Annotated in this window: 62 protein-coding genes and 1 tRNA gene (1 of these 63 running past the window's edge); 29 read left to right on the plus strand and 34 right to left on the minus strand. The window is 49.4% G+C overall.

The window, feature by feature from the left end; translation table 11 throughout:
* Positions 1–357: 357 nt before the first annotated feature.
* Positions 358–747 (minus strand): ester cyclase, encoded by a 390-nt coding sequence (locus ABI361_06685; protein ID MEO9320341.1) that lies wholly within the window; start codon positions 745–747, stop codon positions 358–360.
* A 596-nt stretch (positions 748–1343) separates the two neighbouring features.
* Here ABI361_06685 and ABI361_06690 point away from each other — a divergent pair.
* Complete coding sequence (locus ABI361_06690) at positions 1344–2147, plus strand: hypothetical protein (GenBank protein MEO9320342.1); 804 nt, start codon at positions 1344–1346, stop codon at positions 2145–2147.
* A gap of 173 nt (positions 2148–2320) precedes the next feature.
* Complete coding sequence (locus tag ABI361_06695) at positions 2321–2626, plus strand: SHOCT domain-containing protein (protein MEO9320343.1); 306 nt, start codon at positions 2321–2323, stop codon at positions 2624–2626.
* Positions 2627–2720: 94 nt separating this feature from the next.
* On the opposite strand, the gene ABI361_06700 is transcribed toward ABI361_06695, so the two are convergent.
* Together ABI361_06700 and ABI361_06705 are read right to left on the minus strand one after the other, a co-directional pair.
* Entirely contained in the window at positions 2721–3176 is a 456-nt protein-coding gene (locus ABI361_06700; GenBank protein MEO9320344.1) for an SRPBCC family protein, read from the minus strand.
* Between the two features lie 338 nt (positions 3177–3514).
* Positions 3515–3820, minus strand: a complete 306-nt coding sequence (locus tag ABI361_06705) for an SHOCT domain-containing protein (GenBank protein ID MEO9320345.1) — start codon at positions 3818–3820, stop codon at positions 3515–3517.
* Between the two features lie 128 nt (positions 3821–3948).
* Here ABI361_06705 and ABI361_06710 point away from each other — a divergent pair, with 128 nt between their 5' ends.
* Positions 3949–4386 carry an ester cyclase gene (locus ABI361_06710; protein ID MEO9320346.1) on the plus strand — a complete coding sequence of 146 codons (438 nt, stop codon included), beginning with the start codon at positions 3949–3951 and terminating at the stop codon, positions 4384–4386.
* Positions 4387–4414: 28 nt separating this feature from the next.
* Here the strand turns inward: ABI361_06710 and ABI361_06715 are convergent, their stop codons facing one another.
* The 4 genes from ABI361_06715 to ABI361_06730 form a co-directional block, all read right to left on the minus strand.
* Entirely contained in the window at positions 4415–4555 is a 141-nt protein-coding gene (locus ABI361_06715) for a hypothetical protein (protein MEO9320347.1), read from the minus strand.
* Between the two features lie 396 nt (positions 4556–4951).
* Positions 4952–5587, minus strand: a complete 636-nt coding sequence (locus ABI361_06720; protein MEO9320348.1) for a DUF308 domain-containing protein — start codon at positions 5585–5587, stop codon at positions 4952–4954.
* 207 nt (positions 5588–5794) lie between these two features.
* Positions 5795–8098, minus strand: coding sequence for a cellulase family glycosylhydrolase (locus ABI361_06725; protein MEO9320349.1), 2304 nt, complete (start codon positions 8096–8098; stop codon positions 5795–5797).
* Between the two features lie 22 nt (positions 8099–8120).
* The gene (locus tag ABI361_06730; protein ID MEO9320350.1) at positions 8121–8729 is read right to left on the minus strand and encodes a hypothetical protein; all 609 of its coding nucleotides are present in this window, start codon (positions 8727–8729) and stop codon (positions 8121–8123) included.
* Positions 8730–9001: 272 nt separating this feature from the next.
* Here ABI361_06730 and ABI361_06735 point away from each other — a divergent pair, with 272 nt between their 5' ends.
* Positions 9002–9376 (plus strand): hypothetical protein, encoded by a 375-nt coding sequence (locus tag ABI361_06735; GenBank protein MEO9320351.1) that lies wholly within the window; start codon positions 9002–9004, stop codon positions 9374–9376.
* A 52-nt stretch (positions 9377–9428) separates the two neighbouring features.
* On the opposite strand, the gene ABI361_06740 is transcribed toward ABI361_06735, so the two are convergent.
* The gene (locus tag ABI361_06740) at positions 9429–10073 is read right to left on the minus strand and encodes a hypothetical protein (GenBank protein MEO9320352.1); all 645 of its coding nucleotides are present in this window, start codon (positions 10071–10073) and stop codon (positions 9429–9431) included.
* A gap of 464 nt (positions 10074–10537) precedes the next feature.
* Here ABI361_06740 and ABI361_06745 point away from each other — a divergent pair, with 464 nt between their 5' ends.
* The 4 genes from ABI361_06745 to ABI361_06760 all read left to right on the plus strand — a co-directional run bounded on the left by ABI361_06745 (position 10538) and on the right by ABI361_06760 (position 15345).
* On the plus strand, positions 10538–12118 hold the full coding sequence (locus ABI361_06745; protein ID MEO9320353.1) for an MFS transporter: 1581 nt from the start codon (positions 10538–10540) through the stop codon (positions 12116–12118).
* Positions 12115–13857, plus strand: coding sequence for a patatin-like phospholipase family protein (locus ABI361_06750; GenBank protein MEO9320354.1), 1743 nt, complete (start codon positions 12115–12117; stop codon positions 13855–13857). The genes ABI361_06745 and ABI361_06750 overlap by 4 nt, the downstream gene beginning before the upstream one ends.
* A 177-nt stretch (positions 13858–14034) precedes the next feature.
* Positions 14035–14382, plus strand: a complete 348-nt coding sequence (locus ABI361_06755) for a DUF1622 domain-containing protein (protein MEO9320355.1) — start codon at positions 14035–14037, stop codon at positions 14380–14382.
* 264 nt (positions 14383–14646) lie between these two features.
* The gene (locus tag ABI361_06760; GenBank protein MEO9320356.1) at positions 14647–15345 is read left to right on the plus strand and encodes a hypothetical protein; all 699 of its coding nucleotides are present in this window, start codon (positions 14647–14649) and stop codon (positions 15343–15345) included.
* Between the two features lie 21 nt (positions 15346–15366).
* Here ABI361_06760 and ABI361_06765 read toward each other — a convergent pair whose 3' ends face one another.
* Positions 15367–15648, minus strand: a complete 282-nt coding sequence (locus tag ABI361_06765; GenBank protein MEO9320357.1) for a hypothetical protein — start codon at positions 15646–15648, stop codon at positions 15367–15369.
* Between the two features lie 353 nt (positions 15649–16001).
* Here ABI361_06765 and ABI361_06770 point away from each other — a divergent pair, with 353 nt between their 5' ends.
* Positions 16002–16301, plus strand: a complete 300-nt coding sequence (locus ABI361_06770; GenBank protein MEO9320358.1) for a winged helix-turn-helix domain-containing protein — start codon at positions 16002–16004, stop codon at positions 16299–16301.
* 72 nt (positions 16302–16373) lie between these two features.
* Here the strand turns inward: ABI361_06770 and ABI361_06775 are convergent, their stop codons facing one another.
* The 3 genes from ABI361_06775 to ABI361_06785 form a co-directional block, all read right to left on the minus strand.
* Positions 16374–16976: a hypothetical protein gene (locus ABI361_06775; GenBank protein MEO9320359.1), complete on the minus strand. Its 603-nt coding sequence runs from the start codon at positions 16974–16976 to the stop codon at positions 16374–16376.
* A 159-nt stretch (positions 16977–17135) separates the two neighbouring features.
* Positions 17136–19256, minus strand: coding sequence for a 3-hydroxypropionate--CoA ligase (locus ABI361_06780; GenBank protein MEO9320360.1), 2121 nt, complete (start codon positions 19254–19256; stop codon positions 17136–17138).
* A gap of 156 nt (positions 19257–19412) precedes the next feature.
* The gene (locus tag ABI361_06785) at positions 19413–20120 is read right to left on the minus strand and encodes a gamma-glutamyl-gamma-aminobutyrate hydrolase family protein (protein ID MEO9320361.1); all 708 of its coding nucleotides are present in this window, start codon (positions 20118–20120) and stop codon (positions 19413–19415) included.
* Positions 20121–20206: 86 nt separating this feature from the next.
* Here ABI361_06785 and ABI361_06790 point away from each other — a divergent pair, with 86 nt between their 5' ends.
* From ABI361_06790 to ABI361_06800, 3 genes are all read left to right on the plus strand, one after another.
* Entirely contained in the window at positions 20207–20650 is a 444-nt protein-coding gene (locus ABI361_06790) for a topoisomerase (GenBank protein MEO9320362.1), read from the plus strand.
* 83 nt (positions 20651–20733) lie between these two features.
* Positions 20734–22017, plus strand: coding sequence for a DNA primase DnaG (dnaG, locus tag ABI361_06795; protein MEO9320363.1), 1284 nt, complete (start codon positions 20734–20736; stop codon positions 22015–22017).
* A gap of 64 nt (positions 22018–22081) precedes the next feature.
* Positions 22082–22798: a DUF120 domain-containing protein gene (locus tag ABI361_06800; GenBank protein MEO9320364.1), complete on the plus strand. Its 717-nt coding sequence runs from the start codon at positions 22082–22084 to the stop codon at positions 22796–22798.
* 48 nt (positions 22799–22846) lie between these two features.
* Here the strand turns inward: ABI361_06800 and ABI361_06805 are convergent, their stop codons facing one another.
* Both ABI361_06805 and ABI361_06810 read right to left on the minus strand, forming a co-directional pair.
* Positions 22847–23479, minus strand: a complete 633-nt coding sequence (locus tag ABI361_06805) for an adenylyltransferase/cytidyltransferase family protein (protein ID MEO9320365.1) — start codon at positions 23477–23479, stop codon at positions 22847–22849.
* Positions 23480–23684: 205 nt separating this feature from the next.
* Positions 23685–24584, minus strand: coding sequence for a hypothetical protein (locus tag ABI361_06810; GenBank protein ID MEO9320366.1), 900 nt, complete (start codon positions 24582–24584; stop codon positions 23685–23687).
* A gap of 345 nt (positions 24585–24929) precedes the next feature.
* On the opposite strand from ABI361_06810, the gene ABI361_06815 reads away from it, so the two are divergent.
* From ABI361_06815 to ABI361_06830, 4 genes are all read left to right on the plus strand, one after another.
* Entirely contained in the window at positions 24930–25376 is a 447-nt protein-coding gene (locus ABI361_06815) for a hypothetical protein (GenBank protein MEO9320367.1), read from the plus strand.
* Positions 25377–25635: 259 nt separating this feature from the next.
* Positions 25636–26199, plus strand: a complete 564-nt coding sequence (locus tag ABI361_06820; GenBank protein MEO9320368.1) for a C2H2-type zinc finger protein — start codon at positions 25636–25638, stop codon at positions 26197–26199.
* 59 nt (positions 26200–26258) lie between these two features.
* Complete coding sequence (locus tag ABI361_06825) at positions 26259–27227, plus strand: potassium channel family protein (GenBank protein MEO9320369.1); 969 nt, start codon at positions 26259–26261, stop codon at positions 27225–27227.
* 136 nt (positions 27228–27363) lie between these two features.
* Positions 27364–27948, plus strand: coding sequence for a hypothetical protein (locus ABI361_06830; protein MEO9320370.1), 585 nt, complete (start codon positions 27364–27366; stop codon positions 27946–27948).
* Positions 27949–28163: 215 nt separating this feature from the next.
* Here the strand turns inward: ABI361_06830 and ABI361_06835 are convergent, their stop codons facing one another.
* Positions 28164–28817 carry a TMEM175 family protein gene (locus ABI361_06835; GenBank protein MEO9320371.1) on the minus strand — a complete coding sequence of 218 codons (654 nt, stop codon included), beginning with the start codon at positions 28815–28817 and terminating at the stop codon, positions 28164–28166.
* Between the two features lie 207 nt (positions 28818–29024).
* Positions 29025–29681: a hypothetical protein gene (locus ABI361_06840; GenBank protein ID MEO9320372.1), complete on the minus strand. Its 657-nt coding sequence runs from the start codon at positions 29679–29681 to the stop codon at positions 29025–29027.
* Between the two features lie 245 nt (positions 29682–29926).
* On the opposite strand from ABI361_06840, the gene ABI361_06845 reads away from it, so the two are divergent.
* Positions 29927–30130 carry a hypothetical protein gene (locus tag ABI361_06845; protein MEO9320373.1) on the plus strand — a complete coding sequence of 68 codons (204 nt, stop codon included), beginning with the start codon at positions 29927–29929 and terminating at the stop codon, positions 30128–30130.
* A gap of 123 nt (positions 30131–30253) precedes the next feature.
* Complete coding sequence (locus ABI361_06850) at positions 30254–30592, plus strand: P-II family nitrogen regulator (GenBank protein ID MEO9320374.1); 339 nt, start codon at positions 30254–30256, stop codon at positions 30590–30592.
* 146 nt (positions 30593–30738) lie between these two features.
* Here ABI361_06850 and ABI361_06855 read toward each other — a convergent pair whose 3' ends face one another.
* Positions 30739–31326, minus strand: a complete 588-nt coding sequence (locus tag ABI361_06855) for a hypothetical protein (protein ID MEO9320375.1) — start codon at positions 31324–31326, stop codon at positions 30739–30741.
* Between the two features lie 979 nt (positions 31327–32305).
* Here ABI361_06855 and ABI361_06860 point away from each other — a divergent pair.
* From ABI361_06860 to ABI361_06870, 3 genes are all read left to right on the plus strand, one after another.
* The gene (locus ABI361_06860; GenBank protein ID MEO9320376.1) at positions 32306–32941 is read left to right on the plus strand and encodes a plastocyanin/azurin family copper-binding protein; all 636 of its coding nucleotides are present in this window, start codon (positions 32306–32308) and stop codon (positions 32939–32941) included.
* A 590-nt stretch (positions 32942–33531) separates the two neighbouring features.
* Positions 33532–33723 carry a hypothetical protein gene (locus tag ABI361_06865; protein MEO9320377.1) on the plus strand — a complete coding sequence of 64 codons (192 nt, stop codon included), beginning with the start codon at positions 33532–33534 and terminating at the stop codon, positions 33721–33723.
* Between the two features lie 138 nt (positions 33724–33861).
* Entirely contained in the window at positions 33862–34221 is a 360-nt protein-coding gene (locus tag ABI361_06870; GenBank protein MEO9320378.1) for an extradiol dioxygenase, read from the plus strand.
* A gap of 3 nt (positions 34222–34224) precedes the next feature.
* On the opposite strand, the gene ABI361_06875 is transcribed toward ABI361_06870, so the two are convergent.
* Entirely contained in the window at positions 34225–34398 is a 174-nt protein-coding gene (locus ABI361_06875) for a hypothetical protein (GenBank protein ID MEO9320379.1), read from the minus strand.
* A 65-nt stretch (positions 34399–34463) separates the two neighbouring features.
* Here ABI361_06875 and uvrB point away from each other — a divergent pair, with 65 nt between their 5' ends.
* Genes uvrB through uvrC form a run of 3 tightly spaced genes read left to right on the plus strand, consistent with a single transcriptional unit; the run spans position 34464 to position 41025 of the window.
* Entirely contained in the window at positions 34464–36416 is a 1953-nt protein-coding gene (gene uvrB, locus ABI361_06880; protein ID MEO9320380.1) for an excinuclease ABC subunit UvrB, read from the plus strand.
* 6 nt (positions 36417–36422) lie between these two features.
* Positions 36423–39344, plus strand: coding sequence for an excinuclease ABC subunit UvrA (gene uvrA / locus ABI361_06885; GenBank protein ID MEO9320381.1), 2922 nt, complete (start codon positions 36423–36425; stop codon positions 39342–39344).
* The gene (uvrC, locus tag ABI361_06890; GenBank protein MEO9320382.1) at positions 39331–41025 is read left to right on the plus strand and encodes an excinuclease ABC subunit UvrC; all 1695 of its coding nucleotides are present in this window, start codon (positions 39331–39333) and stop codon (positions 41023–41025) included. Before uvrA ends, uvrC begins: the two co-directional genes overlap by 14 nt.
* Positions 41026–41033: 8 nt before the next feature.
* Here uvrC and ABI361_06895 read toward each other — a convergent pair whose 3' ends face one another.
* On the minus strand, positions 41034–41255 hold the full coding sequence (locus ABI361_06895) for a hypothetical protein (GenBank protein MEO9320383.1): 222 nt from the start codon (positions 41253–41255) through the stop codon (positions 41034–41036).
* A 298-nt stretch (positions 41256–41553) separates the two neighbouring features.
* On the opposite strand from ABI361_06895, the gene ABI361_06900 reads away from it, so the two are divergent.
* Positions 41554–41859, plus strand: a complete 306-nt coding sequence (locus ABI361_06900; protein ID MEO9320384.1) for a hypothetical protein — start codon at positions 41554–41556, stop codon at positions 41857–41859.
* A 66-nt stretch (positions 41860–41925) separates the two neighbouring features.
* Positions 41926–43107, plus strand: coding sequence for an NAD(P)-dependent oxidoreductase (locus ABI361_06905; protein ID MEO9320385.1), 1182 nt, complete (start codon positions 41926–41928; stop codon positions 43105–43107).
* 239 nt (positions 43108–43346) lie between these two features.
* Here ABI361_06905 and ABI361_06910 read toward each other — a convergent pair whose 3' ends face one another.
* From ABI361_06910 to ABI361_06945, 8 genes are all read right to left on the minus strand, one after another.
* On the minus strand, positions 43347–43643 hold the full coding sequence (locus tag ABI361_06910; GenBank protein MEO9320386.1) for a general stress protein: 297 nt from the start codon (positions 43641–43643) through the stop codon (positions 43347–43349).
* Positions 43644–43872: 229 nt separating this feature from the next.
* On the minus strand, positions 43873–44097 hold the full coding sequence (locus tag ABI361_06915) for a hypothetical protein (GenBank protein MEO9320387.1): 225 nt from the start codon (positions 44095–44097) through the stop codon (positions 43873–43875).
* Between the two features lie 80 nt (positions 44098–44177).
* Complete coding sequence (locus ABI361_06920) at positions 44178–46202, minus strand: hypothetical protein (GenBank protein ID MEO9320388.1); 2025 nt, start codon at positions 46200–46202, stop codon at positions 44178–44180.
* A 22-nt stretch (positions 46203–46224) separates the two neighbouring features.
* Complete coding sequence (locus ABI361_06925; GenBank protein MEO9320389.1) at positions 46225–46551, minus strand: hypothetical protein; 327 nt, start codon at positions 46549–46551, stop codon at positions 46225–46227.
* A gap of 10 nt (positions 46552–46561) precedes the next feature.
* Complete coding sequence (locus tag ABI361_06930) at positions 46562–46903, minus strand: hypothetical protein (protein MEO9320390.1); 342 nt, start codon at positions 46901–46903, stop codon at positions 46562–46564.
* Positions 46904–46999: 96 nt separating this feature from the next.
* A complete protein-coding gene (locus tag ABI361_06935) occupies positions 47000–47317 on the minus strand; it encodes an HTH domain-containing protein (GenBank protein ID MEO9320391.1) in 318 nt (105 codons plus the stop codon).
* Positions 47318–47535: 218 nt separating this feature from the next.
* Positions 47536–48273 carry a hypothetical protein gene (locus ABI361_06940; GenBank protein ID MEO9320392.1) on the minus strand — a complete coding sequence of 246 codons (738 nt, stop codon included), beginning with the start codon at positions 48271–48273 and terminating at the stop codon, positions 47536–47538.
* Between the two features lie 154 nt (positions 48274–48427).
* Positions 48428–48871 (minus strand): hypothetical protein, encoded by a 444-nt coding sequence (locus tag ABI361_06945; protein ID MEO9320393.1) that lies wholly within the window; start codon positions 48869–48871, stop codon positions 48428–48430.
* Between the two features lie 617 nt (positions 48872–49488).
* Here ABI361_06945 and ABI361_06950 point away from each other — a divergent pair.
* A complete protein-coding gene (locus ABI361_06950; protein ID MEO9320394.1) occupies positions 49489–50661 on the plus strand; it encodes a hypothetical protein in 1173 nt (390 codons plus the stop codon).
* A gap of 145 nt (positions 50662–50806) precedes the next feature.
* Complete coding sequence (locus tag ABI361_06955) at positions 50807–51802, plus strand: hypothetical protein (GenBank protein MEO9320395.1); 996 nt, start codon at positions 50807–50809, stop codon at positions 51800–51802.
* Between the two features lie 324 nt (positions 51803–52126).
* Here ABI361_06955 and ABI361_06960 read toward each other — a convergent pair whose 3' ends face one another.
* From ABI361_06960 to ABI361_06985, 6 genes are all read right to left on the minus strand, one after another.
* Positions 52127–52402: a hypothetical protein gene (locus tag ABI361_06960; GenBank protein MEO9320396.1), complete on the minus strand. Its 276-nt coding sequence runs from the start codon at positions 52400–52402 to the stop codon at positions 52127–52129.
* A gap of 4 nt (positions 52403–52406) precedes the next feature.
* The gene (locus tag ABI361_06965) at positions 52407–52826 is read right to left on the minus strand and encodes a hypothetical protein (GenBank protein ID MEO9320397.1); all 420 of its coding nucleotides are present in this window, start codon (positions 52824–52826) and stop codon (positions 52407–52409) included.
* A gap of 112 nt (positions 52827–52938) precedes the next feature.
* On the minus strand, positions 52939–53262 hold the full coding sequence (locus ABI361_06970; GenBank protein ID MEO9320398.1) for a hypothetical protein: 324 nt from the start codon (positions 53260–53262) through the stop codon (positions 52939–52941).
* 10 nt (positions 53263–53272) lie between these two features.
* The gene (locus ABI361_06975) at positions 53273–53803 is read right to left on the minus strand and encodes a hypothetical protein (protein MEO9320399.1); all 531 of its coding nucleotides are present in this window, start codon (positions 53801–53803) and stop codon (positions 53273–53275) included.
* A gap of 511 nt (positions 53804–54314) precedes the next feature.
* The gene (locus ABI361_06980) at positions 54315–55649 is read right to left on the minus strand and encodes a site-specific integrase (protein ID MEO9320400.1); all 1335 of its coding nucleotides are present in this window, start codon (positions 55647–55649) and stop codon (positions 54315–54317) included.
* Positions 55650–55696: 47 nt separating this feature from the next.
* Positions 55697–55837: transfer RNA gene (locus ABI361_06985), tRNA-Trp, on the minus strand.
* Between the two features lie 166 nt (positions 55838–56003).
* On the opposite strand from ABI361_06985, the gene ABI361_06990 reads away from it, so the two are divergent.
* Positions 56004–56549, plus strand: coding sequence for an ArsR family transcriptional regulator (locus ABI361_06990; GenBank protein ID MEO9320401.1), 546 nt, complete (start codon positions 56004–56006; stop codon positions 56547–56549).
* 55 nt (positions 56550–56604) lie between these two features.
* On the opposite strand, the gene tfb is transcribed toward ABI361_06990, so the two are convergent.
* On the minus strand, positions 56605–57671 hold the 3' portion of the coding sequence (gene tfb, locus ABI361_06995; GenBank protein MEO9320402.1) for a transcription initiation factor IIB. It continues 88 nt past the right edge of the window; only the last 1067 of its 1155 coding nucleotides appear in the window; its start codon lies off the right edge, out of view; its stop codon occupies positions 56605–56607.

The raw sequence follows: 57671 nt of genomic DNA on the forward strand, positions 1-57671 counted from the left end.
TCATGGCCTTTGCGGGCGCCATCGGGCTTGCAATCGGTGGGATGGTGACTGTAGCTGACCTGATAAACCGCCACAGGGCCAGGGCCAGCACCGCCGGCGCAGGAGGAATAAGCTATACAGAAAGCTAGAATTAAGGAATGAGCCAGCAGAAAGCCATAGACGTGAAAGAATTACGTCAAAGCTACCAAATCTTGATTCAATGCGAAACAATTGCGCACGGAGCAGCTTTTGGCTAGGAGTATTAGATCTCACAGGTCATAGAGAGCCGCAAACATGCATGTTAAGACGAACCAGAATTATTCTATCGATAACCAATAGGCTCGGGCATTAGGCCAGTGATAAAAGCACTATTAGCCGCTAGAAGAGTACTGACAGGTCAGAGACAGTCCATGCTTCCTTTATCTTGTCGCCGTCGAACTGAAATATGTCGACGCCTTCAGCCGCAAACTTTCTGTGCGTTGCTGGAAGACCTGCAAAGTCCTTTTCATGTGTGGCTTTGAGCTGCCATCTTAGCGCGACTTTGTTTTCCTCCCCGAATTCGTCCAACACTGTAATTTTCATGTCTGGAAACGCGTTCAGGTCCTCCGAAACCCACCTTTTCAGGCCATCCAGGGTACGGACCTCCTCCCCAACCCCATGGTAAACTATATCCGGCGTCACATAGTTCTTTGCAGCCTCTGTCTTTCTTTCATTGAATACTTCTTCGACAAATTTTCGAGCTTGTTGCTTATTTTGTGCCTGCGACATGCAGACCGATCTTGCTTTTTACCATTAAGCATTGCTTATCATTTGTTCGAGCATGCGACGTGACGCGTGGGGAAGAAGAAGGAGGAATGAAATTTTAACATTTCAAGAATGCAAATGCCTGACGCATGCATGCGAAGTCATGGAGTTTCCGTAAAAAAACCTCGTAGAAGGCCTATCTAGCAGAAGTAGAACATTGCCGCGTCTTAGCTTGGCTCTATTATCTCAGGATGGCCCGCCAGACTAGGATGCCTACGATAAGTGCGACTACCATGCCACCAACTCCAGCGGCGATAAGAAGGTAAGAGCCTGCATGTCCCTTTGTCATAATGTCTAGCGCCACATGTTTTGTATTTAAGAAGCACGCAAAAAGAATAGTACAGAATCAGTCCCGGCGACTCGTAACGCGCTTGAATTGGAAGGATGGCTTCGCAACTCTTTTTGATGCGGCGTGCAGTTATCAATCGATGAATGCTAGTTATGATGCGGGTGGTAAAGAATTGCTGCGGTTGCAGATGCTTTGTAGGGCAATACGCAAGATAGATTCTTCGACCGATACTTTTCATTTCATAAACCAATTTATCAAAGTGGGCAGGTGTTTGGTCGAGATCGAAAGACGTTCTGGCAATTATATGGAACGCCTAGATCATAACGCCAGCGACCCGACGTACTTTCTTGCCACTTATTACGAGACCGAAAACATAGACCGGTCGCTGGGGGCGTACAGGTTGATAAAGTTATTGACAAGATTTATCATACTGTCAGACAAGTTCCATGAAACCTCGAACGAGCAATATGTTGTGCTCGCGAGGCGCATTCATGATTCGATCAAACACCTTCTAAAATCCGAAATGGGCATGAATTATTTGGCCGACCGTCTGGAATATTCATTGGACCAGTTTTCAGCCTTTTGGAAATTTGAACAATCGGCAAAAAGGCGCGTCCTTACCAGTCAGCCCTTTTCCTACTCGGAGCTGAGGCACTTTGTTTTGTCAAAATCATCGGACGCTTCACTTGTCTACTCGACGGTTTTAAGCGCCGTGCTGCGAAACTTTAATGAAAGCATAACCCTGATTCTCTGGTACAACCAGGCACTACTCGATATCCTAGATGATTTTGAAGACATTGAAGAGGATATCTCATGCGAAATGCCTAACGTCTTTGTCATGGCAGGTGTGGGCAATATCCCCTACAGTGAACTGAAGAAAGTCAGTATTGACCAGATCAGAAGCGTTGTTGTGGCCAACGCTTGTTCGCCTGACGGTCAAGTTGCGGGACTAGTAAATGAGTTGCAGAGCGCTGCAGAAGCGATTTCTGTCCCTGAAACATTTGTTTTCCTCAAGACTCTGTCGCAACGCTATGCGGACACCGTGAGAGGCAAGGTGAGTATCTCAAGCGCATAATTCGTTAGAGTTTCAGTATTCAGAATGTGGGATGTGCAAAATCATCGCCACAAAAATTCATCGGGCCAAATGACAAGACGCTTTCATAAATCGACATGGCCGCTTTTGGCATCGTCCTTGTGATGAATCTTGCTTCTTAACTCATATTAATTTGGGACAGTCACTCCGGTAGTATGAGAGGAAGATGGGCTTCCGCAGCAATTGGAGCCGGAGTAGCAAGAAGGCGAGCAGGAGAGCAAATTGAACAGAGCGACCAGGCACACGAGCAACAGATGCAACAGGCGCAGCAGCAGATTGAGGCGCAGCAGCGGCAAATAGAGCAGCTACAACAACAACGTGCACAGCCGGCTCAACAAGGCCAGCCTGCAAAAGTGGACATTACCGAGAAACTGAAGGAGTACGGTGAGCTCAAAAAGCAGGGTTTATTGACGGAAGAAGAATTTCAGAGGCTAAAGACAGAATTACTGGCGAGGGCGTAGGCGGCATAAAAAGATCAGGGGGGTAGGCTCTGAGCAGAATGCAAATGTTGCATTCAACCCCACGCCTGAAATATTTTTCCTTTTATTGGAAGACCTAATGAGCTTCCAGTTTGTGCTTTACGGTTTGAGTATAGTCTTCCATTGCCTGCCTTATTTTGCGATCGGCATCGTTGTGGCTTACCATTCGCAATAGTTTACCTGTTCGAGGAAGCTCATAGTGAATGGTGTGCTTTATGTGGGTGGAGCTCTCGTTCCCTTCAAATTCCTGGATGCTCTCCCATGTCTTGAAAGGTCCCTCAGTCTGCCTTGTCGTGAATTTGCTGTTTGGCCACCTTTCAATCACCATCATTCGCATTTCTTGATCTTTGCCAGCATAGTGCCCCAGTATCTTGAACGTGGAGCCCTTCTCACCCTTTACACCGGATAATTGTTGGGAAGAAGTCACGATATCTGGTGGCCATGCTTCCTTGATGTTTTCGGGGTCCGTGCAGTATCCGAAGACCTTTTCCACGGGAGCTTTTATGGTCGTTTCATAAGACAGTGATGTCATGCACAGCACATGTTGATTTTGTATTTACCTGCATCGATACAAAAGGGGGGCAGATTTTGCATTTTCAATGTACTAATGCGACGATTCTGGAAATTGTTCTGCCCGAATGCGCTGCAGACAGGGTCAAAATTTTAGGTGGCTTGCTGCCAAGAATATTTCAGGAAAATGCGCCAGAGAACCTGCCTGCACGCATCAAGTTAATTATAGAGTCGCGAACAACCGCGGCCCGAGTCCCACCGCTTTTTGGATCATCGAACGTGTCTTTGTACCAAGCGGATGTAGGGCATTTGAGGCCGCCCGACGCGTACTTCAAATTGAATGGGAATTGGGCGGCGCCCCTAACTGCCCGCCAGTATCTGCGCCTTTAACTTGGCGAATTCCTCTTCAGATATCAGACCCTGTTGCTTCAGACTGCCCAATTTTTGAAGTTCTTGCATCGGATCTTTTTTTGGAGTCTGTGGTGCTTGCTGTGACTGAGCTGCCTGCTGGGCCTGTGCCGCCTGCTGCTGTGCAGCAGCAGCCTGCTGCTGGGCCTGTTGGATTTGTGCCTGTTGGGCTTGTTGAGCCTGCATTTGTTCCATCTGCTTTTTAGCCGAACGTTTGCCTACCGCGCTGCCTACGACAGCTGCTCCTAGTAATCCCATGATGATAGTATTTCGATATTCGTATTTAATATTACGTAAATTAGAAATTCTCTAACAAAGCTAACCCCGAATCTATCAGAAATCATAGGCACAATTGTTAAATTTATCAGATCCGTCTCGGTGGAATGATGTCCACCACTGAGATGAAAGAAAATGCGGTAGCATTCGTCACGGAAGTTTTGGGCAAGGGCAATTTTGATATGCTTACGAACCTTGTTGCGTCTGACTTTGTCTATCACGCACGAGGGGAGACCATTGAAGGCGTTCAGAATTTCAAAGAGTGGGTTGCATCCGATCAGAAAGTATTTTCAGACATTCACTATACCGTAGTTGGAACCATTACGGAGTACGGCAGGGTTGCTACGGCCTTTTTAGTCGGCGCAACACACGACAGGGACTTTCGGGGCATTCCGGCCAGCCACAAAACATTTGAAACAATCGGCGTCACGATATTCCATTTCGATGGAAACAAGATAAAGACGGCATGGACCATAGTAGATGGCCTTACTCCAGCCTTGGAGTTAGGACTGGTTAAGGTAATTACTGCGGAAGCTCAGGTTTCCTGAACAACACGCGACGCAATCTACGTCGTGCTCAACGTAGCGAAGACGTATTGACGACTAACTTTCGCAGTTTGTCGTCTATACTCATGAGCAACCTATTGTTTTCTTTCAAGAGCGCGGTGTTTTCCCGAATTAACTGTTCTAGCGAAATGGAGAGGTCATTCTTGGTCACGCCGAAGTATTGAAAAGCACAAGTATAAAACCAATCTGACTAAGCACATCATAGTGCCAAGGTTTCAACGGATAACTATAAAGAAATGCGATCTACTATCAAACTAATCAGCCTTTTGACCTGCTTTATACATGGGGCCAGTCATCCGATTGCTGTCAACTTGTTGCCAAACACGTGCTATTCGCCCAACAGCTTGTGCCTTCGGATTGCCAGCTAGGTAAATCATCCCTGTGGACCGCGGCGCAATAATACTTGGCGCAAGTATCACCTTACCAACTGTCGCGGTCTTGTGCACTTTTGCAATGTATTCAATCGATGTCAGGTTGAAGCGCAAACTTCAGAAATAAGAAAAAGAAATTTCATCTGGTCTCAGTCGAGACCAGAGCTTGATAGCGGCTAGGCGGCTTCAGATTCCCAGTCTCGCGACTTGCGAAGCGAGTTCATTCCAACCGGCACATACACCGCCCCCGTAATTCCGGCGATGATGTATGCCGTCCCATTTACTATCAGTATTGTCGCCATCAGTGCCCAGAGCGTCACCAGGCTCACGCCAGGATAGACAATCATTGGAATTGACAGCCCGATAGCAATACAACCTGTCACGATGTACATCGTCCTTGCCCAGCCGGCCATGAATTTCTCGGAAGCGCCTTTGGCGATCGACAGTGCGCCTATCACCATGAAAGCCAATGACAAAAGCCAAGCAGCAGTTGCCAGCGTTGCCAACGGGAATGCAATCACGGCTATCGACAGTCCGATCGCGATTAACCCTGCAATGACCCTGAGCGCTCTCCTGCTGCCCGATAAGGACTTGGCTGCAGCGCCTAGAATAAGTCCTTCAAGTCCTGCGAACAGCAATGCTATAGATAAGAATACTATCAAAAGCGATGCTGCAAATGTAGGGTAGACGAGAACGAACGCCCCAAGGGACAGCGTTATTGCGCCGAGTACAATGTCAATAATTCTCGCGGATTTTGGAGACTTTATCGTTTCCTGTTTCATATTCTTGATCCCGATCCTTGACGTGATCATTTACGCATTTAGCCGCATTATTTCATAACAGGCGTCTGAATAGGCACACCCTATAGGCACTATCCCCCATATTTCTGAACTGTATGTGTAGAAAATTCCCTTCTGCGTGATGCAGATGCCAAATCTCTGAAGTGGACAGAAGGGTCTCCATATAATGACTAGTGGAAGGTATCCACTACCGATAGCAGATAGATTATTCTCGCGAGCTCAGGCAAAAGTTCCCAGAAGCGAGAGCCGACTTACCGACTTTCTTGCGGCTTCCGGCAGCGAGTCTGCTGCAAGTGTGCTCTGCTTGCCTATGACAAGCTGGTTCTCCTCAAGTTCTTTCGACGGCATCCAGTGAAGAAGCTGGTTATTCCGGTCCCATTTGACGGCCTTGCCCGTTCCCCACACAGTAAATTGCGGAGTGTAGTGAATGTTGAATGGTATGTACATGATTGTTGGCGCATCACGAACCGGCCCGCGCAGGACCACTGTCGCATACTTTGACTTGACGTCAAAAAAGAGGAATCTCGGTTCTGCGGAGCTTCTCATGGGGTATGGTCTGGCAATCACGTCTACATTGCGCAGCTGCCTCTTTGGGCCGAGCACCGAATAGTCTTCAAGGTTCCAGTTGTCTTTTCCGTCAGCCGTGGAGTACAGGTCGTAATTCCAGTAAGTGGCGTTTAGCAAGTGAGACTCTATCTGTTCAAATAGCAGGTCGATGTAGTCCCGGACTTCCTCTGCCTCTTGGTATCCGCCGAATTCCGTCAGAAACGGAATGAGGTCCCGCTCGGTCGCAGAGCTTATCATTTGATCAAAAATGGCCGGCCACTGCCTTCTGTATGTGTACATACTTTCAGGTATTCGGACGAATGAGCTGGCCACGGCCATCGGGTCATAGTAGTGGAACGAGAGTACGCCGTTTCGCCTGAACGTGGAAATCGATGCGATGTCCCTTGGCAGGTAGGTGCGTATTTGCTTCGCTTCCACGCTTCCTTCTACAAGAACGTTTTTCACCAAGTCGGTGTGAAATGAACTCTTTACCGTAAAGGGTCCCGAACCAAGCAGCCCCTGCTCCTCGCTTTTTGATACAGTCCAGTCCACTCGAGGTTCCATGAAGAGAAATACATCTGGTCCGTACTTTGCAAGCTCTGTGTTGACGTTGCGGTAATACTCAACCAGGTAAGACTCTTCGAATTTTTCCTTTGGCAGGCCGACCGGATGTGGCTCGTTGAATGGCTCTATTCCGAGAATTGCAGGGTGTCCGCGGCCATCATTCAGAGAATGAAAGAATTTTTCCACCTGGCCTATCGTAGTTTCCAAGTGTGTTCTGACGGGAAAGTGCTCGATCCCGGCCTCCTTGTTTGTCAGGTCGTTTCTCCAAAACGAGCTCAGGGTATTCTTGACAGACTTGTTGACTGCATACTTGAGCAGCCATTTCTTGTCCTTCATTCCCGCCTGAGTCGGCTTCTCGTGATCCTCGTCGATGGCAATAGCCCAGTCCGGAAAACCATCGCCACCGTACACTTCATGGGCTATATCCTGGTGGAAATCAAGGATGACGTACAGATTTCGGGCATACAGCTCGTCAATAATTCTCTTGACAGACATCAGGTAATTCCGCCCTTCAGGCAACAGTTCAGCAGAATCGGAATTGGGACGCGGCTCTATGGCTTTCCAGGAGATCAGCAATCTTACAATGTTAAAACCAAATTCCTTCAAATGGTCAAGCTCTTCTCTTACCGCAGCAATCTCCTTATCCAGTTCGAGCTTGGACAGGCTCGTGACTTCCAAGGGAGCAATCGGAAGATAGGGCGGAAGCTTGCTCCTTGAGGCAAAGTTGACTCCCCTAAATAGCACGAACCTGCCCTGCTCGTCGCAGAACCAGGTTCCATTCTTCCATATTCCGCTTGGCGAAAGCCTGCCTCGGACCTCAGGTTGAGAGTATGCCCTTGGATTGCTTTCGGAGTAGACATGTTTGGCACCCTTCCTTCCCCTGAGCGCGATGATTATTAGCTGAATGCCGCTGACAGCAAGGGCCACCGAAATAATGATCAGAAGCAGGGCAAAGCCAATGAGCGGGAAGGCCAGCGCGATTACGCCGACAGAAATACTGAGGACGCCTGAAATCAGCGCCGAATACTTTTTAGAATCCGATTCTGCGTGCCGTAGGCCGGCGATTATTCTCAATACGCCGTTGGCGATAAGTCCAAACCCAAGGAACAAAACAAAGTATTTTGCAATGGCAATGGGGAAGAAGAATCCAGAAAGCATCCAGCCCAGGATGCCTGCCCCGATCGCGACATTGATGACTCTGGTGGATTTTCTGTCATTCTTTGACGTTATCCCTGCTGCTATCCTTTCGGCGCCAAGGACCATAAATGCGGTGCCGGCGAACACTAGGACCGCATACGTTCCAAGCTGTGGCGAAAAAGCAATGAGAATTGAGAAAGCTATACAGGCAGCTCCAACGGCAAGCTGGCCGATTCGAAGCCAGCGGTGTTCGGGCTCTGCCAGCAGATTGCTCATTAGCAGGATGTCACCTTGGTTTTCACGCTGAAGCACCCAGTACTTTAGGCGCAAAACAAGTAATTGAACGGGGCTGGCCCAGAATCCCTGTCACGATAACGCTGAGGCTGCAGATGACAAGTGCAAATTCGATCACAGAATCCGTCATTATTAGTCCAAGTACTGGCTGCGCAAATAGCGCTATTGAAACTGCTATTGAAAGAGCGCCCGCTCCAATTCGGGCTAGCCTTGCTTCTGAATATTCCTTAAACTGGCCCCGGATATTGCTTGCCCAAACCGCAGATATGACGCTTGAGAATCCAATGGCCGCTAGTGCCAAGGCCGTTAGCCAAACCACCGAGGCAGTAGCGGGTTCACCAAAAACCAGTGCGACGAGCGCGCAGCCGATTATAGTGAATCCAAGTCCAGTCCGCCTGAATCCGGAGCGCCGGAAAAGGTACTTGCCAGAAATTACTTGTTCAACGCCAAGCAAGAGCAGTACTCCTGCTACGAGGATTCTCGCTCCGGCTGAAGAAACGGCATCATGCGTTAGAGCAATTAGAGATATTCCAAAGGCGGCGCTCGCAATTATTATCTGGAAGTTGCGGGCCGGGAGACGGGATTTTCTTTGTGAAGTAGCTCTAGCTATCACGTAGCAGTCTAAGAGGTATTCAAGATAAGGATTGGCACTGAAGGTTAACCCAGATTTTGCAGGAACTCAATAACCCCTGAAGCTTTGGAATCCAGATACCAACTTGTTGCTACTCGACGGGTTTTGCGACCCTGCACGGGTTGTCTGGAAACCCTGCGAAGACACACCGCAGGCCAAATTGGACGTCAGTCTGCAACTAGTGGCAAAACAATCCACTAGTTTTGCTCGTCTTAACTTTGATAAGCGACTCAGCTTCGTATAATGCACTCAACTTGGGCGAAAAGACAGAGCAGGAGATTTGCAAGGAAATAGCAAATCTTCATGAATACATTATTGCTGCCGGCGTGATTGAAAATAGGCAGCTGGCTGCCAGGTTCTCAAAGGTAGGAGACCCTCCAGCAGGCGAGGAGAGACTAAAGATATTATTCGCACAGCCCGATATCATGTTGAGTATCGCTAGAACAAACGAAGATTTTTTCGGAAAGCTGAGATTTCTGATTCTTTGCTTTGAGACTTCAGACATTGCGTTTTTTCCTGCCTACGTCAGAGGCACGGAGAAGACCCTCTTTATCAGGATGCAGCGCTCGTTTCGCGGGGAAGAGATTGTCAGAAAGGTCTATGATTACCTTGAGAAAAAATCTCCATAGGTTCAAGGAAAAATCAAGCAGGTCTACTACAAAACCTTGCGCGCGAGGTGAATCAGGAAAGAGGATACTCCCTGTAGCCGGAATGGCCCGAGCTTTCGCCGTGCTCCCGAATTTCTGACAAAAAAACAAAAACTGCATTGCAATCGCTGCAGCGGTAGAACCGATCGATGTATTCTCCTATCTTTTCCTTTGTCGTGCCTTTGATCCTTTCGCCGAATTTTAGCTCGTAGAACCTGGACTGAGCGGGCTCTGCTTTGTTCCAGAGGGTGTCAAAAACCAATTGCTTTAGGTCGATAATGTCCTGCAGGTTGGTGTCTAGAAACTGGACTCGAGCTGCGTCTCCGGAGGAAATCGACAAAACCATCCCAAGAAAGCTCTTATCGGAAACTCCAAAGAAGGCCCTCAAACCCGTCAAGTGACGCAATTCATCAATCCTGCTGGCCAAGGATTCGCAGTATCTCAGATTTGCCCAGGTGACATCCACTATCTGGTAGATCCTGGTTCCTCTTTTCCGAGCCTCGTCAGTTTCATGTTTTAGCCATCCTAGTCGCAGTTCAATTTCTGGATGGTATTTGTCCGCGACCAGGCATATTGACTCGCTTGAATTTCGGATAAAACTAGAAATGATATCCCGGTTATTTTCATACCCCGCAACCAAGCGGCCCATCGGCACCTTGTATGCGCTGCTCCTCTTCACAAAGTTGCGACTTTATCATTGCAAATATCAGGTTCGGAGCAATATGGTCTAATTAATTTCTCATTATTCGTCAAAAATTGCAATGCCTATTTTGAGACGCGAACTTTCGTGAGTGAAAACAATTCAATTTGTCATTGACTCGTACGATGTTGTTTGCAGCATGACAAAATCCGGGCGAGAAACGCCTGGCATTCTTTGTAAGCACTCAGATGCACATCAGAACGGCCAGCAGAACTAATCGAATCTCGAACGGATCACTTTGGGAAGGACAATGAGGCTGATTGCCCGTTTTGCACAGTCGATGTAGACGAACCGCTGCAAAGACACGGAATCAAGAGTCCTCTACTATCAGAATAGGGAATAAGGCGCCCTATGCAAAAGGGTTCGCAGTCCTTAAATCCAATAGCTGCAAGCCAACCGCGTGATTTCCTTCCGGGCCCCAGTCAGAGGAGAGACTAACTAGCATGTTTGGCTCATCTGGCAAGAAAAGCGGCGACAAGACAGCTCTAGAGACTCCCAAAGTGCCCGGATATGCCTGGAGAACGTGCATCTTTCTTTGCGCCGGCGTGCTTCTTGTCCTCTTTGTACACACCTCGCTTTCACCTGCACTGCCTCTTTTCGTCAGCGAGTTTAACATTTCATACACTCTTGCGTCATGGGCACTAACCGCCTACATGGTTTCTGGCGCCGTCATGACCATCATAATCGGGCGCTTAGCCGATTTGGTTGGCGCGAGAAAAATGCTTTTGGTAGAGATGTCATGTTTCGTTGTAGGGACTGCGCTTGCAGGTTTTACCCATGACTTTTATACGCTCCTTGTATGCAGGGTGATTCAGGGTGTGGCAGTGGCCAATACCCCCTTGGCTATGAAAATCGTCCGAGAACAGTTTCCCAAGGAGAAATTCCCTCTTGGTGCAAGCCTTATCACAGCCTCATTTTCAGGCGGAATGGTACTCGGACTTCTCTTTGGCGCGGAAATTGTGGGCTCGCTTGGCTGGCGCTATGTCTTCTATTTGGCAACCCCAATAGCATTGGCACTGCTGCTGATTGCATGGAGATACATTGGAAGACACCGGGGCAAAAAGGCGGAGGTCGTTGCTACACAAGTTAACCGCGCCGATGAGAGCCTTGGAAACAAACCAAATGACGCTCCCCTTCAAACCGCGGTTCCGGAGAAAAAGAAAATAGGCATACCTATACTAAATACAATTGCGCTCGGCGTTTCACTCGCATCGTTTCTCTTGGCAATCACTTTTGCAGGAACCATCCCAACAACTACCGCCCTGTTTATTGGATTCTTGGGGCTCGGGATCGCATCAATCGCTGCGTTCTTTATACTAGAGAGGCGTACGCCTAACCCGCTAATCAACCCCAAGGTGATGTTCACTAGGTTGATGATTGTTGGTAATCTGATTTTCCTTTTTGCTGGCATTCTGGAGTATATTATCTTCCAGGCCACCCCAACACTCGCTACTGCGCCTTCTCCCTCCGGATTTGGACTTCCGGTCTCAGCGTCCGGTCTTGTCCAGATTCCATATGCGGCCATGGTTATTGTCTTTGGTTTATTTTCAGGGATGTATTCAACCAGACACAGCCCTCTGCGTCTGCTACTTCCAGGAGTTGCAATAAGCGTCACCTCAGTAGCACTTTTGTTTTTCTTTCATGGCACATTCATACAGACGCTTTTTGCGCTTACACTCCTCGGCATAGGCTTTACGCTCATAATTACAGCTGCAAGCATTACCATGGTAATGTCAAACCCACTAGAGTTCACAGGTCTGATTACATCGACAACGACCGACCTCCGGGTTATCGGCGGAGCCATAGGTCCCGTGATAGCCGGAACCTTCATGTCACTATTCGTGGTACCGTACGAAATAGCAGGACATACTGAATATTATCCCAGTCCAACTTCATTTTACTACATATTTCTAACAGCTCTTATAGTGGCAGTCGTCCAGGCGTTACTTGTAATCCGGTTTAGGCAGAGAGCCCTCAAATTCCAGCAGGCCCGGCAAACGGGAGGAGCGACAGCAGCGGCATGACGAGAAAGACGACGGACGTTCACAATGCGCTGGTCCTTCAAGGGGGCGGTGCTCTTGGCGCTTACGAAGCCGGCACATACCAGGAAATCTTCAAGCACGCTTTGCGCAAAAACCCCGATGGCCCGGTGTTCGACATTGTTGCAGGCACCTCGATAGGCGCGATAAATTCCTCAGTGCTCGTGGGCCACTACCTGCGAAACGGGAAAAGTTGGGAGGGATCCGCGGAAAAACTTCTTGAGTTCTGGGACGGTCTGTCGACACCCACGTTTGCGGATGCCGCTATTGGTCATAACCCTGCAGTAAGCAGCTGGTGGGATTATCTCCATTCTGCAAATCCGAATATCGCAGACGCAGAGTCGGCGAGGAGATTCTGGTCAATCTTTGAATTTTCCTTTACCACAATGGGCGTGCCAAAGATGTACCGACCTGTGCCTGAATGGGGTTCAAAGTTTCTTAACCCGTTTGCGGATTTTCTGCCCTGGTGGCGGTATGACTACACCCCCTTGAGGAAATACCTGGCAGAGTTTGTTGATTTTCCGATAAAGACGAGTTTTGAAAAAGGACAGCCAAGACTGCTCCTTACAAGCGTCGACGTACAGGACTACACGACGGCGGTCGTCTTTGACAGCTACGAAAAACTACATCCCGCCTTTGATGGCAATCAGCTTCCCGGCAAGGATGAATCGAGCCGAGAGAGCGGACGATGGTATTCGGAGTACGGCGCGACGGATAACCGTCACGTGGTTTATTACGATGGCATAGGTCCGGATCAGGTCCTTGCAAGTGCGCTTGGAAAATATTCACTTAATCATCCAAGAATTTATGATGTTGTGAGCGGGACAGATCGCGAGCTCTGGGATGGCGGCTACGTGAGCAATACCCCCCTCCGCGAGATGCTGGTAGCCCATCGCAAATTCTGGCTTGAACACGGAAAAATCAACAAAGGTAATGAAGGCTCCTCCGCCCTAGTAAAGCTGCCCGAATTAGAAGTCTACATCGTCAATCTGCATCCCTCATACGCGAAAGACATCCCCGTGGACAAAGACCTGATCGACAATCGCGAGAATGACATACTTTTCCACGACAGAACCCTGATAGACGAGATGATGGCATACCTTCGGAACGATTACGTAACTTTGGCTTTGAAGCTAGTCGATCTGGCAAGATCTCGAGGCCTGTCCAAGGAGGTTGAAGAGATACTAAAGATTGAGGCCAAGAGCATTGCACGTACCGGAGGACAGTTTAGGTTTGCGACCTATCGGGACATAATAGACGGTAAGGGCAACTTGTCGAAGGTCTGGCGCATTGACAGGCGCGACAGCTCGACTGCGACATTCGGCAAAACGACGGATTTTACCCGGTCGTCTCTCAGAACACTGATTTCAGAAGGCATTACTGACGCCAAGGTTTCCATCAACAGGATGAAGATATTATTTGCAGTCGAGTCGCTTATCGCGGACGGTTTGGTATCTGCGCAGGACGGCGAGGAAATGATGAGGCGTGGCCGCGTGCTTTTGACCACGGGAGAACTCTTCAATCTAAGCAACGACGAGATCAAAACTATCAGTAGCAGGTTCCTAAAGCGCGTGAGTGACCTCGTGCGGGATCCGAAGCGCCGGCTTGAATTTACCGAGCCGTTCGAGGAGATAATGAGATTATTGGCAGAGAGCGCCCGCGCTCCGGAGAGCACTAAACGCGACGCTGAAGTCGATAAAATCATACATAGCATGACATCATGATAGTTGCTGCAACTCGCAGACCGATGTCGGCTACCTGATCCGGGATTGTGCTGGCAGACATGAACCTTTTTCGCCCCACCTCGCAGAGCAAAATCATACTCAATCCATTAACCCTCTTTCAGTTGTATTATCCCAATCTAATTGTCAGGGTCGACACCTTCCGATTCAAACAATCCAATGTCAGCAGCTGCAGAATCAATCATTAATTACATTACAGTCGGCATAGACTTGGCGGCTGCATTTATCATCGCGGTATCGACTGCACTTGCGCTGATAGGATACATCAAAATTAATTTGCTCTCTAAGAAAGGGGCTGAGGATAGCGACACGATCAGATTCCGTCTTGCAGGGGGCCTGCTCCTGGCTCTGGACTTTCAGGTCGGAAGCGACCTTTTGAAGATAGTTCTTGTCCCTACATTAAACGACCTGTTGATACTGTCAGTTGTTGTTGTGTTGAGGATCTTGCTTAGTTGGTCCTTGTCAAAGGAGGCAAATAGGCGCTCAGAGGATCTTTTGAAAAAGTGAACCGCCGAAGAGAATGGTTCGGGCGATGCTTTTCGCGCCAAAATGGAATTCTAATGCCCAAGAAGACTATCAGGATATAACAATGTCAATGAGGATTCGATTTGCTTATTCATTTACCAAATTGATTTCGCCTGCACCATTAGACTGAAAAAAATCGTAAAGTGAGGAGCAAATGGCCTAGAAATAACCCATCCGCTGTTGCGGCTTGGCAGATTGGAGTGTTTAGCAACGCATTTACTGCAAGCGATCAATCTTGGATTGGATATGGTCCGGACCGCAATTATCCAAAAAACACCGGTATTAACTATCACAATAATGATCTCCCTGATTTTGTGCGCATCCGGCGTTGGTCATGGATCGCCTTCAGGGTCCGCTGCTTACGCCCAGCAGAATACCACGGCAGTTCTTCAGGAATTGCGATCAGCCGAAAAACAGAACCAAGTAGAACTTGCAAATATTAAGAATTTGACTACGTCGGATTTGGCTGCCTCTAAGGACATTTCATCGAGCTCGGCCAGATTTGCCACGCAGGCCGCGTACACCGCCCTTAGTGTATTTTTTCTAGGCCTGGCACTGGTTATATTCGGACTGGGATTGACTTCCAAGGCTACAGGGCGCATAAGCAAGTATTTTACGCTGATGGTCTGGTCGCTGACTCTCCCTGTTTTGTTCCTAATTGCGACGTTCCAAGTGGGGATTCTGACCAATATTCCATTGAAAATTTCCAATAGCGATCAGCCATTTTTCCTGCTTTCGATTCTGATGTACATTCCAACCGGGATAGTGTTATTCCTGCTAGTCGCCCAGCGTAAAATGAAGCCTGCACAGACGCTTGCCTTGCAGCCCGAAAGACCAAAGGACAGCATCAGCCAACTAGAGAGCATCTCACGTCTGAGGCAAACCGGCCTCATAACAGAGGACGACTATCAGAAACTCAAGGAAAAGGTAATAGCAAATCTCTAGCCAGGCGCGAGAGCACAGAGCTCAGAATATGTCTCTGACGTGGTCGCGCTGCAGGTATGCGACGGCGGCTACTAGAATTATGCCTATAACGAAACCCCCGATGTTAGACAGATACATATCGGCCCAGTTCCAAATCGAGCGCCACAAAAATACCACGGCAAACAGGCCCAAGATGTATGCCCACGTGGCTCTCCGCCTCTTTCTCTTCGCTTCCTTTCGGTCGAGTTCCTCCGACAATACATAGTCTGGTGAGCCAATGACTATTGAGGAGTGCGAATAATTCCTTCTGACTTTTGGTCTCAATTCAATCCTAGCAAAAAGGCGACCAACAATTCGGTGTAATGAAAAAGGCGAAAGGTTAAAGCGAATACGCGCTTCCTGCTTTGAAGCATAAAGAGCGTCCGGTTTCCGGGGCCTGCACTGCGCACAGCGAAGAACTTGATACGGTGATCGGTTATGCCGTACTGAGCGTCTGGAGGATGCATTGACACGAGAGGCATTTGTCCATAACTAAAGCAGAAAGCTCGCGTGGCGAGGTCATTTATCATGAAATTGAGCAATGCGCCAACATAATGGTCTTAGGGCGGTTTTTTTCGGCGAATCAATCGGTACTCGACACCACAAGTGTATTTAGAGTCGCCTGCGCCCGGAACTGCATGAATTACAGAAGTCGGACTGACATTGTGGCGCAAATCCTCGACGCAGCCGCCGGCGGGTCCACGAAAAAGAAGGTCATGTACAAGGCGTTCCTATCCTATGCACAGCTAATGGACTACCTGTCAATACTGATTCACAGCAGCCTGCTTGAGTATGGCCCGGACAGAGTGTATCGAACCACCCCCAAGGGCTACCGATTCCTAGAACTGTATGCAGGCATTAAGGAATTCTTGCCTGAAGAGGCCAACAGAACCAGGCCAAAGAGGCAGTCGCAGACAGAAGTCCTAGACCTCGTGTAACTGCGTGTCAGTTAACTGATGCTAAGCCGAATGACACGGGCGTCGTCGCGCTCCCGCTAGCGATGCGATAGTTCAGCGTTCCACGCCACTTGCTGGGACCTCCCGCGGGCTGCTTCCTGCAAGCGCGTAAATACCGCCTGCAGCATACGCAGCGGCAATCAGGAGCCTTGAAAGCATTACTGCAACGTCCTGGCTGGCAACAAAAGACGAACTGTCAATAGCAAGGGCTGCTGGGATGCCTGCAAGTGCGATTACGGAGACTATAAGCTGCTCCTTATTGTCCAGCTTGCTGTACCTTCTCATGAAGACATAAGTAGACAGGTTCCCTAGTCCGATGCCGAGCAGAATCAGGTACTGATAGTAGTGAGGAAAGACTCCAATCAGTGCAAACGGGGCAGCCCAGCACAGTCCGTTTATCGCCTTCACGGGTGTTGGCCAAGCAATACTGTTTTTCATCCTGGCCCGAATGGCTGGAATGGCTTTGCGAAAACGCGGCATTATCGCGCCAAACGTCACCGCAAATGATGCGACCCAAATCAGAATTATTGAATAAAGTGGAAAATGCAGCAAAATTGCCACTTCGCCTATTGCGGCCCCTGCAGTAACACCTATAGCGACTCCGACAAATAGCAGACCAAAAGATCGCCTTGTGGTGACATCTTCATGACCAATCAAGACGTTGAATCTTGCGCGCTTGCCAATTTAAACCAATTTGGATCATGAAGTGAAAATCATGCTTTGTGGGGTTTGTTTTCTAATCACGCTGTACAGAAAATACTATCCAAAACCCGACACGAATCCAGTACTTCAAAATGAAAGGAAGGGGCGCGAGCTCTACTTTGAACTCTTGCTTACCTGGGCCCACTTTGCCAGCGCGCCAGCCGCCGTGACCCATTCAATTACGGAATGGTACACCGGAACGTTTGCCTGTTCTATTCTGAGTGAGATGTTTTTCGTGAACGGGCCGCCCATTGCTCCGACTAGGATCGGCTTTTTCTGCTGTTTTTGGAACGAAGCTAGGACGTCGACTATCGTCTCCTCAAGGGGGTCGTCCTGGAAAACAAACCAGGGCATTATAATGTCGACATTAGGGTCGTCCATAAACGCCTGGATCGCGAACCTGTAGTCGTCGGCGTTCGCGGAGCCCGTAATGTCGCAGGGATTGCCGATGACATACGTCGGCGGGTAATGATCTTTGAGGGACTTTTTGGTCTGCTCGGAAATTTCGGCAACCTGAAGGCCGAGCCTTTCAAAGTTGTCAATGGCTGCGATGATAGGGCCGGCACCGTTCGTGACAAGCGCCACCCTGCTACCCGCAGGAACCGGCTGCCAGTTCAGAGCCTTGAGAGCGCTTGTAAGCTCCTCGTAATTGTCAACAGAGATGATCCCTGCTTGATCCAGCGCGCCCTTGACTACGCCATAAGAGCCCCCAAGCGAGCCAGTGTGAGACTGGGCTTGCTTTGCGCCCCTGGTAGTTCTTCCGTTCTTAAAAACGACGATCGGCTTCTGCTTGTCCTTGATTATGCGCTTTGCGGTATTCATGAACTTGCGTCCATCTCCAAGGCCCTCCACGTACAGGCCGATAACCTTCGTTTTCGGGTCCTGCCCCAGGTACCAGATCATGTCGGCCTCGTCGACGTCTGACCTGTTACCGTATGATATCATTTTGCTCATGCCAAACGAGTCGGAGCTTTCCATGAAAGCGATTCCGACTGTGCCACTCTGTGAAAGGAAGGCCACGTTGCCGCTCTTCGGGCGGAGCATCCTTGCGTGGCCCTGAAATGCACAGTCCAGCCGGTTGTCTCCGTTGAACATTCCGATGCAGTTTGGACCGATTATTCTGATCCTAAGCTGCCTTGAAAGGTCCTTAATCTGCGCTTCGATATCGGCGCGCTCGCCTCCGAGTTCCTTTCCACCGCCGGAGATTATCACAAAGTTGTGAATGCCTTTCTGTGCGGCTGACTTGAGCAGGTCCGGTACGAATTTCAGGTCAACCGTTACGACAACTACGTCAACCCTGCTTGGAATTTCGTCAAGGCTCTTGTACGCCTTTATTCCCATGATTTCCGGATACCCTTTTGCGTTGACTGGGTACACCTTACCCTTGTAATCGTGTTTGACTAGGCTCTCCAGGACAGAGTTGCCCACCTTTCCTGCTTCCGGAGATGCGCCGATAAGAGCGATGGACTCGGCGTTGAAGAATGTGTCCATGTATTCGGAATCCGGCTGGGCTTTCGAGATGACCTGAAGGTCCGGCTTTTCCCTTAGCAGGATCTTTGCGTCGACTACGGCGTAGTCATTTTCATAAACTATCACAGGATTAAAGTCAATGCTTTCGTAGTATTGCGCCATGTCGGTTCCCAGGTTACCAATGCTTACCAGCGCGTTTGCAAGCATGTCCAAGTTGACGTTCGGGCCTCCTCTAAAGCCCTGAAGGACTTTTTTGCCCTTCAGTTCGCCAATCAGTTCAAGGGCGTCCTGCTTTGTGATCGGAAGTACTCTAAACGCCACGTCTTTGAAAATCTCAGTATATATTCCACCCATTCCGGCCATGATAACAGGGCCGAATTGCGGATCGTTTTGAAGTCCGACTATAAGCTCAATTCCGGGAGCAACCATGTTTTCAAGCAAAACGCCTTTGACCTTGAACTGTTTTGAAAGCCTCCCGTACATTTCGTTAAACACATCCTTGACTTCCTGCTCAGTCTTGAGCCCGACCTTGACGCCCTTGACATCTGTCTTGTGAAGGATCTCGGTCGAGACTATCTTGGCAACAAGTGGAAAACCCACGTCTTTGGACTTTTGAGCAGCCTCTGATTCAGACTTTACCAGCGCGTACTTGGGGACCTTGACCCCGTATTCGGTCAAAACCTGTTTAGCAAGCTCTTCAGTGATTACTTTTTCTCTTGCAGAGAAAACGTCGTCAAAGATCTTTTGTGCCTTCTCATTAGCCATAGCTTGTTTTCAGGTGGAAAGCTTGTTGAGTGCTTTTTAAAGGTATGGTAGCAGACTTGCAAAAATTTCACATCATTATGTATCATGTTGCAATGATTATTCATTATCGGAGCACGATCGGTTGGCGAGGTTTGCCACAATGACTCAAGAGAACGATCATCTAGCTCGAGAGTCCATTCTAAGGAAGTCAGTTGCAAAATTCTCGTAAAATGCCCGACAGGATCTTGAGAGTTGATCTGCAAGAAGCGGGCTACCAAGCAAATACTCTTCGCCAATTCCCTCCGAGTACACTTCGCCTCGATACTCATGAGCCCACCTTCTTATCATGTCGGGGCTTACTTCAAGGTGGAATTGGATGCCGACTGCGCTTGATAACTGGAATGCCTGTACGTAGTGGTCCGAGCGAGCTAGGATCCTGCTGCCTGGCGGCAGGTCAAATGTGTCCCCGTGCCAGTGAAAGACGCCCAGGGAATCCCCCATGCCCCTGAAAAGTCCAGCCTGGCCTTGCTCTGTAATCGTCACGGCACCCCAGCCGATTTCCTTCTTAACGCCCTTGTAAACCCGGCCCCCCATTGACTGGGCGATTATCTGCGACCCAAGACAGACACCCAACACAGGGATGTACTGTTTCACGGCGCTCCGCACCAGTGTCATCTCACGCTCGATAGTGTCCAATCTGTCATAGACTGCCATGGGCCCTCCGAGGATAATTACTGCCCGGTAGCCGAAGGCATCAACCGGAACACTGTCCTCGCCGGCAAGAATATTTTCGATCGCGTAGCCGTCACTGGATAGCAATTGATCAAGTGTCCCCAGCGTCTCGCATGCGACATTTTGGATGGACAGAATGTCCTTGCCTTCCATTACGCCGAACCTTCAGTAACCCCGTTTAACTGCGTTTTGGGTAGGAAAATGTTAAATTGTTCTTGCGACTCATCTAAGACCGGCCGATGGGGTACCAGTCGAGCATCGACTCAGACAACACCATTGAACGCATCAGAAGCTTTATTGATCTGCTCAACCAGGAATGCGATCGCGGGTCGGTTGTCGTGGTCGAGGGGAAGCGTGATGCCCAGGCGCTATGCAGCGTCGGGTTCAAGGGCGTGCCAGCAATATTTCACCGCTTCAAGGGGGTGGCAGACTTTGTCGACAACCACGACGGCTCCCGCTGCAAGATAATATTGCTTCTTGACATGGACAGGACGGGCAAGCACCTCACTTCAAGGCTGATCGCACAGCTTCAGTCACGCAACGGGAGCGTAAGCCTGTCGTACAAGCGGGAACTGGCAAGGATCACCAATGGGAAGATAAGGCACGTTGAAGATTTAGCGATATTTGCACCAAAAATTTCGGGCATTACAGGTACGCGCAAGGATCTTTACTTTTATACCTGAGAACATTGCGGTCTTTACAAAGCACTTATATTCAAGCAACCGAAAGTGACTTTATAAAGGAATTCAGTTAGAGGTTATGAAAAGTGCCTAGCACAGGTATCGTCAAGTATCACGTTAAGTTAAAGTTTGAGGTTGACGGGATGGTCGAGAAGGCCGATATTATCGGTGCTATTTTTGGTCAAACCGAAGGGCTTCTCGGTCCAGAAATGAATCTAAACGAACTTCAAAAGGTTTCCAAAGTTGGAAGAATTGAAGTAAACGTAGACACCAAAGGAAGTATGGCAAGGGGCGACGCCCTGATTCCCATGAGCACAGACATTTCAACTGCCGCGCTGATAGCAGCGGCGATTGAGAGCATCGACAAGGTCGGCCCCTTTCAGGCCAAGTTCAACCTTGTCGGCATTGACGACATCAGGGCCATCAAGAAGAAGGTAATTGTCGACAGGGCCAAGAAAATAGTCCAGGAATGGGCGACAAAGACAATCAGCGAAGGCGAAGAGATGCTCAAGGACGTCTATGATGCAAGCAAGCCGGGTAAGCTCACTTCTTTTGGAAAGGCTCAGCTGGCATGCGGGACAGGAGTGTTTGACTCGGACTGGATAATTCTGGTGGAGGGTAGGGCTGATGTGATTAACCTCTTGAGGGCAGGCTTTGACAATGCAATCGCCATTGAAGGCGCCAAGATTGACGAGACTGTCACAAAGCTTACTGACGGCAAGAAGGTAATTGCATTTCTTGACGGCGACAGGGCCGGCGACCTAATCCTCAAGGAGCTACATGGGGTCGTAAAGATAGACAAGGTGCTCAGGGCTCCTACCGGAAGAGAGGTCGAAGAGTGCACGCCGATGGAGATAACCGACATTCTAAAGGACGCGATGGTTCCGATGGAACAACCGCCTGTTATGCGCGAGCGGGAAGACCGGGACAACGGATCATCGGGCGGCCCGAGGAGGTCGCAGCGAAGGGAGCGTGACGACTATAGGCGCCATCAGGAAGAAGAACAGACGCCGCAGGCTCCAAGCCCGCCGCCGCAGCCATCCGCCCCAAGTCCTGCAAGCAACGACAGCCCTGAAATCGTCAGCGCGATTCGCGACGTATATCCGCAGATAAACGAAACGCTTGAGGCCATAATCCTTGACGGATCTATGCACCAGCTGTTAAAGGTTCCGGTTTCCGAAGTCATAAAGAGGCTGGACACTGCAGAGGGAGCCAAGATGCTTGTGCTGGACGGCATAGTCACCCAGAGGCTAGTCGACGCTGCCGACAAGGCGGGAATCCAGTATGTAGTAGGCCACAGGACGGCAGAGCTGAAAAAACCAGCCGAGCTTCAGATTAGGACTTTTGGCGACATCGGGATCAGCAACTAGCTAGAGTTTTCCGACAGGAAAGGATGGCTTTGCGTCCCCATGCAACAGAGACGGCAGTACGACAATGGTAGAGATAAAGCTGCAGCACGTAATCACCCTCATGCAGCTGCTCTCCAAGGGGGCCCGATACAATTTTGTCGAGGTAACCACGACGGAGCTTGGAGACTCGATTGGCAAGTCGCAGCAGGCTGCCTCGAAGCATCTCCTTGAGCTTGAGAATTCCGGCTACGTTGAGAGATCAAAACGAGGGCAAAAGTTTGCAGTCAGGATAACGGAGAAGGGCTTTGCAGAAATCCAGAACCTGTACACGGCTTTGCGCTCTGCTCTCGAATCCCAGCCGGGCTCTGTTGATTTTGAAGGAACCGTAGTCTCTGGGATGGGCGAAGGCGCATACTACATGTCACTTGAGGGCTACCGGCAGCAATTCAAGCAAAAGCTCGGCTATGAGCCGTATCCGGGGACACTTAATGTCCGGCTTTCGAATCAGATTTACATGAACGCACGGAGGGAGCTCGGCAAGTATCCGTCAATCTTTGTCGACGGATTTAGGGACGGGACAAGGACGTATGGATGGGTCAAGTGCTACAGGGCAATTATCAACGACGGCGCAATCCAAAACGCTGCAGTTCTAGTACTTGAGCGCACCCACTACGACGACACGATGCTAGAAGTTGTCGCACCGGTCTCCATCAAAGAGTCCACTGGAATAAAAAACGGCGACATTGTCAGAGTGCAGGTGCTAATTGACAATTCCAGATACGTCGAGTCGGCTAAATCCTAAGAACCCCGGCAGCCGGATTGAAAAATACTATTCTAATCAGCCTGATTATCAGATGCCATAGATTGATTCACCGAGTTCTTCCTTGATGGCAGAACTCTTTGTGCCGGGCATCGGAGTCGAGAGCCTCAAGACCTGCACTTGGATGCTGCGCTTCTTGCAGTTCTCGGCGACATCTTTTTCACTGTGAGCCTGGTCATAGCCTAGAGCGATAACATCGGGCCTGACGTATTCGACGCTGTCATACAAGGTACCCTCTCTCCCCACCAGAACAAGGTCGACAAAGCCAAGCGAGGAGACGAGTTCCTTGCGCAAAGCTTCATCATGGAAGATCCTGCGGCCCTTCTTTATCTTCTGGGCTGTTGATGTTCTCGCTACTATTACCACGAGAACGTCACCCTCCGATTTGGCCGCCTTGAGGGTATGTATATGTCCGGGGTGTATCACGTCAAAAACCCCGCCGACAAGAACGACCCGGATGGCATCTCGGCCGAGAAATGAGAGCCTGACGATATTTTCTGCTGTCTTTTCAAGCAAGCCCCGGTCCATCAAGCGGTTTATGCCGGACTCGTAAATTTCGTCTGAAATCGGAAGCCGGGCCCTGAGCCTGTCACGCGCAGATACTGAAGGCTCTAGCGTGGCACAATAAACGGCACTCAGGAGAGCCTTGTCAAGAGCATCCATAAGACTCAGATAATGCGCAGCAAGGCGATCGGCTTATGCTATGAATGTTTCGTGGCCCTGAGGAACCAGATTTGGAAGTCGCTCCATGGTTCTCCATCCCGTCCCTGTCTGCCGAGCCCCAGAGCGACTGGAGCGGGCTGCCAGAGCATTAACCCTGGAAGGGGCATGACACGCGCCCATGCCGGCCGATAGAGACCAAGCAGGATTAGGCCACAACGGCACCGCAATTCGGGCAAACCTTCTTGCCCCAGTTTTCGCGCTCGACCAGCTGCGATTCCCTCAGGTCATTTGATTCGAACGCAAGGCAAATATCCCATGGACTTATCACCGTGTCTTCGTTCCTAAAGACGACATAGGGATGATCCATCTTGTCCATAAGTACGCAGAGTCGGTTAAGCTCAATGTCATCTTCAATGACCCGGGCATAGCCGAGCGGCAGCTCTTTGACAGAGAGATCGGTAAAGAACTCGACGTTCTCCTGAAAATTCAATGCCCTCAGCAGGCGATTTAGGATCAGACGGTCGCTTATAAAATGACTTGATCCTTCAAGCAATAGCTTTCTTGTATTGTACTTGAACATGAGGTCAAGGATGTCTCCCAGATTGCTTTTGTGGCTGAACACTGCTGCGTGCGTCGTCTTTGGAATAGAAGAGAGGAAGATGTTGTCATCAAGCCGCATTCCCAGTTCGAGAATCTTTCTGGCGGACAGTGGCGAGTAACCGCTTTGGTTTTGAACGCAAGCAAAGGCCCTGCGGGTGGCCTTCCATTCGTCTAGTATAGTCCTAAGACGCGTTCGAGCGCTGGGTCTTGGTACTTTGTCATACATAATCTCCTCGACGGTAGTCATGTACTGCCATTCACGTCTGGGATTCTCTTTCAGATTGTAGAGCAATTCAAACCCGCCAACCAAGCCCACGGGATTATCACCACTCATGACAAGAACCGAGTCTGCAACAGATTCCAAGTACTGGGCGCATATCTGAACAGCTGCCGCAACCTGCTCAGTTTTGCCGATGTATACGCAGCTAGTGTCGGTCAAACTTGGTCCAAAAAGCTCTCCCAGCCCCAAGTCCAGTATGCTTCTGTCGTGGTCAGTTGTCCCCATAGCATTCCCTTTTTGCGATTCTTGGCATCGCTTTACAGGACTACCATTCAGATGATAATTAAGGGTGCGACAGCTGGACTACCAGAGAATCGGGGATAACATTATGTTCACGTTTATGGGGACGTTGATTAGCGGTTGCTTTTTTTCACATCCAGATGGTGCAAAGCGGGGGGCCTGAGCTTGAAAGAGTACTTCAGCAACTTCCTGCGCGATGCGAATGCGCGCTCCGCATCTGGAAGGGGTACGAACATTCCCTACCTAGGTTTCTCAAGAGAGTCCCGGGGTTTCGCCTACGTAATTATGCTTGCCAGCTGATAAATACGAATGCGGTCGAACGTCGTTTGAATGCTCAGAGAAAAGCCTACCGGAATCGACCTGCTAGCTATTGTAATGGTCATAAGCGGAATTTTCTGCTTCTTCAGCGGGATAGATGCATTATTCTTCTCGGCTTACCTCAAGCACGCGGTTCCTTTGGACACTAGCATCCAAGGATTCAGTAGCGCCCTCTCGACGTCCGCGGCTATATGGGGCTCGGTGCTTCTTGCATTAGGAGTCGGGCAGTTCCTGGCAGCATACGGCCTGTTTGTCGGCAGTTCATGGGCATGGAGCGCATCGGTGGCACTATGTATTGTCGGAATAATAATACCCTTCATGAACATAATTACAGGTTACTGGCCCTCCATCTTTACGCTGATTCTAAGCGCGGTAATCCTGTACTACCTGTCTAGGTCGGACGTCAAGGCGTACTTTGGGAGAACCATCTCCGAGCCATCCGGAGCAGCAGCTGCCTGAAGAATCAAGAAAAAGACCGCAGGCCACCTGGGCCCACAGTAAAGAAAGACCTCTCAAATTCGAGGCTGCGGCCGTCCCAATCTCAGTTTTATGCAAGCACTATTCATGGGGCAAGGAATGAAGAACAAAAGTGACCGATTCCGACAAGGTCAATCGCATGGACAATATGCAAACCAGATTATTCGGTAAAGTGCAGACAGGTTAATTCACTCCCAGATACCTACCTGCGTCTTAAATAATCATTTTTCATGACTAGCGCGTGCACAGCGGCGACGAAACAAGCGCCTCATCAGCAGCCCGCGAAACGGTGGAAATGGATGTTACTAACGAGTCTGTTCATACAAGCGATGACATAGACATAGGCACGATTGAAGCCATAAACCGAAATTTTATTGTTGTAAGACGCGGTTACGTCCACGTTCACTACTACTATATCCCGATGCAGCATGTCGAGGGTTGGGATGAGCATGTGGTGTGGCTAAGGATACCGGAAGAACAGGTGAAGCAAAATTTTGAAAGAGGGTCGGAACCAAGTCCATCGGAGTATTACGTTCAAGGCACATCTTACGAGCAATCAAGACCATATTTAGATGACGATCTGCCTCTGGTTCCGGTGATTGAGCCAAAACACAGGAGAACTCTTCACTCCAAGGCGATAGAAACCAAGTCTTCGGGAAAAGCCCTTGCTGCTGAAGAAACTACAAAAAATGAAAGAGAGTTTCCATCCGAACCTCCGTCAGGACAAGCTTTCACGTGTCCGCTATGCGAAACCGGTTTTGCATCAAAAGACGAGTTGAGCACTCACGTAGCCTCAAGCCATTAACTCGACCTGTCAGACTAACTGGAGAGTCACTCACGTTTGAAGAGGCTTGACACTCTAGGATGCAGAAGTTCAAAATAACGCAGAAGCGCTCGGCGGAGCTAATTCAGATAGCAATTAGTCTGCTCACTATAGCGTCGATTCTGTGTGCAGTAATCTTGTTCCTGTTTCCGCTGTCCGCGGAAAACAAGCTAGTAATTTTTGGATTCGATCTATTTGTCGTTGGCGTCCTGGCGGCGGACTTTATCAAAAGGCTCGCAGCATCCGCAGATCGTTCCAGGTTTCTTGCCCGGCACTGGCGAGAGCTACCCGCGATGCTGCCCTTGGTGCTCCTTGCACTTGTGAACAGCCTTGTGCCCTCGATGGATCTGAGATTTCTGTACTTCATCACGTTTTTCAGGCTCGTTAGGCTCTATGACATTCTCAAGTACTTTAGGCGTAACGAGTTCATTTACATGAGCGCAATTGTGATTATCACTTTGATCTTCAGCTCTATCAGCGCTTATTTTGTGGAGAGACACGCGCCTGGCGCCACAATAACCAGTCCGGGCCTTGCGCTCTGGTGGGCGGCTAGCACCATGACCACCGTAGATTATGGCGACGTCGTTCCAGTGACTGTGCCCGGAAAGATTATCGCGGTAATTGTAATGATTACTGGCATAGGCGTGTTATGGACCTTCGTCGCGGCAGCGGCATCAACCATCGTCTCAAAAAGGGTGCCTTCAGAAAAGGCCGCTGACCAATCAAGTGCAGACCCTTCCAAAAAAAACGCGCAGGCCTCCCCGTCCCAGGATTTGTCAAAGCCGGAAAAAGATACAGGTCTGGACACTCAAGGCAACTCAACAGCCCATCTTGCTCCACCGGGGGACAACAATGTTTTTGAGAATGTGGCCAGTCAGAATGCAGCAGTTGGATTGGTCGCGGTGCTGAAAAAGCTCGACGCCAACGATCTCGACCAACTCATAGATTTACTGAAGACTCTAAGAGATGAGCGCGAAAAGGTCGGGAACCTGGGCTCCTCTGCCGTGTGATGGTCATCAAGTCTAAGCCTCGTTAAGAGCAGACCATTCATATGCAGAATGGTTATACCCCATGCTCAGAGTAACTTTTCCTTCCTCAAGCTGCCAAATGCGTAAATAACTTTGCCGCTTCAGAGAATCACTCCAATTGCGAAGGATTACATTTCTAATCGCGGTGTCGGCAGCTGCAGCCGCAGTTGCAATAATCATCGTCATTTCGCTGACGTATTATTCATACCAAAAAGTAGAATTTGCCATTACGGGCATTTCTCTTTCAAATATTGAATTTTCCGCCGGCTCTGTTGGCAGTCTTCTCAATCAGGGTCTCAATGCGCTGTCCGGCAATGTGACAGGCTCCTTAGAATCGCTCATTCAAAGCATCACGGTGAACCTTAGCTTTGCGATTTCCAACCGTGGTGTATTGCCGGTCTATATCCCTGATTTCTCTTATGACCTTTTTATAAACGGCATCAAAATTGGAGAGGGAAAAGGTTCGGCAAACTTGTGGATTAGCCCCGGAGAAAACAAGACCATTGATATAGCGCAGAACCTTCAGGGGAGCAGTATAAAGTCGACAAGCGAATCGGTAATCAAGAGTCAGGGCCTCATGAACGTCTCGGCAAACGGCACCGCCCAAGCGCAGGTATTAGGCATCAGCTTCCCTATGCCTTTTAACGTGTCGAAACAAATCTCACTGCAAAACGAAGTCTCAAAATACCTGGGCCAGAAGTGAAAGGAACGTCCAAGTTCGTAAACTCCCTACCGAGGATGTGCGTGACTCGGAACGGTTTGTCAGTTCTTGACAGACTAGTATTCTTTGTTTCAGAGATATAGCTGCGCAATGAGATGGGGGCCTCAACTTTTGCTATTTCCGAGACCGGCGCGTCTTTGAAATAAGAAATAGCCCAACCAATGAATGGCACGGGAACCGGTTTCGGCGGGTTTGGCTTATGCTTTCGCCTCGCCAGAAGTATCGCTATTTCGCAATCTTATGTCGGTTAGCCGAATCAGCGGCGTCATTGCTATCCATACTATGAATCGAAGCGGAATTTTGCCGAGAGTAATCGTCCAAAACAGCGGCAGCGCGGTCAGTACAAAGATCAACCCGATAACCAGTATCATGTTTCTTCCGCTCTTTATCGGCCGAATCATGCTGCTCTGGACGAGTCCTTTTTCTTCATTGACCAAGACGTGTGTAAAGTAGGCCAGAACAAGTCCCATTCCTCCGACATCGAGGGCATAATATGAGCTCGCCACAGGTCCCAGTGACGAAGGAGAGTTTACTTGGGCGGCCAAAATATTGAAAAGGTACGGCTCTAGTGCGACGAGAAATAACAGGAACACGTTCAGATCAAACAGTATGGCCGTCTGAACAGGCAAAGCAGACATTAAAGTCGTATATCTTATCCAGATGCTGATTAGTATAAAGAAACTCAGAGCAAAAGTGCCGATGGCTGTCAGCAGCTGTGAATTGGTCGAAGGCACCGATATGTCGAGCAAATATGCCCCTCCAATAGTTATTGCCAGGCCAAACACAAGATCTGATAGGGTCTGTATTTGTACCCTGGGTGCCTTACGCTTCGGCTTGTTCTCTTTGGACATCTGCTGCGGGCAACACGGCAGCCGTGAAGAACCATCGACGGTAAAACTGCATGGCAAGCATCTGGAGGGTTAACAAACTCGTTTTTGGATTACGTACTTTTTTCCAGCCTTTCCTGTGCCAGATACATTTGCGAATCTAGGCCTGCTCCCCAGACATTGAAATTTCAACCCACAAAAAGTGGGAGAATTTGCCCCTCTAGTCTGCTACTAGGAGGCCTCAACCCAAATAATGTCAGAGTCCCTGTCGATCCTCCTGTTGCTCGAATCATACAATGTCGCATAGACATTGTAGAATCCTTCCTCCTTTGGTGTAATATGTGCAGTATACGATACTTCCTCGCCGGGAGACAATTTCTTTGTCTTTATTGTCGCAAGCTCCTCATACTTGCCGGAGGGCGTGTCGGCCCAAAACCTCAGGTCCAGCGCGCCACTATTGCTGGTCACTCCCTGAACGGTCGCCTCTACCTCAAGCTCCTTACCTACCGCTCCGTAGGGGTTTGATACAAAGATGCTCTCAAGTTTAGCCGGCTCGCCTGTGACTTCCTCTTGGACCCACGGGGAATCCCAGATAAACGGCGGCGCCCTGCCCTCTTTGTTTCCCTTTACTGTGATATACAGATGGCTCCTTGACGTTGCATTTACCTGAAAGTTCAGGAACCGCTCTTCATTTGGAGCAAGTGCTGGAATGTAAGCGCTCGGGGTATCCACGGATAGGTGAAACGAGTCAAGCGAATGAAGTTTTACGTCAAGCTTCTGCAGCATGTCCATTCCAGTGTTTTTGAGCCGCAGCGTCACCCATTGTTCGCCTCTATCCAAGATTTCCGGTGTTATCTCGTATTCGAACGGATCCTTGTTTCTTATCATAACCACCACTAAGTATTTCGATATTTACGGATTAAGACTCAACAAACCCTCCTCTTTTGACGGAAAAATCAGGGGGAGAAAATGCATTATTGTTTTCTGATCGAAAAAGCCGGCATGTCATAGTCATCATGCTCCGGCACAATGCTAGTTCCACGATAGATACTGAAGCCCGCGCTGCAGGCACAGATTGCAGTGCTGCGCATCGTACACCACTCTGTTATTAGGCAATCATGAGAAACGGTATCATGGGGCAAACGACCCACAACAGGCGCCAAACACTCGGCTGGATACTCAAAGGTCTGCTCACCTTGTTTGCCATAGTTGCAATTATTGTGATACTTGGTTTCCTAGGCATAGTTGCCATCGCGTCTTTTTTCTTTAATCCCTTCCTCTTAATCATAATAGGGTTGGCCATTCTTGCAATCTTTGCAATGATGAGCAAACAATAGGGATTAGACAGGCAGTCTGACGTCAAAAGTTGCAACAAAGACAGGCTTCACCAAATGCAAGCCAGATTACCGGAAGACTCCTATCTTACCCTTAAATCAAATCGTAGCTCCCTAATTGAGGCTATGAAGAAAGTCGAAATAATTACACCGAACGGTCACCTGACCGAAGTGCACGCCGTATTAAGGGACATGAATGTCAGGGGCATGAGCCACTACCCGATAGAGGGGGCGGGAAGAATCAAGGCAGAACCAGTTGTTGAGAGCACGCATCCCACTGCAATGCCAGAATACATAATGAGACACAAAGTTGAGGTCGTTGTCAGGGATACACAGGTAGAGCCTCTAATCAAGAAGATCGAGGAAAAGTTTCGCGACGACCCACAGGGAGGCAAAATATTCGTTATGGACGTCCCACTCGCAGTGGATATATCCTCCGATGCTCGGGGAGAATCTGCGATATAGGCAAAAAAAGCCCTCAATCAACCTTTTTCAAATCTCAACGCGGAACCAGACTGTTACGATTTTTTCATTAACGCATTGTAAGAAAATGATAACCTGCAAATAACGACTAAGTGTTTCGAGTAGCGCATACTTGCAGGTCGCTGCATTTAGGACGGCTCGACCCAGATCATGTCTGACGCCCTATCGACTCTCAGATTTTTTGTATCTGACAGCGTGGCGTAGATATTGTAGTATCCCACTTCCTTGGGCGTTATTTTTGCGGTGTAGGCTACTTCCTCGCCGGGAGAGAGTTCCTTTGTTTTTATGTTTGCCAGCTCTTCATACTTGCCGGATGGCGAGTCCGCCCAGAATTGAAGATCTAGTCCTTCTCCGATTTTGCTTTGGCCTCTGACCGTCGCCTCTATTTTGAGCTCCTTACCTACCGCTCCGTAGGGGTTTGATACAAAGATGCTCTCAATTTCTGCCGCTTGGTCCACAACCCGCGCAGATATCCAGGGTGTCTCCCACTCGAACCTCTCATTCTTCTCTCCCTTGCGGCACCGGACGCTAGCGTACAAATCGCCGCTTGCGAATACATTTACCTTAAAATAAGCAAAGCCCTGCTCGTTCGGAGGAAGGTTCGGGAGATAACCTTTCTGCTCGTAGAGAGTGATGCTAAGTGTGTCAAACGAGTGCAGCCTTACATCTAGCTCACGCATTTCCTCGCTGCCCGAGTTCTTGAGTCGAAGTGTCATCCACTGCTCACCTCTTTCCGGTGATTCTAGCGTTAGTTCATACTCAAATGGAAATTTTGTCCTTATCATGTTCTGCTCTAAATACTTCGGTATTTACGGATTAAGAGACATGGCACCCGCTATAACTGATGGAAAAATCTGGGGGCAGAAATTAAGGTGCAGTTACTCTGACGCCAGCCGCCGAGCCATGCCGGCCGTTATGGTGTGAAAAATGTAATCACCAGATATCGAGATATCCCGACGATTCATGTGCACCAAGATTGCCATAATGATCAGGATTACATTAGTTAGAAATTGTTCGGCCAATCAGTGATTGTACGGACTGTTAGGATTCATTGTAAAAAACCACGTTCGTGCTTATTTCATGTAAGGACTAATACAAGATACCTGTCGTCGGGCGCAAGGGGCGGGCAGAAAAAAAGTTACTTCACCAGGATTGCATCTACCCCGACCCCTCGCGCTTTTAAAAAATATTTCCGAATTCTTAGATTAACCATTTTCTTATTTTGATTGCGAATTGCACTCATCGATCAAAACACGCGATTTTACAATTGGGTCCATGGCGTTAGCCGTCACAGTGTCTGCCTATATTGGAGGCGTCTTGTCATCGAGGGCAGACCGCCTTGCGCAGCAGCGGTTGACACAGTGAGGTCAGAACATGGCATTGATCGCCCGCCCGCATAGTGTACTGAGTCGGATGTTTTCTTTGCAAACGGCCACCGTCAGCGAGACTGGGCAGATTATTTAATTGCATTTTCTGCCCCACTGTCTGGGGTCACTGCCGCTTTTGCCACCCTGACTTATAAGGACAAGAAAGACGCAATACACGCCTTGTAACGAGCGGAGTCGCTAAAGCAAGACGCCGAACGCGCGGGTGGAATGCCACCTACTCTGCTGGCGCGTATAGGTTTTCTAGAAGCATGTGGTAGCAATACTTGGAACTCTCCTTAAATGGAATGTATGACTTCAGATTCTGCCAATGTTAGGGATGAGAACTTTACTGGCGTTTGTCTCGATAGTCATGCTCGCGGGCGCAGGATTGACGTTTGCCGCCCAGGCACAGCAGAATTCTTCGACGTCCAATTCCACGTCACCAAGTGCCAATACTTCCATCAACTCTTCCCGGCTGGCAAATGCCACCGCAGGCAGACTGCTGGCCGCAAATAATTCGACAACTACGGTAAACGTATCAATCCTACCTAACGCGCAGAACCTTGGAAACCATTCGTATTCTCCGAATCCTGTAAACGTACCTGTAGGAGGAACAGTTCACTGGACAAATAACGACAGCGTTATGCACACTGTCACTTCCGGTAACGGGAGTTCGGATCCCAGCATGGGAAAGGTATTTGATTCCGGCCTGACAGGTTCTAGCGTACTAAAGCCGTCGGGAACCTTCTTTCATACCTTCCAGAGCGCTGGGACATACCAGTACTTCTGCCAGGTCCACCCAACAATGGTTGGCAGGGTGATCGTTGGCGGAGCAACGTCTGCCGTTCCTGAATTTCCCACTGCGAATATAGCGCTCCTGGTGCTAGTCGCAATAATCGGAGCAATCATAATCTTTAGCAGAATCAAGAGCCAGGATATTAGTCTGGGCTCCCGTGCAGAATAGATATCACGGGCTGCTTTGAATGTTTCATGCCGGCGATACGAAGCAAGGATCAGTGACCGCCTTAGCACGTGCCAATAATACATCCATCAACCACACATAAAACATTGCACATTTTCGCGTTGTGAAATGTAGAAATATATTCAGAATATTTGTTTTCGCAATTTACGAAGGCTGTTTTATGATCTTTTGCCTACTGGCAAATTTGAAAGCTAGTACAATGATTATGGCAGTGACGCCGCTCGAGTACGCGGCGATTAGCAAGAGCGTTTCTGTATTCATTGCCATGTCTAACCATACTAGGTCGTTTCTGATAGAAAAGCACTTCTGTCTCATTTGCGCGCTGACGAGCAAGTACCAGAAACTGGGGAGATGGAAAGGTAGTTGCGCAGCCGGAATGAAGTCGGATGGCAACTCCAAAGTTTTTCAAAGGTTATGTTTTGGTCGGTTCATTATCAATATACGTGACAACTATACTTATGAAAAAAGCATATTCGCAAGAGCAAAAGGGCGGTTTAGAAGTCTAAAATAACCGTAATCCGCTGACACAACAGCATCTTTCGGCTGGCAATTTTCTGTACGGCAGATTTCGGATGACCAAACCCAAGGATTCTAACCCTACAAGCAAGATCCGCGCGGCAAAGGCCGACTCGGTAATCATAGAGTGTAAACCACCTGAAAGGATTGCAGGCTATTTATCGTTAAATGCGGGCCAGTCGGTTGAATGGATCACCATTGAAAAGGGCGGCGAGCGATGGGTCGACCTCAGGCGCATTATAGAGTAAACCACGCTCAAACATCTATGCCTACTTTGCATTTTTGGGCTGCTTTTCCCCCCTACACTGATTCATCATTTTTTGCCGTTTCCGGCTTGCTTTGATACCTTGCAAAGTTTATGAGCTGTCCGGTGCGGTCTAATTATTGTGCCTAGCATAAGTGGCGTGCATTTAATCATCGAGAGCGAGAATCCAGACGCAGACGCAGCCTTTTTCCGAGACACAATGGCCTTTAAGCACGTTGACGCCGGAAGTGGATTTCTCATCTTCAGACTGCCTCCTGCTGAAGCAGCATTCCATCCCGTTGATAGCAGCGGTGATGACAAATCACGAAATGGGATTTTCCTAATGTGTAATGACCTTAAGAAAGAAATGGCAAATCTACGAAGCAAGGGTATCAAATGCAGCAAGCCAATAAACGCACGATGGGGAACCGTTACAAAGATTCAGCTGCCAAGCGGAATCGAGATCGGCCTCTATCAGCCCAAGCATGTCAGACCGGAATAATGCTCAAGCCGTCATGACCTTTCCAACTAGATACCTGTCGTAATTGAGCAGGGCCGACTGTTCCTTTTTAAACGTCGCTTCAGAGCTTGCTTTTCTTCTTGGACCTGCGGCTGTGCGTACTTCTGCCTGCGTGTTCTGGCTCACAGAATAAAATTTATGGCCAGTTTCCTTGTTCATTAGCAATATATGCGCGTAAGTTTGATTTTGTTCCCTTGACCATCCGTTCTCAGCGCACCTTTGCATTGGCAGAAAACTCTTTTGCTCCAAGTGGTGACCAGCCCGAGGCTATCGAGAGGCTTGCAAAAGGTGCTTTGTCAAAAGGTAGGCAGACGCTCCTCGGAGTAACGGGGAGCGGCAAGACCTTCACCGTTGCAAACGTCATTGCAAAGGTTAACAAAAATACGCTTGTAATATCCCATAACAAGACACTCGCCGCGCAGCTGTACGCGGAATTCAAAGAGTTTTTTCCGCACAACAACGTGGGATACTTTGTCAGCTTTTACGACTATTACCAGCCGGAGAGCTACTTGCCTCAAACCGATACCTACATCGAAAAGGACACCGATGTCAACGAAAAGATAGAGAAGATGCGCCTTGAGGCGACTGCCATGCTGATGTCAGGCGAGCCGACCATTATAATAGCGACGGTGTCATGCATCTATTCTCTAGGCTCCCCGGTAGAGTGGGAACAGAACGCTCTTACCCTCTCCAAGGGCTCGACGATAGAGCGCAGGCTTCTAATTCACAGTCTTGTCGAGTCGAGGTACGAGCGAAACGACCTTTCGCTTGTGCCAGGAAATTTCAGGGTTAAAGGCGATACAATCGACATAATCCCCGGCTATTCTGACGACGTCATCAGGGTGGAGCTTTTCGGCGACGAAATTGCGCGAATTGGCATATACGATCACGTAACCATGAAAAAGCTTCGAGATGTTGATACGGTCAAGATATTCCCTGCCAAGCACTATATCACGTCAGACGACGCAAGAGAGCGCGCAGTGCAATCGATAAACAGGGAGCTTGCCAGTTGGCTTCCGCAGCTCCCGTCAGAACTTGAGCGCCAGAGGCTCGCATCGAGAACCAAGTACGACCTTGAAATGATTCAGGAGCTTGGATATTGCTCCGGGATAGAAAACTACTCTCGGCACTTTGACGGCAGGTCGCCCGGACAGCCTCCATTTTGCCTCCTTGACTTTTTCGGCAACGACTTTCTGCTTGTAATTGACGAGTCTCATGTCACCCTGCCTCAGCTTCACGGCATGTACAACGGAGACCATACGCGCAAAAAGCTCCTCATAGACTACGGGTTCAGGCTGCCAAGCGCGTTTGACAACCGTCCGCTGCGATTTGAGGAGTTCGAGAGATACCTGCAGAACGCAATTTTTGTTTCCGCAACTCCGGGACAGTACGAGCTCAGCTCGAGTAAGCAGGTAGTCGAGCAGCTGGTCAGGCCCACGGGGCTTGTCGACCCCAGAGTCGAGGTGAGGCAGACAAAAGGCCAGATAGAGGACTTGATGGCCGAGATATCGCGCCGGGCGCAGGCGGGTCAGAGGACGCTTGTTACTACGCTTACCAAACGGATGGCAGAGGACCTGGCGGAGTTTCTTGCCAAGAACAAAATCCGCGTGAGGTACCTGCACTCAGAAATAGAGGGTCTGGAGCGGACTGAGCTTATCCGCCAGCTGCGTCTTGGCGAATTCGACGCGCTTGTCGGCATCAACCTGCTCCGCGAAGGTCTTGACATCCCAGAGGTCTCGCTCGTTGCGATACTTGACGCAGACAAGGAAGGATTTCTGCGAAACACTACCAGCCTCATCCAGACGTTTGGCAGGGCGGCAAGAAATCTTGACGGCCAGGTGATAATGTATTCAAACAACTTGACTGACTCTATGAGGCAGGCAATGGAAGAGACTGAAAGACGTCGAAAGCGGCAGGTGGAATACAACGTGCGCCACGGCATAACCCCGAGGACTATAATCAAGCCAGTTCCGGAGGGAAGCGCGGAAATCGACGGAATCGAGGTAAGTACAAAGTCAATGGCAAGAAACGACCTGCTGACCTTGGCTATTGAGACGGAAGCTACAATGAAAAGGTACGCCGAGGACCTTGACTTTGAAAAGGCAATCTTGTTTAGGGAAAAACTGACCAAAATCCGCAAGGTGCTTGGCGAAGAAAACGCAATCGAAGCGAGCTGAGAATCATTGCACGACAAGATAATAATCAAGGGTGCAAGGCAGCACAATCTAAAGAACATCAGCCTAGAGATACCAAAGAACAAGCTGGTCGTAATCACCGGCCTTTCAGGGTCAGGAAAGTCGACGCTTGCTTTTGACACCATATACGCCGAAGGGCAGAGGAGGTACGTAGAATCCCTGTCTGCCTATGCGAGGCAGTTTCTCGAACTCATGGACAAGCCCGACGTGGATTCCATCGACGGTCTCTCCCCGGCAATATCCATACAGCAAAAGACGACAAGCAAGAACCCGCGCTCCACTGTGGGGACGGTCACGGAAATTTACGACTATCTCCGGCTGCTCTTTGCCCGCATCGGCATTCCTCACTGCCCCAAATGCGGAAGAAGAATCGCCAGCCAGTCAGCAGAGTCGATAGCAGAATCGATTATGAAATCCTCTGCAGGAAACACGACAATGATGCTTGCCCCGGTAGTCTCGGCGAAGAAGGGCACCTACGAGAAAATCTTTGAAGAGCTGCTCCAGCAGGGCTTTTCAAGGATACGGCTTGACGGGGAAATTACTCGGCTTGAACAGGAAGAAGGCGATTCAGGACAGGAACGAAAGGGCAGGTCGCGCTTTCCAAAACTTGACAAGCAGAAGAAGCACTCGATTGAGGTCATTGTTGACAGGCTCAAGCCATCCCAGGAAGAAAAGAGCCGGCTTTTCGAGTCGGTGCAGACCGCGCTCAAGGTTGGAAACGGCGTGGCTCTTGTTTCGATTGACGGCAAAGACTCGATGTACTCGCAGAGAAATGCATGCCCCATATGCGGCATAAGCCTTGGCGACCTTGAGCCGCGTACGTTTTCATTCAACTCGCCTTTTGGAGCCTGCACCGAGTGCAACGGGCTTGGCATAAAGACAGAGTTTGACCCGGACCTTGTAATCCCAGACAGGTCAAAAAGCATCCTCGACGGAGCAGTGCGGCCATGGTCCGGTCACTTTGCAACCTTTAGATCTTCAATGCTGCGAGACGTCGGCAGGAAATTCGGCTTTGACCTTGCCACCCCTATTTCAAGACTCACTCAAAGGCAGCTTGATGTCATACTCTATGGAACAAGCGAGCGTATACAATACAGATACGAGTCCCGCAGCTCCGATAGCCGGTGGGAATACCATGGCGCCTTTGAGGGGGTCATTCCGAACCTTGAGCGAGTATTCCGCCAGACTGAGTCAGATTCCAAACGCGAAGAACTCTTGGCGTACATGCGCGAGAGGCCCTGCGAGCGCTGCCGCGGCAGGCGGCTGCGCGACGAGGCACTTTCTGTCCGCCTTGGTGACAAGTCGATAATGGATGTCTGCGACCTGTCGATTGACGAGTGCTACGTCTTCTTTCAAAAGCTCGAGCTCACCGACACGGAGCGCTACATCGCACGGACCATCCTAAAGGAAATTGTTTCGAGGCTTGATTTTCTGCGAAACGTGGGCCTGGACTACATCTCTCTTAACAGAATGACCGCGACGCTCTCCGGTGGCGAGTCGCAGAGGATCAGGCTTGCGACGCAGATAGGCTCGAATCTGACGGGCGTCCTCTACGTCCTTGACGAGCCCACAATCGGGCTACACCAGCGTGACAACGCCCGCCTGATTGACACGCTAAAGAAGCTGCGTGATTTAGACAATACCCTAATCGTAGTTGAGCACGACGAGGAGGTGATACGAAACTCGGACTGGATAGTCGATATAGGCCCGGGCGCCGGCGTCCACGGAGGCAGCGTGGTTGCGAGCGGGCCCATTCAGGAAATTCTGTCAAACCCGGCCTCGGTGACGGGAGCGTATCTAAACGGCAACACCACGGTAATAAGCAGGCGCGAAAGGAGAAAGCCGGCGTCCTGGCTCACCGTCCACGGCGCGTCGGAAAACAACCTAAAGTCAATCGACGTCAGTTTCCCGCTCGGGTGCATGACCGTTGTGACAGGGGTCTCCGGCTCTGGCAAGTCCACCCTCGTTAACGACATACTTTTCAGGGCCCTGTCGGCACACTTTTTTGACTCCAAGCAGGCCGCAGGAAGGCACTCAAAGCTCACGGGTCTTGAAAACATTGACAAGGTAATCGGGATTGACCAGTCGCCCATAGGGCGGACACCCCGCTCTAACGCCGCGACTTATGTCGATGCCTTCTCGCCCATCCGCGAGCTGTTTGCAAGAACCGTGGCTGCAAGGGAGCGAGGATACAAGCCGGGCAGGTTCTCGTTTAACGTGTCGGATGGAAGGTGTGAGTCGTGCGAGGGGGGAGGCGTCAAAAAAATAGAGATGCAGTTTCTGCCCGACGTATATGTGACGTGCGACGAGTGCAAGGGCAAGCGGTACAACTCAGAGACGCTTGAGATAAAATACAAGGGCAAGTCGGTCTCCGACGTCCTTGACATGACCATCGAAGAAGCAGCGGCGTTTTTTGAAAACAACTTGGCAATTGTCAAAAAGCTGCAGACCCTTGCCGACGTTGGCCTTGGATACCTGAGGCTCGGACAGCCGGCCACGACGATGTCAGGAGGCGAGGCGCAGCGAATCAAACTTGCCGCAGAATTGTCGCGCCGGGACACAGGCAGGACGGTTTACATCCTAGACGAGCCGACTACCGGCCTTCACTTCGCGGATGTCAGCAAGCTTTTGCACGTTCTAAAAAGACTCGTCGACATGGGCAACACGATTATTGTAATCGAGCACAACCTTGACGTAATCGCCGATGCGGACTGGATAATTGACCTCGGGCCTGAGGGAGGCATGAATGGAGGCACCGTGGTGGCCCAAGGCACGCCGGAGCAGATTAGTGCCTCGCCGGCAAGTTACACAGGCCGATACCTCAAGCCGAAACTTGCCTCAGACCAGCGCGTGCTTGTCAGGCAGTCAAAAGAGCGAGAGATGCACAAGAGCGGAATTGACAGCAATTGACCTTGTAAAGGAAAAGCGGGTTCCCCATTCGCCGGGGGTCTACATCATGAAGGACGCGCAGGGATGTATTATCTACATCGGCAAGGCAAAGGACCTCTTCAAGCGCGTCGGCTCATACTTCGTGGCAAGCAGAAGTTCTGGGGACAGCTGGAAGACCTCAAGGCTTGTCAGCAAAATTGCAGACATTGACTTTATGGTTACTGACAATGAAACAGAGGCGCTCCTGCTAGAGTCAAACCTTATCAAACGCTACAGGCCGGCGTTTAACATTGAACTCAAAGACCAGCAAAGGTACACTTACTTGAAGATAACAGAAGAGTCCTTCCCCCGTCTCCTGGTGGCCCGCCGAAACCGCGCCGGCCAGTTTGCCGGCCCAAAGGGCAAAGTATATGGCCCCTTTGTCAGGGGGAGCTCGAAATTTCTCACGGTGGGCCTTCTCCGAAAGCTGTTCAAGATCAGAGTGTGCGTGCGCCTTCCAAAAACACCCTGCCTTCAATATTTCATAAAGAACTGCGACGCACCCTGCATTGATCCGGGCGTAATGGAGGCGTACGCCAGAAACGTCAGGGAGCTTCGAGAAATACTTGAAGGCAAGCGGAACATCGAGCAGTTTGCACAGACACTTGAGCGCGAGATGCGTGAAGCATCAGACCTTGGGCAGTACGAGCAGGCCAAGGAAATACGCGACACGTTGTTTCGCCTGAACAACCTCAGGGTAAGGCAAAAGATGGAAAAGACCTCGACAAAGAATGCTGATGAGGAATTTATCGGCATACTGCGGGACGGGCGCAGGGGCACTGCCCACGTAATGCTCCTCAGACGAAGCCGCGGAGTCATTAGCGACAGAAAGAAGTTTGAGTTCGACCTCGTGGCGGACAATTCGCTTGATTCGTTTATCCTGCAGTACTATTCGTCGTCACCCAGCATCCCTCATTCAATCTATGCAAGTGAGGCGCCTGAGTCAGAAAAGGCACTATGCGAAGCGCTTGAACGGCTTTCGGACCACAAGGTGCGAATAATAGCCAATGACAGTAGGACGGGGCCAGAAAAAAAGGCCATTCTCGACCTTATCATGAAGAACCTCTCAATTTACGTGGACCGTGGCTACAGCCCGAGCGTCTCGGAGCTAAAAAAGGTCCTGGATCTTTCCAAGGCGCCTGAAGTAATAGACTGCTTTGACGTCTCAAACCTGGGAATGGACATCGCGGTAGGCGCGTGCACCAGGTTTGTCGCAGGCAAGCCAAGCAAGTCGGGGTACAGAAAGTTCAAGATAAAGACCGTGTCCGGCCAGGACGATTTTGCAATGGTTGGAGAGCTTGTCGCAAGGAGGTATTCACGTGAGCCTTTTGACGCGCTGCCGGACCTAGTCGTAATCGACGGTGGGAAGGGCCAGCTTGCAGCCGCCATCACCGCCCTTGAGAACCTTGGAATCGCGGTAATCAGCCACAGCACTTTTAGAAGCAACGAGATGCCTGCTCACGCTGGAGAGTTCCCCGAGAACTCTATAGAGTGTGTCTCACTTGCAAAGCAAAACGAGGAGATATTTGTGAACGGCAAGAGCCAGCCACTTCGGATTCCAAGGAGCAACGAGGGATTGCGGCTGCTGCAGCACATCAGGGACGAGGCTCATCGCTTTGGTCTCGCGTACAACCGGCAGTTGCGCAGGATAGAAAAATCCTGATTGCCGGCCTAATCGACTTTTACGCTTTCGCGCTTGCCAGAGCGCCCGAGCTCCTGCTCACCGAGTTCAATGTACTTGCCAATTGCAGCATCGGCCGACTTGGCGCCAATTTGGGCAATTCTCGATAGGGAGACAGTGAGCTGCAGCCCCAGCTCAAGCGCGAGTTTGCCAGCCGCAAATGGGAGTATAATCCATGACTCGGGACCTTGACCGTTTCTTGTTTCGACCATGTCTTTACTATTGCACCTCGACTGAATTAAAGATTGGTGTGACTCCCGCCCGCTGACCCGGAAGCTATTATGAGCCAGCTCCGTGCTTGGCCTTTCTCCCGGGCCTAAATAGCAACAGCCGGTGAACGGAGCCGAAACCCGGCGGGCCGTTTCGCGGGCGGGCTGACCTAGAACGCGCATTAAGCCATAAAAGAGCTCCTCATGCGTGACGGGTTTCCCGTCATGGGCAAGCATACTTGCAGACGGGACTCAAGACTAAAGAGCAGGTTCAACGTATCAGAGGCGGTGGAATGTAGAGATGGACACAGACCATGTTCCGGAGGACGGCTATATGCTCCACTTTGGCAGTCTGGCAAGCAGGCTTGAGACTTACCTGAGAAAAAACGGCGTCCCTTGCAAGGACGCCGACATAATTATCGAGGAAATTTCTGCCCAGTATGTCTCAAAGTTTCAAAGCCCGGCCCAGAAGTTCTTGGGGTCAGCTTTGAAACAGGACCCAGCGAAGGTGTTTGTGGACTCTGCCATAGAGGCGATCGAGAAATTCCTTCCAGAGGCTGCAGACACCTTTGGTTCACGCTCGAGAATTTTCGAATCATTAAAGTAAACGGAACGGACATGAATAGCAGACCATGCAAAGCAATAATAGTTGTTTTCAGGCTCACAATTCTGTTTGATAGTTGGAGTCCCAAAGGAGATAAAGGACTATGAGAACAGGGTCTCACTCGTTCCAAGGTCGATAAGCTCTCTTACCAATGCGGGCATCAGAGTCATTGTCGAGGCTGGCGCAGGGGCCAGGAGCGGCTTTTCCGACGACGAGTACTCGGCGGCTGGCGCGACTGTTGTAAGAACCGCTAGTGAGCTGTATTCAGGCGCAGACCTGATCGTCAAAGTCAAGGAAATCCAGACAGCAAGGGACGAGGCAAAGATGCTCAAGCCCTCGCACGTGGTATTTGGTTTTAACCATTTCGAGTCGAGCAAGGAGCTGACCGACGTCGCGGTGCGTTCCAAGGCGACTTTCATCTCATTTGAAAAAATAGTAGACGTCAATGGCCAGACGCCCATCCTGATGCCCATGAGCAGGATTGCAGGCTCGATGGCGGGACTTTGGGGCGGATTTCTGCACAATTATTCCTTCAGACACGCAAAATCAATCAGGTTAAAGACCGGCGCCGACGAGACTAGGAACAGGTTCGTCAAGGAGTTTGAGCGCATCCTCGACGGCAACATCGACGACGACCTAAAGGTCAAGCTCTCACTCCAGGACAAATCCGTCGTGATATTCGGAGGCGGCACTGTGGGAGAGGCGGCGGCCAAAATAACTGCCGCTCTTGGCTGCAAGCTCACAATCATAGAGAAGAGGGATTCTCGGAGGAAATACCTCGAGGAGCTGCGGTTTCCCCGTCTTTCAGTCAACCAGGCGGCAGACTTTGACACCCTGAGGGGCTCAACCGTCATTATCGGGGCAACATACGACAGGGACAAGGCGGACAGGATGATTAGCGAAAAACTTCTCAAAGAGATATCAGAGGTGCGCAAGAAGATAATTATCGACGTATCCATCGACCAGGGAGGAAACTTTCCCTATTACGACATGGACGGGAAATACTCACCTTCGGCAATGTCGAGCATTCTAAATCCCGCACTAATCGACCAGCTTGGAAACATCTTTGTCAGGGTTCCAAACATCCCCTCCATTGTCCCACAGTACGCGTCCTCCGCGCTGTCTTCGGTAGTGAGCAGGTACGTCATAGACCTTGCTCGCGGAAACGAACCCGGCGAGCTTCACACTGCGATTAGCATCAAGGCGGGCAAGATACTAGACGAATCCATTACAAAAGCGCACAGCTTGTAGCAGCCAGTACTCGGCCTCACTGTCCGAAGAATCTATCTGAAAACGGTTCCGTTTACGATTTAAGCAGGCAGGCAAGCTTTGTCTCGGATTATATGCTTTGCAGAAAATGCCAAATGCTTATTGAAACGGCCTACAACGACCTCTGCTTTGACTGCTACAAAAAGGAAAGGACCCAGCGCATACACGCAAGCTCGGCGCATTAGAACAGTCAGGACGAGAAAAGGAAAGGGCTGTGCCTTTCAGCTCCTTCCGCCCTTGCTGGCGCTTTCCTTCCTCTTGTCTTCTGACATACCGGCGGACCCTCTGCCGCCTTGGCCTGAACCGCCACGATTCGATCCGCCGCCATGAGAGGCTTCACCGCCCTTTCTGCCTATCTCTGCCATATGCTGCAGGTCCTGCGAAACAGCTTCTCCGCCTTTGCGACCGATTTCAGCCATGTGCTCTCTGTCCTGCGACACGGCCTCGCCTCCCTTTCTTGCGACGCGCTCCTTTGTCTCTTCGTCTGCCGATGCCAATCCCCTATTGTCTGATGTCATGACCAAGTCTCCTAACCATAGTATTAAGTCGCTGTAGAGGAACATGATGAACCAGCACTTTAGAACAGCAGTCAGTCGCCGTAATTGGGATTCTTCTCTGACGGATGTTTTTCAGAAATGTATTTGAAAATAAGAGTGGGGCCGAAGGGACTTGTCGCAAATTTGAGGTGAAGCCCAAAATGGTGTCAGTTCATGCAAAAACTAGTAGTTGCTAATACGCACGCTCTACTTACTTGTTTCCAAAGCCAAATTCCTGGTCAAGCAGCCTAGAGAATACTGTTATTCTTGATAGAGCCTCGTGTATTGGCAGATAGTCAGGTTCTGCCAGGATAAGGCTCCGCAAGACGCTATGTTCAGGTAGCATTTTGAGCGCAGTCTTCTTCAGCTCTACTAGGCTGACCATTTCCTTCCATGCGTCCGGTCGCCTGTCTGCTAGAGCCAGTTTCTCCATCACCGACGGATATTACAGAGGGACATGCGTGGAATTACTGCGCGCATACCTTGCTCTTTGCATGGCTCACGCAGCAGATTCATTCATACAAACGCGTCACTATTGCCTTCTTCCTTCTTTCTGAGAGCATTCTCGGACTCCTTTTCATCCGCTTTGAGTGGTCTAGCGGATGTCCGCATGTCTTTGAGCGAGTTTTTCAGCTCCCTCAGGGTCAGTATGCTTATCCTATTCGGATATTCTTTAACAAAAGCAAGCAGATGCTTGGTGTACTTTGCTTCCTGGTCTTCGTTTGGAACTATTACAACTTCCGATTTTCCTGGCTCTTGCTTTAGCGTTTCAGTCAGTCTTCTTTCCAGATTTTTCGTATTGTTGTTCGAAAGCCCTGTCTCAATCTCAAAGTTAAAGCCCTTCGTCTCTAGGTCCGGGTTGCTGAACTCCCCGGAAGTCGCATAATGCTCTATCTTGTAAACTCTGCCTATTGCATCCCTTGTCTTTGCCTGGAGATACGAGTGCAACTGACTGACATTGCTCCCGCGCAGATAGCAGAAACTGAACGCGCTTTGCTCCTCGAACTCTTCAATTCTGATTGTCCCAGCTATTCCGGAGTTTACCAATTTCTTCAGAGTCTGCGAAACGGCAAACTTGACATCGTTGTATGGGACGTCATTGTGCTTCTCAGCTAACTTGTTGATGACATCTTTCTGGTATGCAGGGAATAGGCTTGTCAGCTCCTCTTCAGCGATTACAACCTTTTCCTTTGGCTTCTGCTCATCCCCTCCCCCTGCCGCGCCATCACCCTTACCACCACTAGCGCTCTGGCCAACCTCTACGCTTGCTGCCTTTTCCTCTTCTTTTTGTTGCTTCCTCACTTCCTGATGTAAATCTGGCTTGGGCTCAAGCTCCAACGGGGGCACTTCGACTTCTACTATAGGTGCTACAAACTTGAACACCGGGACATACTCTGAGAATCTCGGAAACTGTATGTCGATGAACTCATACGCGGAGAGCTGCGATAACGCGTGGTGGAGTATTGGATTGATGCCCCTCACGATGGACAGGTCCGCGCTGCCTGTCTTGAAGCACAGGATGCTCGCAAAGTTCTGAAGGCTGGCCTCCCGTATCTCGCTCAATGCCTGTGTTACAACTATGAGCCTGCCCCTGTGGCGGATCTCCTTGCTCATTATGTGGATTATCGAGTGCTCCTGTTTCGTGACCCTGTGCGCTTCGTCCAGAACTATAGTAATTCCTGAGCGTCTGCCTGCCTCGATGTCAGCCCAGAGCTGTCTCAGTGCTAGCTCAGAATAGTATGTTTTTGCCTGCGTATTCGGCAAGCCCGAAAAGTCGAGCACCACACTCTGCTTATCGCCAATCTCAATCGGCCTCTTCGCAGTCTCTATCACCAATTGCTTTGCGTTAAGCTCGATGTTCGCCAGCGTCTCTTGCTGATTCTTTGTCACCTTCTTTTTCATTGCCTCCAGCACTTCGAAGAACTTTTTCCACGACCTATCGTTCGACGCATTGGTCTCAGTAACGATTTCACTGAGCAGCGACGCAGTTGCCTGCAGCTGTATCCCGGTAGTGACTCTTTCTAGGAAAGTGGTAAGGTATGCTTGAGAGAACGCGTCTGCATCTGCAAAGATGTTAGGAAACGTGCTCGGAGCATCCACCCTCGCGATTCCTGCCTTGAGCGCTTCGTCGTTCGGTTTGAACGAAAACGCGATGATTTGCTGCTCATCCCTAATCGAAACGATCACGTTTTTGACAAGCACGCTCTTGCCACCGCCAGACGATCCGGCTATCGCTATATTGGAATTGGTCTTCGCACGGACCAGCGAGAGCATGTCGATAGGAAGTATGCTGGTGTCGAACCTGGTGAATAGCGATTCGCTTGCTTCCTTGCGCTGTTCTCTGGCGAGCGCGGACTTTGGGAGTATCACATAGAGAAGTACGACCTCTCCGTTGAATTTCGGACTGATCCTGCGCTCCCTGTAAAGGTCGCCATCCTGCAAAAATTTGGGCCAATGGAATAACGGCGGCCTAAGCACTTTGTCCCTGTCGAGTAGTTCCTTGTAAGTCAGTCGATGCGTTTGCTCACCTGTGTCTAACATCAGAAAATCGCCTTTTATCCTATTATTCCTGACCCGGATCTTCGGTTTCTCCTGGCTCTTTCCTTGTGAAACTGATAACCCTGTGGCCCTTGTAAGTGACAGACACTTTTGCATCCGGCTCCTCTTCTTCAGACTCAGTGAGGACCGCGACTATGACACCACCAGCGCCGATCACAGAACCGATTCCCGTTAGCACTTGCCAAGCCCAAAAGTCCTTCAGTGTAAACACCTTGCCGTTGAACACTGTCGGGAGGTATGCGTAATCGCCTGTTTCTGTGTACGGAATAACGAATGCCCAGGCAGAACCTACAAAGAATAAGGAAGTGTAGAAGAGCAAGCCCTTATCCATACTCTACCACTCAGAACTTCTCGACTTGGATGTCTCTATTCGGTTGCGCATTGGTCGAAACTTGAAGTGAGTAGTTGACTTTGCGTATGATGCCCTTCTGCTGCGTAATACTTGCGGTAGAAGTAATGACCGGGTTTGATACTATGACAAACTTTTTGATGTTCGGGTCTTTGCGGAACGTCTCGGCAATCTGCAGATCTTGCTTTGCGAGAGACACCGCTTTCTCTGAAGTTCCGCACACCTGGTCAAGTATAGTGTGTATCAGGCTGTCTTCGTGCCTTGCAACTTTGCCGCCCAGAGTGACATACACTTCGGGCCTCGAGATTGTTTCAGAGAGCTCCTCAGAGCTCAAATTATTTCCTCCATGTGTAGACACTCGAAGTTAATCTATTAGGAGAGTGATGGCGTATGTGTCTAGACGCGCAGTTGTAGATCTATGCGTATTGAACTATGCCTCTGTTGCTGAAGAGGCGAAGTTTGAATGTCTATACATGTCATTCGGAATAGCTCCTATTTCCCTTAGAATCTTGATATGCCTTGCAATTGTTTCAGGTGTTACAGAAAGCATTCTGGCAATAATACCCATGCTCCTAGGGGGATTTGCTCTAAGCAGAGGCATCAAATAATCAAAATCGAAGGAATGGCGTCGTCTTATCTCTATGATCGTAATCTGTCTGCGTGACCTTTTCATCCTATAGTATTCGAGGAGGAGGGTTGCAAGCTCTTCATCATTAGCGAATGTTTTGAGTCCGGTACCTTCGTCCAAGAAAACCGGCAACCGTCCTCACCATACGAGCCCGCTATCAAAATTGGGGTACTTCTGCTTATGGAACCTTAGCCTGTGGTGTATGACACAATAATCGTGCACATCCCAGCCATATGGGCCGCAGTCACGACAATACCAAATCTTGAATTCCTTAGAGCAGTTGGGTTCCCGGCACGAACGCATATGATGTATACCAGATGTATACCATAATAAAAACTCTACCCCCTTTTAAGCTCCTTCTTTATGGTCTTCAAATCGGGTTGAGGCACCTTTTCAAAAATCAACCGACCATTCTTGTCGACTTTAACGTATAGGTTTGTTTTAGTGGTGATTTTGAGAAATTCCCTCTCCTTTTTAGGGATAGTAATTCCCAAGGTACGCCCATGTACAAAGGGCTTAACTATGGGGTATAGCACTTCGGTTTGCACATCCAAATCATCACGGTTTTCTTTTTGGCCGTCTTTTTCAATCAATATATCACCAAATAAATTCACAATTTCGCGAGATAGCTCCTCTTGTTGTGCATGGTATTCTGCTCGGGTTCTCACATCGAGCTCTTCTAATAGAATGAACTTTTGCCATGCTACGAAACCTTCTGCTCGGCCGTTCTCATTTTTTCGAAATGAGACAAGAACCTTGCCGTGTTCTACAGCCGGGCGAGCGAACACTTTGACATCCTGAAAATCTACGTTTTTTTGACCTTTTTCCTTGCAAAAGACTACAACTCCGTAATCGGTATCAATGAAAAGTGCATCAATTGAGTCCTTGTGCACAATGTTAGTAAATTCATCAATGTCATCAATCACCATGGGATCCACATACCGTTCGGTTTTTGGTGCGTTCAGAAAGTCTGGTGGAAACTCAAAAGTTCTGATTGATACCTTTCTTTTTACTTCAATTTGTTTATCAGTCGTTCTCGGTTGCTGAATAGGCAGCTTTGCCTTCTTATCGTCCAATTATCAGTGATAAATGATTCTTTATCATTCTTATTCTTTCGCTTAAAGTTCGTTTTTACATTGGGATACCCGGATGCAACAGGTGTTTCGCTTAGGGTCGATTCAAGTTGATTAGCAGGTATAAGGATGAATCTACAATTTGAATTGCTGATCGCTATTCGCTTTTTGCGAGAACGAACAGGGGCCTATCAGCTTCCACAGCATTTGACAGTTCTACGAGAGTCGCAACTGCCTTGATCTTGAACTTCGTAAAGATGTCGATCTCGACCTTTTCGTTCAAAGAGCCAGCTGGCGTTGTCTCCATGGCATCGATCATGTTTCTTATCGCGGCCTCCTCGGGTTCTAAAGTGTGTGCATACCTATTCCTGATTCTTTGGATTTCCCGCACATTGGTGCGATACGGCTCAACTAAAAAACCCGCATGCTCTGCAATCCTTATCTTCAGTTCTAGATTGAAGGCCGGATCCTCAATTGCCTTTGAGGGAAGCGAGAATTTCCTCTCAAGATATTTGTCGAGTATATTCTCGAGATATATGCCAGCTTCGATGAAAACGTCACGCGGACTTGAATCGTCTATAACCCGGTGAATATCGGCCATCTGAAAGGAAGGTTCCATTGAAACTACTAGCGCTAGTTATTGCTCGAAATACTTAATTGCTGCCTCCCGGCTATTTGCTTTGCCATTAGACTTGAAGGCTTCATTCAGCTCCTTTCGTCCGGAATACAAGCGGTCTGATCAGGCGATATTTTGAGTGAACGATAGAATTTAGAAATATTTGGGACAATAAGGTTGATGGCTGCCCAGGCTAAAGGAAACTTGATGTGCGCCAATATATAGAAATATAAGTTAACTCTGACTGTCCTGTGACCAAAGGTATTTTTGCTCCCAGTCTTAGGATATTGTTGAGAGTTCTCGAGCACTTAATGGAAGGTCCAAGTAGTTTGTCCTCGATTCAAATGAAAGGGAGAGTGAACCATTCACGTTGCAAAAAGTACATTGAATGGCTAGAGGATCGGGATTTGGTTGAGTCGCTTGTTGAAAAACGAAAAGCCAAGCTACGACTCACCCCAGGCGGACATCATTTTGCTTTGGTTCTTCTTGGCAAAAAGCCTCAATTGAGGACAAAATAGACCTTTTTCCTGACTGAGGAGTCCTATTCTAGGTCGTATCGAACCTCGAACCTTATTAGCTGTGATTTTTCTGAAGAGGCTACCATGAGAACCAATTTCGGTCTCGTAAGTTCAGCAGTGTTGATGTCAATGCTTGTTTTGACAGCTGGAATCAGCTTGGCATCACTAAATCAACAAGCACACGCTTCTACAAACACCTCTACAATAGTACCGAACATCAACGACCCGGCCTACATAAACAGCGTTCTTCCAGGAGCGATTTCTGATTCGGACCAAGCATTGATGGAACGGATTGCCCTGGCAAATGTCCAAGTGAAAGATGCCCTCGCAGGTAAGAGCTATGAATTCATGTCAACTAGTTACCTGACTGAGAATGTGATGGCAAGCCCGGTGCATTGGGATCCGGTGACTCACCTTAATGTGGCCAACAATACAGAGTTAGCAGTGATCATTGACATGCAGTCCGAGACTGCGAAATCAGTCATATCGGGACCCCTGACAACGGCTTGTACTGGGGATTGTTTACACCACACCTGGGCAGATAACTGGGTGGGCAATGTGGGGTCAACCCCTAATTATCTAGACGTCCAATCTACTGCCCCGTCCTACACCAGAAATCACACTCCGATACACGGCGGACAATCGCTTTATCTTAATGGAATGATGTTAGTATCAGACGACAATCTGCTCTGCACATCCGCTGACTATTACTCGGACTATTGGAACCAAGTCGGATTTAACTGGGACACGAGTTCCGATACCACTCTCGTATATACTGACACCAAACTCGGTTGCATTAATCAGCTAAGTGGTATGACTTACACTAGCGGGCACAACTACAAATTCGAAGTAAATGGAAACACAAACAATCCCAGCACGCATAAAGGATGGACAGTTGCGGGGATCGACCTCAATACATTTGTCGCGTTTACCAACCAATTCAATTATGATGTGAGGTACAGCGGGATAAGATACAGCGATCTGAATACGGGTGTATTTTTCGAAAACCGCGAGTCTCAGGCAAGCGAACCCAACTGGGATACAAACTTTGCTTCAAATCCAACTGCAACCGCCGCGCACTATTCGACGAACGGGGGAAGCACAGTATCTAATTGGCCGACGAGTACTACTGAGGACACCACCTGCAGCGGAGGAACCACTACGCCCAGTGCAGTCATGGGAAGTACCAATCTACAGAGCGGTGGAACAGCGACCTGGACTAAGCACACGATGTACACTAATCTGCCTGCGTGCTAACGTCCCTCTTTTTTTGATTCGCAAATGATATTGGCTGTGTTCACGGGCATTTTGGACCGGTGTCTCGACATTTGGCTAAATGCGGCTTAGATTCGCTTGCATAAGGTTATTTAGCAACGCAATCGGAGACCATCAAAGACTCAATATGATGATTCTAAAGTTAATCCATTCAGCACTTCAGTCTGTTTGCTTAGCTCTCGTGCTAAGCGTTATTCTTTTTGGACAATCGACTTTAATGAACGGCCGGAAAGATGCTTATGCTAATGAACCGTCTCTCACTATCGCAGTCCATAACACGATGTTGCCAACGGTATTTATTATTGGGAACGTTTCGCATCTTGAGAATTCTACGACCGAGCTTCCGATTGACCAAGTCAAAATTGACGTGTTGTATGAAAATGGCTCTCTGTTCAAATCAGAAGTTGTTCCACTAGACACAAAGTCGCATCAATACTCATTGTCGCTTGATTTCACGACTAACGAGACGATTAGTGTTGAAGGCACCAAGGCTTTAGCGCCATCTGGAACCTACAAAATAATAGCAACGTATGGCAAACAGAAGGCGGAGACAACTTATGAACTTCAAGAAACACATTCCCAACCACCAGGCGGTTCGATACCAACCTATTCCTTGAAAGTCGATGGGAAAATGTACACCATTAATTACAAAGTGACCAGCTTTAACGGTAATGGAAGCTCTACTAATTCTCTGAATTCGATCAGCTTGAGCCCCCAGAATAGATCGATGATCCTGAGTATAACTTCACCATTTAATGGGTCTATTGACCTCCATCTGCCGAGATCGCTAATCAATTCGACAAGCGATTCTGCTAGGTATGGCAATGGTAATAGTTCCGACTCTGCATTTCTTGTCGCCGAAGACGGAAGACCTACGCATGAGTTTTTCGACATCGCGGGACCCGAAAATCTAACAAGGGCGCACTACATCTTTGGCCTGAATGCCGATCCAAACTTCCGAGATCTCGAGATTAATTACCCAGCGGGCACAACTCAAATTAGCATAACTGGCACTGAAGTCGCTCCCGAGTTTGCTGAAGGTTTAACCATTCCTTTTGCCGGAGTTGCAGCTGCAATTATACTAGCGATATCGCTAATCCGCCGACGCTATCCGAAGCTATGAGTACTCACAGCCATACGTAACGCGCTCATGTATGCCTCATCAAAGCCTTCTCTTCCGTTACTGCGAACTAGTGCTGACACTACAACACTTTAGAATTGCATCGTGTGCGCACACTTCAGGCTATACATGCACACACTTCAAAAGCACACTAGAAGAGAGTGCAGGTCTCCGCTAGCTGAATAAGACATCACCGCGGGATTTCACTTTGGTGAATACTTCCACATATCCAGACTCAAGTTAAATCGCTCGCTTAACTATAGTAAATCACTAGGCTAGCTGGTTCTCCCTCTGTTCCTATTCTTTGTCTACCTTCCTATTCCGTCTCTATCTTTTCGAAATCAGGAGTTCTCTTTCTAGCTGCTTTGAGGTAATCTGCGGTATGCTGCCAATGCTGATCCGTTCGCTATCGTCATGACTCAGAAACGCGAATTCTCCGTCTTGCTTCGCCGGCTTATCAGACCAGAAATGCCTTGCATAATCGATTGCAACCTCCTCAGCACTCTCGATAGTATTTGCCCTGACTACACGCTTTAGGTAGTATTCATTGTCTGCGTTTGTGACATCGAATACCACCAAGTAAAGCCTGCCTGGCTTGTCCATAGCCTCATTGGCCTTCTTTCCGCCTCTCGCTGGCCTTCCTGCCTTTCTTAATTAGCGAGTCTCTGACTAATACTAATTCTTCCTCGCCGAGCTGCCGGAATACTTCTACAAGCAGTGGCGATACAGCCACAGCCTGCTCTGGCTCTACATCATACTCATATCCCACGATTTGCTTCGCAGTCTCTAACCTCCTTGCAGTCCTTTTCTCAACCTCACCGAGCTGCTTTTGGTTTAATAGCTCGCCTGGCTCAATCTGAGTTCCACGTGCCCTCCTCGACTCTTCGACCAATTCTTTTATCCTGTTGCTTGCTGTCTTCTTGTCTAGTTGTTCTATCTCCGTAGGAGACACACCAAATCTGGCCAAGGTCTCCGCCTGTCGTTCTGTTGGTTTTGTCGTTATAGTTCCGTTCATTTTTCCCACCATTAGCACAATCTATGATTTTGAAGTTCCTTAATCCGATGCGTTTGCTTCGGTTTTCAATCACTTTAGCAGAGCGGTGCGCACACACTTTACAAAGGCCATGTTCACGGTCATTTCATGACACTGCTTCACTCTTCGTTTTTATCCAGATGTTGATTTCATTTTCTTCATTTGAAAGCCTGTCTTCCTGTTCCAGCATACGCTTGTAAGCATGCAACATTCCAATGCTAAGTTGCGAGTAATCGCCTTCAACGCTTTCTGAAATCGTTTCTATTGCCTTCTCATAATCCATCGTTGGAATATAGTCAGCGAGTAGCGAGAGCTCAAACTCGTCAAAATTGCATGCCTCGTCACGTTGCTCAAAAGTCAGAGCATTCAAAGAAGCCTTCCTTCGCTCGAACCTTTGTTCTCGTTCTTCTTTTGTAAGTTTAGATTCCATGTGTGCACGCCTAGTTCCTCATTCCTTCCCTTGCCTGCTTTGCCAGCATAGCCTCGTTCTCAACGTCTTCCTTGTCCCATCTCTTCAGATAGTCGATAAACTCTTTGCTTGTGAATTTGCCATCCCATAATTCCAAGTCGATGTATTTCAGAGAGTTTGTAAACTGCAGTATCGCAGTAGTATTCAGGTATACGTTGGCCAAGGCAACGAACACGTCTCTTTCAGGCTCTGGAGCCTGCTCACATTCCTGCCTATATCTGCCCTGCAAGCCCATTCCAAGAAAATCGAACACTCTGAACTTTGGTATAGTAAGGTCATAAACTGCCTGCTTTATCCCGAGCGTTTCGATGCCGAAATACTCTAGCGTTCCTGCAACTGCGAGAACGTCGTAACGGTTAAGGCTATTTCGAACATCAACCGATGAAGGCTCCTTCCTTTCTCCCTGCTTGATTAATCTGTTCCATAGCTCACTTCTTGGCTCTGCCTTTGCACTTCTTCGTCTATCGATGGTATCACCTTTTGAAACATCCTGATAATGCAAGCGAGTTGGTCTTTGCTTAGAATCAAGTAAGCCCTTCCCAAGCGACTGCCTTCCATAACCTTGAACAGAAATCTGTCATGGTCTGAAATGTCCATCTCTTCCAGCTCCAGTCTATGGTCAGAGCCGAGTATCAAAATCTGTTTCTTTGGTTCGTTCGGTTCAAGATCACTTCCGCATGTTGCACAGACTCTTGGCATGGTATCACTTTATACTCTTTAGTCACTTTAGATTTAAGATTCTTGAGAAATGCTTAGGTTTTACATAGCGTGCAGTTGAACATAAATCACTTTAGAATCGAAAGGTGCACACACATTCTTTAATGCTAGTCTGCTCGATGGGTTTGCTTTAGAAACACGGTGTGCACACAGTTGAGAGACAGGCTGTGCACGCATTCAATATACGATTTATTATCGATAATACCTTTTGAGATGTCTCGAACATATTCTTACAACCTTAAGCCTCGGATGGGCCCGCCGACCCCACATATCCCGTTATGCGGCAGGCAGGCCGGTCACCTTGGCATCTTGATTATAGCCCTGTTGTTTGGCAGGACAGCGCAAAACTCCCAGCCTTCCAGCAGCCATTTTTCAACTTCTTCAGCAGCCACTACCTTCTGGTTATTCCTGTTCGCATCAAGCTTTTGCTTCTGCTTTTCCCTGCCCAATTTGTCGATATCGTCAGACGTGAGCGTGGCCAAGTCTAGCTCCTTTGCTTCTATCTCTTCGTCAGAGTATCCCGCAACTTTGAGGAATTGCCTGTTCATCTGAGACTTCAGCTGGTCGATGTTGCTGCCACTCTTGTTCCAGGTGACCAGATGCTTGTCCGAAGCCTTGCGGAATGCAAAGCGCATCTTTTCAACTACGTCTTCTGGAAGCTTCTTGTTGAGCGTATAGGTATGCTCGATATCGCCAGTGTGGCCCATCCAGAATACGCGGAAATCCCGAATAATGAGGCCGTCCATTTCAGCCACCATCATCCTGGTGTCAAAATACCTGCGGAGGACATAGGGTCTCCATTTGAAGCCGGCCCTTCTGATTGGGCGCCTTATTGCATCAGACAGGTTCACAGTCCGTAGATGCCCATTGGGCCCTCGGCTTGACTGATCCTTCCAGCCTTCATTGCCCTTCCACCAGTCCTGTGTAATCACAGCAGCCTTTGCGGTGATCTTTTCTCCCCTCCTGATGCGATATTCTATGTACTGTTTCAGGTATTCGCACTCCTCAGCTGGAGCGAATGTGAAGTATTGGTGCCCGGCTTTTGACAGGTTCGCCCTGACAGTAATCATTGCTGGTATTCGCGCGAACTGGACAGCTCCACTCTGATCGATGACCATCTCTGGAATATCGTCCATGACCAATCCGTCGTTGCCTTCTGCATCTCCCAAGGACTCTGGCCTTAGTCCTGAGAGTGCTATCAGGCCAGCCGCTGCTTTGGCGCGTGGTGAACCAAAAGAGAATATCTTGTTGGCCTCTTCCTGGCTGGGCACCTTCTCGTCTGCCACCGTTACAAGCTCGTTTCTCCGCGAGATTTTGATCCGCTGATTTACTTGAATTCCGTTGAACGAGAGCCAGTTCTTTACAGGTTTGACGTTGTTTGAGATATACGAACCGCTCTTGCCCTCCTTTTCCAGCGCGGTCACCATGTCAAGGAGAAATGCAGAAGCTCTCTTCTGGTTCATCCTTGCGATGTCTTTTGGGAGGACGTTAAACCGCTTGTGTATCATTCCCATGCGTCTGAACCATTCAAAAGCGGTGTTGGTGCTTCCGCGTTTCACATTTTCATACCATCTTTTGAAATTCTCGTCGTCAAAGAGATACACATACGGCGACTTGGCGAGCTCTGTCACGGCTCAAATACGGACACAGAAGCTAAAAGGGTTTCACTTTGAAAACATGGTGGGGCCGAAGGGATGTATTCTGACGCGGCGCGAGCCGCAATCATTTGAACCCTTGACCCACGGGTTTCTTCTAATCTACCACTAGCCCTTGTGTTAGATCTGGAGCCCGTTGCGATGCCTGGCTTCGCTACGACCCCACACCAGGCGGCGTCTGTGCGCATTCCCTACAGAAGCCAAGTACGTATAAGTCTTGCTCGCCGTTTGCGATTGCAGTTAACCAAAGGAAAGCAGAGGTCTTTTCGCTTAGAATGTTTAGTTAATGCGTTTCGAAATTGATATAGAATTTCGTATTTTATCAGTCCTGTGCCAGAAGAAACCCAGTTGCGGGCCAAGCGGACCCGCATAAAAATTCTCCGGGCACTTGCCAATCGCAACGGATCGGCGGGCTTTTCGGACATAAAGTCATTGACCGGCCTTTCGACCGGGTCGATATACTATCATCTTGAGCGGATGGACAACTATGTGTCCAAGAGCGAGCGGCACTCGTACAGAATAACAGAGGAGGGACGGGAGCTTCTCCGCCAGCTTGACAGCTCCAAAACTGCCCATTCAAACGTGCAGAAGAAGAACACCAACCATGACCAGCAAACCGGGGCGGGTGGCGGCGAAGAAACGCTAAACGGACGCGGCTCCGGCTCGGCCGGGAGATTTTTGGTCGTCCTTGCGCTCGCCGCCGCGGGAATCGCAATCATGCTGTCCGTCTTGACGGGTGCGACTGTTGCTCCTTCCGGCGGTAGCTTCCACTCTGTGGGCATCCTGCTTTTTACAGCCGCTGGGAGCAGCTCCTGCATTTCGCTTCATTGCTTGGCCGCGGCACCTGCATCATATTCGCGGCCTTGGCACTACTGAAATACCGAGACAAGGGAGTGCCAGCTCGCCGCTTTTTTCACAAAACAACAGGATTCTAGCATACGCCCATGTCGTGAGCAGCGCCACCCAAAAGGAATAGGCCTCTGCCACGGTTTGCCGTTGCACTCTCGGAAGTGCCCGCACGGAGCCGGCGCATCCTGATTTTGTGTCCTTCCAAAATACTCGGCTCCTGCCCGGCCTGCTGGCGCGTCTTTGCGGGAACTTGATTGATTTGAGCGGAGTTATCTTGGTGGTTGATGTCTCCCTGAATTATCTGCGAAATTGGCATCGCAGTACCGGAATCCCGCATAAGTTCCAAGAGTTCAAGGCACCTTTTGCGGACTGTTACGGTACTGACATCTGCCGCAATTGCAATTCTCAACTGCGTCGTGTACTCGTTGCACTCTACCGCAGCGAGGTATAACGCGGCGGCTGCAAGTGACACCGGGTTCTTGCCGGAGAGCAGCGCATTGTCGCCGGCCCTGCCAAGTATTTCAAGCGCCCTTCGTACAGACCTCTCTGAAAGCTTTGCCTTGTCTGCGATCCTCGAGATGCTGTTTGAAGGAACAGGCAGCGGCACCTGGAGCTTCATTTCCCGGAGAAGAAACTTGTAGTAATAGGCGAGATTTCTCTTTTCGGCACCGCCGACAACTTCCTGAAGCTCCGCCATAGACCGGGGCGTACCCGAGTCCTTGCAGGCGATGTATACCGCCGCAGCAACTATGCACGAAATTGAGCGTCCCCGAATGAGGCCGCGGTCCAGAGCCTTTCTGTAAATGTATGCCGAGCGCTCTGCCACCGGCAGGCCGATGCCAAGAATTTCCGTAATCCTGCGTATCTCCCTCATTGCCTTGTTCAGGTTCTTTGTCTTTGAATTGTTAGAAACGGTAATCTTGTTGAGCCGGCGCAGCCTCTCGATTTCCGTGTAGTCGTGGATGTGCTTGCCGCTTGCGTCGACGTTTTTCTTGTCAATGAAACTTGAAAGACCCATGTCATACATCATAAGAGAGACGGGTTCGCCGGTGCGATAACGCCTGTCCATCTCTTCAAAGGAAAAGGCGCGTCGCTCTGATGCCTGTTCAAGGTATTCTCGTGCAACAATCCCACAACTGCCGCAGACTT

The sequence above is a fragment of the Nitrososphaera sp. genome (genome assembly GCA_039938515.1).
In the GTDB taxonomy this organism is placed as follows: Archaea; Thermoproteota; Nitrososphaeria; order Nitrososphaerales; family Nitrososphaeraceae; genus Nitrososphaera.

Excerpts from the sequence above, each read along its gene's own strand:
- ABI361_06685 (MEO9320341.1), bottom strand. The coding sequence starts at position 747 with ATGTCGCAGGCACAAAATAAGCAACAAGCTCGAAAATTTGTCGAAGAA.
- ABI361_06695 (MEO9320343.1), top strand. The coding sequence starts at position 2,321 with ATGAGAGGAAGATGGGCTTCCGCAGCAATTGGAGCCGGAGTAGCAAGA.
- ABI361_06700 (MEO9320344.1), bottom strand. The coding sequence starts at position 3,176 with ATGACATCACTGTCTTATGAAACGACCATAAAAGCTCCCGTGGAAAAG.
- ABI361_06705 (MEO9320345.1), bottom strand. The coding sequence starts at position 3,820 with ATGGGATTACTAGGAGCAGCTGTCGTAGGCAGCGCGGTAGGCAAACGT.
- ABI361_06710 (MEO9320346.1), top strand. The coding sequence starts at position 3,949 with ATGTCCACCACTGAGATGAAAGAAAATGCGGTAGCATTCGTCACGGAA.
- ABI361_06720 (MEO9320348.1), bottom strand. The coding sequence starts at position 5,587 with ATGATCACGTCAAGGATCGGGATCAAGAATATGAAACAGGAAACGATA.
- ABI361_06725 (MEO9320349.1), bottom strand. The coding sequence starts at position 8,098 with ATGAGCAATCTGCTGGCAGAGCCCGAACACCGCTGGCTTCGAATCGGC.
- ABI361_06745 (MEO9320353.1), top strand. The coding sequence starts at position 10,538 with ATGTTTGGCTCATCTGGCAAGAAAAGCGGCGACAAGACAGCTCTAGAG.
- ABI361_06750 (MEO9320354.1), top strand. The coding sequence starts at position 12,115 with ATGACGAGAAAGACGACGGACGTTCACAATGCGCTGGTCCTTCAAGGG.
- ABI361_06755 (MEO9320355.1), top strand. The coding sequence starts at position 14,035 with ATGTCAGCAGCTGCAGAATCAATCATTAATTACATTACAGTCGGCATA.
- ABI361_06760 (MEO9320356.1), top strand. The coding sequence starts at position 14,647 with ATGGTCCGGACCGCAATTATCCAAAAAACACCGGTATTAACTATCACA.
- ABI361_06770 (MEO9320358.1), top strand. The coding sequence starts at position 16,002 with ATGAATTACAGAAGTCGGACTGACATTGTGGCGCAAATCCTCGACGCA.
- ABI361_06780 (MEO9320360.1), bottom strand. The coding sequence starts at position 19,256 with ATGGCTAATGAGAAGGCACAAAAGATCTTTGACGACGTTTTCTCTGCA.
- ABI361_06785 (MEO9320361.1), bottom strand. The coding sequence starts at position 20,120 with ATGGAAGGCAAGGACATTCTGTCCATCCAAAATGTCGCATGCGAGACG.
- ABI361_06790 (MEO9320362.1), top strand. The coding sequence starts at position 20,207 with ATGGGGTACCAGTCGAGCATCGACTCAGACAACACCATTGAACGCATC.
- ABI361_06800 (MEO9320364.1), top strand. The coding sequence starts at position 22,082 with ATGGTAGAGATAAAGCTGCAGCACGTAATCACCCTCATGCAGCTGCTC.
- ABI361_06805 (MEO9320365.1), bottom strand. The coding sequence starts at position 23,479 with ATGGATGCTCTTGACAAGGCTCTCCTGAGTGCCGTTTATTGTGCCACG.
- ABI361_06810 (MEO9320366.1), bottom strand. The coding sequence starts at position 24,584 with ATGGGGACAACTGACCACGACAGAAGCATACTGGACTTGGGGCTGGGA.
- ABI361_06815 (MEO9320367.1), top strand. The coding sequence starts at position 24,930 with ATGCTCAGAGAAAAGCCTACCGGAATCGACCTGCTAGCTATTGTAATG.
- ABI361_06825 (MEO9320369.1), top strand. The coding sequence starts at position 26,259 with ATGCAGAAGTTCAAAATAACGCAGAAGCGCTCGGCGGAGCTAATTCAG.
- ABI361_06835 (MEO9320371.1), bottom strand. The coding sequence starts at position 28,817 with ATGTCCAAAGAGAACAAGCCGAAGCGTAAGGCACCCAGGGTACAAATA.
- ABI361_06840 (MEO9320372.1), bottom strand. The coding sequence starts at position 29,681 with ATGATAAGAAACAAGGATCCGTTCGAATACGAGATAACACCGGAAATC.
- ABI361_06845 (MEO9320373.1), top strand. The coding sequence starts at position 29,927 with ATGGGGCAAACGACCCACAACAGGCGCCAAACACTCGGCTGGATACTC.
- ABI361_06850 (MEO9320374.1), top strand. The coding sequence starts at position 30,254 with ATGAAGAAAGTCGAAATAATTACACCGAACGGTCACCTGACCGAAGTG.
- ABI361_06855 (MEO9320375.1), bottom strand. The coding sequence starts at position 31,326 with ATGACACTTCGACTCAAGAACTCGGGCAGCGAGGAAATGCGTGAGCTA.
- ABI361_06860 (MEO9320376.1), top strand. The coding sequence starts at position 32,306 with ATGTTAGGGATGAGAACTTTACTGGCGTTTGTCTCGATAGTCATGCTC.
- ABI361_06865 (MEO9320377.1), top strand. The coding sequence starts at position 33,532 with ATGACCAAACCCAAGGATTCTAACCCTACAAGCAAGATCCGCGCGGCA.
- ABI361_06875 (MEO9320379.1), bottom strand. The coding sequence starts at position 34,398 with ATGAACAAGGAAACTGGCCATAAATTTTATTCTGTGAGCCAGAACACG.
- ABI361_06895 (MEO9320383.1), bottom strand. The coding sequence starts at position 41,255 with ATGGTCGAAACAAGAAACGGTCAAGGTCCCGAGTCATGGATTATACTC.
- ABI361_06900 (MEO9320384.1), top strand. The coding sequence starts at position 41,554 with ATGGACACAGACCATGTTCCGGAGGACGGCTATATGCTCCACTTTGGC.
- ABI361_06910 (MEO9320386.1), bottom strand. The coding sequence starts at position 43,643 with ATGACATCAGACAATAGGGGATTGGCATCGGCAGACGAAGAGACAAAG.
- ABI361_06920 (MEO9320388.1), bottom strand. The coding sequence starts at position 46,202 with ATGTTAGACACAGGTGAGCAAACGCATCGACTGACTTACAAGGAACTA.
- ABI361_06925 (MEO9320389.1), bottom strand. The coding sequence starts at position 46,551 with ATGGATAAGGGCTTGCTCTTCTACACTTCCTTATTCTTTGTAGGTTCT.
- ABI361_06945 (MEO9320393.1), bottom strand. The coding sequence starts at position 48,871 with ATGGCCGATATTCACCGGGTTATAGACGATTCAAGTCCGCGTGACGTT.
- ABI361_06950 (MEO9320394.1), top strand. The coding sequence starts at position 49,489 with ATGAGAACCAATTTCGGTCTCGTAAGTTCAGCAGTGTTGATGTCAATG.
- ABI361_06955 (MEO9320395.1), top strand. The coding sequence starts at position 50,807 with ATGATGATTCTAAAGTTAATCCATTCAGCACTTCAGTCTGTTTGCTTA.
- ABI361_06960 (MEO9320396.1), bottom strand. The coding sequence starts at position 52,402 with ATGGACAAGCCAGGCAGGCTTTACTTGGTGGTATTCGATGTCACAAAC.
- ABI361_06965 (MEO9320397.1), bottom strand. The coding sequence starts at position 52,826 with ATGGTGGGAAAAATGAACGGAACTATAACGACAAAACCAACAGAACGA.
- ABI361_06970 (MEO9320398.1), bottom strand. The coding sequence starts at position 53,262 with ATGGAATCTAAACTTACAAAAGAAGAACGAGAACAAAGGTTCGAGCGA.